This window comes from Pseudomonas farris (assembly GCF_019145235.1).
Taxonomy (GTDB): Bacteria; Pseudomonadota; Gammaproteobacteria; order Pseudomonadales; family Pseudomonadaceae; genus Aquipseudomonas; species Aquipseudomonas farris.
In genome coordinates, this window is record NZ_JAHSTV010000006.1 from 400,995 (window position 1) to 448,226 (window position 47,232).

Here is a 47,232-nt window from a genome sequence, read left to right on the forward strand (position 1 = left end):
CCATCAGCGACGCGATCATCAATAGCGCAAAAGATGTCGGATTTATCGTCGAGGCACAGACCGTTGAAGTAATCGGTCTCTGCTCGGGTTGCCAGGGGGCTTGATGAGCAACGCGCTGATTCGCCTCGAGCAGGTGGCTGTCACCTTTGCCGGGCAAAACGTGCTGGACAACATCGAGCTGAGCGTCGAACCGGGGCAGATCGTCACTTTGATCGGCCCCAACGGTGCCGGCAAAACCACGCTGGTGCGCGCGGTGCTCGGCCTGTTGAAACCGGACAGTGGCAGCGTGTGGCGCAAGCCGAAGTTGCGCGTCGGTTACATGCCGCAAAAACTCCATGTCGATCCGACCCTGCCGCTTTCGGTGCTGCGCTTCTTGCGTTTGGTCCCGGGCGTGGACCGCGCTCGGGCGTTGGCCGCCCTCAAGGAAGTCGGCGCCGAACAAGTCATCGACAGCCCCGTTCAAAGTGTTTCCGGTGGCGAAATGCAGCGAGTGCTGCTGGCGCGAGCATTACTGCGCGAGCCGGAACTGCTGGTGCTTGATGAGCCGGTGCAAGGCGTCGACGTGGCTGGTCAAGCCGAGCTCTACAGCCTGATTACACGCTTGCGCGACCGTCATGGTTGCGGCGTTTTGATGGTCTCTCACGATTTGCATCTGGTGATGAGCACCACCGACCAGGTGGTGTGCCTGAATCGTCACGTCTGCTGCTCCGGGCATCCCGAGCAGGTCAGCGGCGATCCGGCATTCGTCGAGTTGTTCGGAAAAAACGCACAAAGCCTGGCGATTTATCACCACCATCACGACCACGCTCACGACCTGCATGGCTCGGTGGTCAGCGCGGCCCCGTCGGCCCCTACCCACGTTCATGGAGATAGCTGTAAGCATGGCTGATTTTCTGCTCTTCGCCCTGCTTGCAGGTCTGGCCCTGGCGCTGGTCGCGGGCCCGTTGGGTTCGTTTGTGGTCTGGCGCCGCATGGCCTATTTCGGCGACACCTTGTCCCACGCGGCGCTACTCGGCGTGGCGCTGGGTTTTCTGCTGGATGTCAGCCCGACCGTTGCGGTCACCGTAGGCTGCTTGTTGCTGGCGGTGTTGCTGGTGACGTTGCAACAACGCCAGCCACTGGCGTCCGACACGCTTTTGGGAATTCTCGCACCGAGCACGCTCTCTCTGGGGCTGGTGGTACTAAGCTTCATGCATGAAGTGCGGATCGACCTGATGGCCTATCTGTTCGGCGACTTGCTGGCGATCAGCCCGACCGATCTGGCCTGGATTCTCGGCGGTAGCGCGGCGGTGCTGGTATTGCTGGTCACGCTGTGGCGACCCTTGTTGGCGATCACGGTGCACGAAGAGCTGGCCAAAGTGGAAGGTTTGCCCGTCGCGTCGTTGCGCCTGGCGCTGATGTTGCTGATCGCGGTGGTGATCGCAGTGGCGATGAAAATCGTCGGTGTGTTGCTGATTACTTCGTTACTGATTATTCCGGCGGCTGCGGCACAGCGTCACGCCCGTTCGCCGGAGCAGATGGCACTGGGCGCGAGCCTGCTGGGCATGCTCGCGGTGTGTGGCGGGCTGGCATTGTCCTGGTTCAAGGACACCCCGGCCGGCCCGTCGATTGTAGTGACGGCCGCCGCGCTGTTTCTGCTGAGTTTTGTCCTGCCCCGTCGAGGGGTGTAGACTTGCTCGTTTTTTGCGCAAATAGAGAGTCGCAGGAATGAAGCTGTTCGCCTCCCGTTATCTGCTCCTTGTCGCATTTTCGCTGCTGCTGGGCGCTTGCCAAAGCACGCCACCGGCGGCCACCGAGGCCCCCGATGCGCGGGCCACGGCTATCGCACAGCTGGAACAAAGCCTGGCCAGCAGCGAACTGGCCACCGCCGAAGGGCAATTGGCGGCCTTGCAGGCCGAGTCGCCCAACGATCAATCCCTCGAGCAGTACCAGCGGCAACTGGCCGAAGCTTATTTGCTGCGCAGCCGGATCGTGTTGCAAAAAGGTGATGTGAATGCAGCAGCCACCGCCCTCAGCCGTGCCCGGGTGTTGATGCCCAAGGCCCCGGCGCTGACCGGTGGCGTCAACAGCGCCATTGTCCATGCGCGCAAGGCTGAACTGGATAAAGCCGAAGCGGCTCTCAAGGCTGCCGAAGCCAAACCTCAGGCTAAAGTCATCGACCCGACGGCTGAAAGCACTACGGTGGCGTTGAATCTCACCGATATGAGCAAGCTTCGTCGTCAACTGGATGCCATTGCCGCCGACGTGGTGAATTATCAGTGCGATGTGAGCATTCAGGCGCCGCGCACCCAGGATTACCCATGGCTGGCCACGCTGCTGACCAAACGGGTGAAGAAGCTGGATTCGGAGTTTGATCTGAAGCTGGAAAAGCAGATTTTGCGCAACATTCCGGCGCAGATGGTTTTGAGTCCGCGCAAGCCTTAAAAGCTTGCAGGCAAGCCTCGCTCCTACAGGGTTTACGCTGCATCTGTAGGAGCAAGGCTTGCCCGCGAAGGCGTCCTCCTATTCGATAAAAATCCTTAAGCCGGAACCGCCTTGGCCTTAGGCTCCCTATCCCACACCCGATGCTGACCGATCGCGGCAAAAAACGCCTTGAACAGCTTGGCATCGTTACCCACGATCAGCCCCGCATCAGCCTCCAGCTTCAACACATCCAACAACTGCCTGGCCTCGCTATGCAGCGCAATCGCTTTCAAGTGCTTATAGGCCTCCAGCAGATAATGCAGCGCTACACCATCGGTACTCAGCGCCTTGATCGACGCCGCGCCACCCGGCACGAACACAGCGTCGAACGCTACAGAAGGCAAACCTTCCATCGACGCATCCACCGGCAGCGCTTTGCCATCGGCGGTTGTCACGGGGGCTGAGGTCGGTCCGAGCAGTTTGGCGTGCGCGCCTTCGGCCATCAGAGCCTTCTTCATCGCATCAATCGCCGCACCATCCACCCCGTTGGCCGCCAGAATGGCCACTTTTCGGGTTTTGATATCTCCCGACAGCAAGTTGGCCTGGCTCAGGGCGGGGGAGTGGTCGAGTGACGTTTTACGCACCTCGACCGTTCCGGCCTTCGGTACCGGCAAGCCCAGGTTCTGCGCCACGCGTTTAGCCAGTTCCAGATCGATATTGGCCAGGATCTCATTCACCTGCCGCGCACGAATAAATTCGCGTTCGACCTTGCCTAACTCGAAGCTGTAGGCCGCGATGATGTGTTCCTGTTCGTGCTTGCTCATGCTGTGGAAGAACAACCGCGCCTGAGAGAAGTGGTCGGCGAACGACTCGCTGCGCTGACGGATTTTCGCAGCGTCGATACGCTCCGGATAAGTCTCGAAGCCGCCGTCCTGCGCTGCCGGTGGGGTTTCCTTCGGCCAGCCGCTGTCGATAGAGTTCGGCTCGTAGGAGGCGCGTCCCTTGTCGATGGTGGTGCGGTGTTGGGCATCCCGTTGACCGTTGTGGAATGGTGACACCGGACGGTTGATCGGGATCTCGTGGAAGTTCGGCCCACCGAGTCGGCTGATCTGCGTATCGGTGTAGGAAAACAACCGCCCTTGCAGCAAAGGATCATTGGAGAAGTCGATTCCCGGCACGATATGCCCGGGGCAGAAGGCAACCTGCTCGGTCTCGGCGAAGAAATTGTCCGGGTTGCGGTTGAGCACCATCTTGCCCAGCGGAGTGATAGGGACGAGTTCCTCGGGAATGATTTTGGTCGGATCGAGAAGGTCGAAATCGAAGGCATGTTCGTTTTCCTCCTCGATAACCTGTACGCCCAACTCCCATTCCGGGTAGTCCCCTGTCTCGATGGACTCCCAGAGATCACGACGGTGGAAGTCGGTGTCTTTACCGGCGAGCTTCTGGGCCTCATCCCACACCAGCGAGCAGGTGCCGGCGGCGGGGCGCCAGTGGAATTTGACGAAGCGCGCCTTGCCTTCGGCATTGATCATGCGAAACGTGTGCACGCCGAAGCCTTGCATGGTGCGCAGGCTTTTGGGGATCGCCCGGTCAGACATGGTCCACATCACCATGTGCGCGGATTCCGGCACCAGAGAAACAAAATCCCAGAAAGTATCGTGGGCCGAACCGCCGGTAGGAATTTCGTTGTGGGGCTCGGGTTTTACCGCATGTACGAAGTCAGGAAACTTGATCGCATCCTGAATGAAGAACACCGGCATGTTGTTGCCCACCAGATCAAAGTTGCCTTCGTCGGTGAAAAACTTCACCGCGAAACCTCGTACGTCCCGCACGGTATCGCCTGACCCGCGTGGGCCCTGCACCGTGGAAAAGCGCACAAAAACCGGCGTTTTTTGGCTTGGGTCTTGTAGGAACCCGGCCTTGGTCAGTACGGAATGGGTTTCGTATGGCTGGAAGTAACCATGGGCGCCGGTACCACGGGCATGGACGATGCGCTCGGGAATGCGTTCATGGTCAAAGTGCGTGATCTTTTCACGCATGATGAAGTCTTCCAGCAACGACGGCCCGCGAGCGCCGGCCTTCAACGTGTTCTGATTGTCCGCGACCTTCACGCCCTGGTTGGTGCGCAAGGCCTGTTCGGTGGCATCGGAGCGAAATTTTTCCAGGCTGTCGAGCTTGGCGTTGGTGTTGCCGCGGTCCAGGGTATCGGTCCCGGCCAGTGCGCTTTTAGGGGCGGCAGGCTTTTTAGTACTCATCAGACGTAAACTCCTCGTTGCGATTCCCGTCGGGCCAAGGGTTGTGAGGCATTGCCCAGACACGGTATCCAGGCATTCTCGAGTTGCTTAATCAGTGACTGATGAGGAGTTGGCGCCGTTCCTTTTTTCTGACCTTTGATCGCGTTATTGCCAAATCGCTGGGTGAATGCGAAATAAATGCTAAGAACCTCTATACGGACAGGCTAAAATGCGCGCCCGGCTAACCGCTGATCCTTTTCTAACGCGCCCCACAAGGTTCGCTACGTGATCGAGTTTCAAAACGTCCACAAAACTTACCGCGTCGCCGGTAAGGATATTCCCGCCCTGCATCCGACCAGTCTGACGATTGAGAATGGTCAGGTCTTTGGCCTGATCGGCCATTCCGGCGCGGGAAAAAGTACCCTGCTGCGTCTGATCAATCGCCTGGAAAACTCCAGTGGCGGCAAGATCATTGTCGATGGCGAAGAAGTCACCGCGCTGGATGCCAATAGCCTGCGGCGTTTCCGTCAGCAGGTCGGGATGATTTTCCAGCACTTCAACCTGCTGGCATCCAAAACCGTGGCCGACAATGTCGCGCTGCCGCTGACCCTCGCTGGTAAACTGTCCCGTAGCGAAATCGACCGGCGTGTGGCGGAGTTGTTGGCGCGGGTCGGCCTGTCTGACCATGCGAAAAAGTACCCGGCGCAATTGTCCGGTGGTCAGAAGCAGCGTGTCGGCATCGCTCGAGCCCTGGCAACCAAACCGAAAATCCTGCTGTGCGATGAAGCCACCAGTGCCCTGGACCCGCAAACCACGGCGTCGGTCCTGCAACTGCTGGCCGAGATCAATCGCGAGCTGAAACTGACCATCGTCTTGATCACCCACGAAATGGATGTGATCCGTCGGGTCTGCGATCAGGTGGCAGTGATGGATGCCGGCAAGATCGTCGAGCAAGGTTCGGTGGCCGAGGTGTTCCTGCATCCCAAGCACCCGACCACCAAGCGCTTCGTGCAGGAAGACGAGCAGATCGATGAAAGCGAACAGCGCGATGACTTCGCTCACGTACCGGGGCGCATCGTGCGTCTGACCTTCCAGGGCGAAGCGACCTACGCGCCGTTGCTGGGTACCGTCGCCCGGGAAACGGGGGTGGACTACAGCATCCTGGCCGGCCGTATCGATCGCATCAAAGACGTCCCTTACGGGCAATTGACCCTGGCCGTCACCGGTGGCGACATGGAAGCGGCGTTTGCTCACTTCACCGCAGCCGACGTCCACATGGAGGTGCTGCGCTGATGGAAGTCCTGATGAGTTTCTTTTCCAATATCGACTGGTACGAAATCTGGCTGGCCACCTGCGACACCCTGCTGATGCTCGGCGGTTCGCTGTTGTTCACCGTGCTTTTGGGATTGCCGCTGGGCGTGCTGTTGTTCCTGTGCAGCCCGCGCCAATTGCTGGAAGCCAAAGGCGTCTACGCGATGCTGTCGCTGGTGGTGAACATTCTGCGTTCGCTGCCATTCATCATTTTGCTGATCGTGATGATTCCGTTCACCGTGTTGATCACGGGCACCTCCCTGGGTGTCGCCGGTGCGATTCCACCGCTGGTGGTGGGTGCCACGCCGTTCTTCGCGCGACTGGTGGAAACCGCCCTGCGTGAAGTGGATCGCGGCATCATTGAGGCGACCCAGGCCATGGGCGCGACGACACGTCAGATCATCATCAATGCCTTGCTGCCGGAAGCCCGCCCGGGCATCTTCGCGGCGATTACGGTGACAGCGATTACACTGGTGTCCTACACGGCAATGGCCGGTGTGGTCGGCGCTGGCGGCCTGGGCGACCTGGCGATCCGTTTCGGTTACCAGCGTTTCCAGACGGATGTGATGGTTGTGACGGTGGTATTGCTGCTGATGCTGGTTCAAGTGCTGCAAACCGTTGGCGACAAATTGGTTGTCCACTTCTCACGTAAATAAGTCATGAGCCGGCCATTCGCTGGCAGGCGCCAAACGGGCGCCTCACAAGGAGTTAGCTGAATGAAAAAACTACTCGTCGCGTTCGCTGCCGTTGCAGCCTTTTCCGCACACGCTGCCGACACCCTGACCGTCGCGGCCACCCCGGTGCCTCATGCGGAAATCCTCGAGTTTGTTAAACCGGCCCTGGCCAAAGAAGGTGTGAACCTGAACGTCAAGGTGTTCACCGACTACATCCAGCCGAACGTGCAGGTGGCCGAGAAGCGTCTGGACGCCAACTTCTTCCAGCACCAGCCGTACCTGGATGAGTTCAACAAAGCCAAGGGCACTAACCTTGTCAGCGTTGCCGGTGTGCACCTGGAGCCGCTGGGCGCTTACTCCAGCAAGTACAAAGCGCTGACTGAGCTGCCGGGCGGCGCCAACGTGGTGATCCCGAACGATGCCACCAACGGTGGTCGTGCGCTGTTGCTGCTGGCGAAGGCTGGCCTGATCAAGTTGAAGGATTCGAACAACATCCTGTCAACCGTGAAGGACATCACCGAGAACACCAAGGACCTGAAATTCCGTGAACTGGAAGCCGCGACCATCCCGCGCGTGCTGACTCAGGTCGACCTGGCGCTGATCAACACTAACTACGCGCTGGAAGCCAAGCTCGATCCGTCCAAGGATGCGCTGGTCATCGAAGGCAGCGACTCGCCGTACGTGAACATCCTCGTTGCCCGTCCGGACGACAAGGACAGCGCTGCGATGCAGAAACTGGTTGCTGCCCTGCACAGCCCGGAAGTGAAAGCCTTCATTCTCGAGAAGTACAAAGGCGCGGTATTGCCGGCGTTCTGATCAGCTGATGTAAACGAAAAAAGGGGCGCAATCACTGCGCCCCTTTTTTGTGTCTGAAACACCGTACCTGTGGGAGCGGGCTTGCTCGCGAAAGCGGTGTAACAGTCAACATTGATGTTGGATGTTATGGCCTCTTCGCGAGCAAGCCCGCTCCCACAGGGTATTGTGTTGGTTACTCGCGCTTGAGCATTACCGGCAACTGCGCCACCAGCTTCTGGTTGTTCAACGGTGCACGAATGAACCCGCGTTGAGTCCCGTCCGGGCCAATCACCGCGAGGTTGCCGCTGTGGTCGACGGTGTAATTAGGCTTGCTGGTGTCCGCCGGAATAAACGGAATACTCACCGCATTGGCCAGTTTCTGAATGTCTTCGACCGAGGACGCAGTCAGCCCGATAAATTGCGGATCGAAGTAGCCCAGGTATTGCTTGAGTTGCTTGGGCGTGTCGCGATTCGGGTCGACGCTGACCAAAACGACCTGCAACTTGTCCACAGCATCCGCCGGCAGTTCGCTCTTGATCTGCCGCAGTTGGGCGAGGGTGGTCGGGCAGATGTCCGGGCAGAAGGTGTAGCCGAAGAACAACACACTCCATTTGCCTTTCAGTTCGTTGACCGCCACTGGTTTACCGTCCTGATCGGTCATCTTCACGTCCGGCAGGTTACGGCTTTGGGGCAACAGGATGATCCCAGCATCGATCAGTGCCGTCGGGTCGCCCTGGTTTTTACCGGTCAGTACTTTATTGATGGTCAGGCCCAGGATCAGCGCGATCAAGGCGACGAGAATGAAGACGGTTTTCTGGGTTCGAGTCATAGGTTCAACAGTAAGTAGTGGTCTACGAGCAGCGCGATAAACAGCAGGAACAAGTAGTAAATAGAGTACTTGAACGTGTTGATCGCCGCGTGCGGCCGAGTGCCACGGTACAGCACCACGGCCCATTGCAGAAACCTCGCGCCCAGTGCGAGGGCACAAATCAGGTAGAGCACGCCGCTCATGTGGATCACGTAGGGCATCAGGCTGACGGCCAGTAGTGCAAAGGTATAAAGCAGGATGTGGACTTTGGTGTAGTGCTCGCCATGAGTCACCGGCAGCATCGGAATATCAGCCTTGGCATATTCCTCTTTGCGGTGAATCGCCAGTGCCCAGAAGTGCGGCGGGGTCCAGGCGAAGATGATCAGCACCAGCAGCAACGGTTCGGCGCTGACATGACCGGTGGCGGCGGTCCAGCCGAGCAGCGGCGGGGCCGCACCAGCGAGGCCGCCGATGACGATGTTCTGCGGCGTCGCACGTTTCAGGAAGCCGGTGTAAACCACGGCATAACCGAGCAAGGACGCGAGGGTCAGCCATGCCGTCAACGGATTGGTGAAGGCCAGCAGCAAAGCCTGGCCGAGCACCGCCAGCACCAGAGCGAAAGTCAGCGCAGCACTCGGAGATATCCGACCTTCGGCCAAAGGCCGTTTGTGAGTCCGGGCCATGACGGCGTCAATGCGCCGGTCCACCACATGGTTGACCGCCGCCGCACCGCCGGCACACAAGGCAATCCCCAGATTGCCGAACACCAGCACCGTCCACGGCACCCCGGCGCGCGTCGCGAGAAACATGCCGACCAGCGAGGTGATAAGCATCAACACCACCACTTTCGGCTTGGTCAGCTCCAGGTAATCGCGCCAGATTGCCTGACTGTGACGTTCGCCGATCAGGGTCGCCATGGCATTTCTCCTTTTATTGTTATGGGCCCGGCCGAGTGTTTACGCAGACTGAGACGCCAGCGCACGGGGGGCTGATGCTTGACCCGAACCAGACTGGTTCGCGCGTGATAATTGATCAGCACCATCGTCAGCAGCAGTGCTGCGCCACCGGCGTTGTGGGCGACGGCCACGGGCAGCGGTAAGTGAAACACCACGTTGCTGATGCCCAGGGTGATTTGTGCGGCCAGGGCGATCAGCACCATGGCGGCCAGGCGCGTCATGCCGACAACCTTCAGTTGCCAGGCCAGACCGAGCAGAACGAGGGTGACCAGTAGCGCGCCGATACGGTGAGTCAGGTGAATTGCGGTGCGGGCATCGCTGTCCAGTTGCCCGCCCAGGTAATTGGGGCCGATGTGTTGGGTCAGGTGAAAGCCGTTGGCGAAATCAGTGGGTGGCAGCCATTGTCCGTGGCAGGTCGGAAAGTCGATGCAGGCCACCGCCGCATAGTTGGAGCTGACCCAGCCACCAAGGGCAATTTGCAGGATCACCAGCAGCAACCCGGCGGTCGCCCAGTGCTGCAAACGCCGGGGCACGGTCAGCGCCGGCAACACGCCGGACAGGCGCAAGGTCAGCAGAAACAACAGGCTCAAGGTCGCAAAGCCGCCAAGTAAATGCCCGGTGACCACTTGCGGCCAGAGCTTGAGCGTCACCGTCCACATGCCGAACGCCGCTTGGGCGAGCACCACCGCCAGCACAAACAACGGTAATTTCACCGGCTGTCCCGGGTAATGACGATGGGTCCAGGCGCGGCCCGCCAGCACCGCGATCAATAGCCCCAACGTGCCGGCGAAGTAGCGATGAAGCATCTCGTTCCAGCCTTTATGGGCTTCTACCGGCGCGTCGGGAAAATGCAGTTCGGCATGGGCCAGTTGGGCTTCGCTGTTCGGCACGCTGATAAAGCCGTAGCAGCCGGGCCAGTCCGGACAGCCGAGGCCCGCATGGGTCAGGCGCGTGTAGGCGCCGAGCAACACCACAATCAGTGCCAGCAAGGTGGCAAACAGCGCGAGGCGAAATCCAGGTTTGGCCATGACGATGCCCTTATCCGATGTTCGACAGTTTCAGCAAATGGCGCAGGTCATTGAGCAAGTCCTTGCCCTTCACCGTAGGGTCGTAGCGCAGCACCAGATTGCCGTGAGGGTCGATGATCCACAGGTGCGGCGTGTCGTTGCTCCGAGCGCCTTTGATGTAGGTCGGCGGGTCCAGTGAATAACGTTGCAGCTGCGGATATTCACGTTGAAGTTTAGTCTCGTAATCGCTGTTCAGCGGCTGTGCGATGGCCAGCGCATGGCTGGCGCGGGAGGCATCACGACCGAGGCCGATCTGGATCTGGCGCGCCAGATACACCAACTGCCGGCAGTCCACCGAACAGTCCTTGGGCGCTGTCACCAGTAACTGCCAGCGGTCTTCTTGCGCCGGTACGCCGATGTCGGCGCGGGTCTGGCCGTTGCCGATCAGTTCGCCGTGATAACTGCGACCCTCCGGCACCCAGAACTGCAATTTGTACATGCCGGTGGCGAGGATCATCGGACCGATCACTCCCAACAGGATCAGTAACAACTGTAAGCGCCCGCGCCGACGATTTACCGGCGTTTTCGCCTCAGACATGCCGGGTGGATTCATGGCCGCTCCCATTATTTTTCTCCTTTGCGTTGTGCCAACCGAGATAGAGGTAAAGGCCGAGCAGGGCTATCGACAGGGCGAACCACTGCACGGCATAAGCCAAATGTTTTTCCGGCCCCATGGCCACCACCGGCCAATCGGCCTGGTAGGTCGCGGGACCGTTTTGCGCGCGTAATTCGTAAGCAAAGCCGTCACGGTCAAGCGCCGCCCAGAGCCTGGCCGGTTCAATGGCGGTGACCAGTTGTGGCCAGGTCGTGGCGTCTGGGTCGGCGTGCAACTGGAACGTTGCGCCGGGGGAGACGTAGACCCAGGCGTCGAGGCTCAATGCCTGAGTCGGTGTGGTGAATGACGGCGGTGTGCGCCGATCCGGCCACGGCAACCAGCCGCGATTGACCAGCAGCCAGAGCCCGGTTGCCCGGTCCTGAAACGGTTGCAGCAGCTCGACCCCGACCTTGCCGTCGCGCTGACGGTTGTCCAGCAGCAGGCTGTGTTCGGCATCGAACTGGCCGTGCAGGCGAACCCGGCGGAAGGCCGGATCTTCGGTGTGTTGCAATTCAGTGCTGGCCATTGGTTCGGCCGCGCGGCGCTCGGCATAGCTTTGCAGCAACGCGCTTTTCTCCGCGCCCCGGCTCAACTGCCAGAACCCGAGTGACACCAGCAAAGGCAGCAGCATCGCGACCACCAGGGTCGGCACGAGGCCCGGCCGGAAGCGTTTCATGGCATCGCCAGAAAGTCGGTAATCGCGATAGCTATACTCAAATGCATCGCCTGTCCCCCGGAGTGTCACCATGCTCAAAGCAGCCATCGTCCTGATGCTGATTGCCACGGTTGTCAGCCTGTTCAGCGGCCTGTTTTTTCTGGTCAAGGACGACAGCCATTCCAATCGCCTGGTCATCGCCTTGAGTGTCCGTGTTGCGCTGGCCGCCACCACTGTCGGCTTGATCGCCTGGGGTTTTTTCAGCGGCCAGTTGGTGTCTCACGTGCCTTGGTAGTCCAGAGCCAAGGCTCAGAGCACGTAGACGAAAACGAACAGACCGATCCACACCACGTCCACGAAGTGCCAGTACCAGCTCGCCGCCTCGAAGCCGAATTGATGGTCGGCATCGAAGTGTCCGCGCATGACCCGCATCAGCATCACGAACAGAATGATGGTGCCCATGGTCACGTGGGCGCCGTGGAAACCGGTGAGCATGAAGAAGGTCGCGCCGTAGATGCCGGAGCCCAGGGTCAGGCCCAGCTCGTTGTAGGCGTGCAGGTATTCTTCGGCCTGGAAACCGAGGAACGCGCAACCGAGCAACACGGTCAGTGCCAGCCAGATTTTCAGTGCGCCGCGGTGGCCTTTTTTCAAGGCATGGTGAGCAATGGTCACGGTGACACTGGAACTCACCAGCAGCACGGTATTGAGCAGCGGCAGGCCCCAGGGGCTGATGACTTCCTTGGGTGGAGGAAAGAGTTTCGGGTCCGGGTTGTTCAGCAGCGGCCAGGTGAATTCAAACGTTGGCCACAGCATGTGAGCGAGGCCTTTGGTGCCTTCACCGCCCAGTGCCGGGCCCGTGATGTTGCGCACATAAAACAGCGCACCGAAAAAGGCGATGAAGAACATCACCTCCGAGAAAATGAACCAGCTCATGCCCCAGCGAAACGAGCGGTCCATCTGTGCGCTGTACAACCCTTGGCGACTTTCCTTGATCACCGTACCGAACCAGCCGAACAGCATGTAGGCCAGCAGCAATCCGCCGACGAAAAAGATCAGCGGGCCGTGGGATTCCGGCCGCGCGGCCTTCAGGTCGTTGAACCAGGTGCCCAGGCCGAACACCGTGACGAACATGCCGACTGTGGCGATAATCGGCCATTTGCTTTGGGCTGGAACGTAATAATGTTCGTGAGTTGCCATTTATTGTTCTCCTTATCGGGCACGCTTTAACGCCTAGCCGCCGGTGCTTGCTGCAACAGCCACGGGCGGATGACGTGCGGTGATATCGAACAGCGTGTAGGACAGCGTCAGGTGCTTCACTTCCTTGGGCATGTCGCGGTCAACAATGAACCGTACCGGCATCTCGATTCGCTGACCGGGCTGCAGCACTTGCTGGGTAAAGCAGAAACATTCGGTCTTGTGGAAGTACGCGGCTGCGTTGCTGGGTGCGATGCTCGGCACCGCCTGAGCGCTCATCGGGCGATCAGTCGGGTTGTGGGCGATAAAAATCATCTCGTTCACCGCCCCCGGGTGTGCGACCAATTCGTCGCCCTTGGGATAGAAATCCCAGACCATGTCAGCGGCGTTGGTCGACAGAAACTGCACGCGAACCTGCCGCGAGGCGTCGACTGTTTGCTCGCCTTCATACTGCCCGGAGGTTTTACCGTTGATGCCGAACGCCTTGCACATCACGTCGTAGATCGGCACCAAGGCAAAGCCGAAGACAAACATCGCTACCACCACCAGCAACAGGCGGGTGACCAGTTTCTTCATCGAAATCGAATCAGCCACGATGCAAACCCTCCACATTGAACCCTGTGGGAGCGGGCTTGCTCGCGAAGAACGATGACGCGGTCCGTCTACCAGACCGCGGCGCCTGCTTCGCGAGCAAGCCCGCTCCCACAAAGGCTAGAGCGTTCATTTCACTTCCGGCGGCGTGGTGAAGGTGTGATACGGCGCCGGCGACGGAATGCTCCATTCCAGGCCTTCTGCCCCATCCCACGGCTTGGCCGGTGCCGGCTCGCCGCCACGAATGGTCTTGATCACGATGAACAGGAAGAAGATCTGCGTGGCACCAAACATGAACGCGCCGATCGACGACACCATGTTGAAGTCGGCGAATTGCAGGTTGTAGTCCGGAATCCGCCGCGGCATGCCCGCCAGGCCCACGAAGTGCATTGGGAAGAACGCCATGTTCATGCCGATGAACGAGAGCCAGAAGTGCAGCTTGCCGAGGGTTTCGTCGTACATGTGGCCGGTCCATTTCGGCAGCCAGTAGTAGGCCGAGGCGAAGATCCCGAAGATCGCCCCCGGCACCAGCACGTAATGGAAGTGCGCGACCACGAAGTAGGTGTCCTGGTACTGGAAGTCCGCCGGGGCGATGGCCAGCATCAACCCGGAGAACCCGCCAATGGAGAACAGAATGACGAACGCCACGGCGAACAGCATCGGCGTCTCGAAGGTCAGCGAGCCTTGCCACATGGTGCTGGCCCAGTTGAACACCTTGACCCCGGTGGGCACCGCGATCAGCAGCGTGGCGTACATGAAGAACAACTCGCCCACCAGCGGAATGCCGACCACGAACATGTGGTGCGCCCAGACAATGAAGGACAGGAACGCAATACTCGCCGTGGCGTAGACCATCGAGGTGTAGCCGAACAATGGCTTGCGCGAAAAGGCCGGAATGATCGAGCTGACGGCACCGAAGGCCGGCAGGATCATGATGTACACCTCGGGGTGACCGAAGAACCAGAACACATGCTGGAACAACACCGGATCACCGCCACCGGCGGCACTGAAGAAACTGGTGCCGAAGTGGATGTCCATCAGCATCATGGTCACGCAGCCGGCCAATACCGGCATCACCGCGATCAGGAGGAATGCGGTGATCAGCCAGGTCCAGACGAACAGTGGCATTTTCATCAACGTCATGCCGGGGGCACGCAGGTTGAGGATGGTCGCGATCACGTTGATCGCCCCCATGATCGAACTGATCCCCATCAAGTGGATGGCGAAGATGAAGAACGTCACGCTTTCCGGCGCGTAGGTCGTCGACAACGGGGCATAGAAGGTCCAGCCGAAGTTCGGCCCGCCGCCGGGGGTGAACAGGGTCGATACCAACAGCAGGAACGCTGCCGGCAACAGCCAGAAGCTGAAGTTGTTCATCCGCGGCAAGGCCATGTCCGGCGCGCCGATCATCAACGGGATCATCCAGTTGGCGAGGCCGACGAAGGCCGGCATCACCGCACCGAACACCATCACCAGGCCGTGCATGGTGGTCATCTGGTTGAAGAATTCCGGCTGGACGATTTGCAGTCCCGGCTGGAACAGCTCGGCACGGATCACCATGGCGAACGAGCCGCCCAGCAGGAACATGGAGAACGCAAACCACAGGTACAGCGTGCCGATATCTTTGTGGTTGGTGGTCAGCACCCAGCGCATCAGGCCTTTGGCGGGGCCGTGGGCGTGGGCGGTGCCGGTATGAACATGGTCATCGACTACAGCAGTCATGTCCTGTCTCCTGCAAACGGATGGGCTGGGCTGGCCGGGGCGTCATGCCCCGAGCGGTTCCTTACGTGCGCAATAAACCGGGTCATTTGCTTTCCGCCTGTTTCAGCTCCAGCACTTCTTTAGGGGTGACCATGTCGCCTTTATTGTTGCCCCAGGCGTTACGTTCGTAGGTCACGACCGCTGCGATATCGACTTCCGACAGCTGTTTGCCGAACGCCGCCATGGAGGTGCCGGGTTTGCCGTGGAAGACGATGTTCAGGTGATCCTTGATCGGCCCGGTGGCGATTTTCGAGCCCTTGAGTGCCGGGAACATCGGCGGCAGGCCCTGGCCTTCAGCCTGGTGACAGGCCACGCAGGTGGTGTGATAGACCTTGTCGCCGCGCTCCTTGAGCTCATCGAGGGTCCATTCCTTGCTGGTCAGCTCTTTGAGTTGTGCAGCTTCCGCCTTGCGCTCGGCCAGCCAGGTTTCGTAATCGGCCTTTTCCTTGACCTCGACCACGATCGGCATGAAGCCGTGATCCTTGCCGCACAGCTCGGCGCACTGGCCACGGTAGATGCCGGGCTTTTCGACACGGGTCCAGGATTCATTGACGAAGCCCGGAATCGCATCGCGCTTGACAGCGAAGGCCGGCACCCACCAGGAGTGGATGACGTCGGCGGAGGTCACCAGAAAGCGCACCTTGGCACCGATCGGCAGCACCAGCGGCTTGTCGACCTCCAACAGGTAATGCTCGCCCTTGGTTTCCTTGTTGTGGATCTGATCGGCGGGGGTGTTCAGGTTGCTGAAGAATTCGACGTCCTGACCCAGGTATTTGTAGTGCCACTTCCACTGGTAACCGGTGACCTGGATATCGATATCCGGCTCAGTGTTGTCGTACATCTGGATCAGGGTGGCGGTTGCCGGGACCGCCATGGCCACCAGAATAAGCAGGGGCACGATGGTCCAGAGAATTTCGACGGTGGTGCTTTCATGAAATTTTGCGGCCACCTGCCCGGTAGAGCGGCGGTGGAGGATCATCGACCAGAACATAGCGCCGAAGACGATGATGCCGATCACTACACAGATCCAGAAAATGGTCATGTGCAGGTCGAATACTGCGTGACTGATTTCAGTCGCTCCAGGCGCCATATTCACAGTCCAGGCCGCTTGCGCCTGACTGAAAATCGACCACAACAGGAGGCCCATCCAGACTTGTGGATGTCGCATCATTGCGGGTTCCCCTTATAGTTCTTTTTATCCCGCCGGCTTTCACCTGCGGCAAGGGAGCGGCTTTTTCAGACTACGAACTTGAATCGCCGAGCCTTGCTGCATATGCAGTCGGGCGTCATCAGCTAACTCCATTCAGAACCGAGTATAGACAGCGACTGCCACCTCGCAACGCGATGGCGTAAATCAACCTAAACAGGTTGGACTTGCGTTCCAGGTCACGAATGGAGAAGGATGCAGACGAGTGGTGGCAAATCGATATAACGTAGACGTCTCAAGGATGAAATAATTATGACAAATACGTCTTAGGCTTTTTCATAAGCCAGCTACGTTATGTCTTCCCCTATTTCATTGCCTTTGTTTCCTGGAGTTTTCATGAACACCGCCGCATTGCGCGAGCAGATCCAAAAAGCCCAACAACATGAGGCCGAGACCGGCCTGTTGACTCGTCAGTTGGAAACCCAACTGCCGCACCTTCACTCCGCCATCCAATTGCCGGATGTCGATGCCAACGGCGTGATGACGCGTTTTGTGGCCGCGTATATAGAACAAGTGCCGGACCTGCTGGACGCAGCCAATGAAGTCGCCAGGGAAGCGGGCATCGAATCGCAGATCAAGCCGGTATTGAAAATCGCCGAGCAGTTCTTCCTCCAGCCGCCGGCGATCATGGCCGGTCATGTCGGCCTGGACGGCCTGCTGGATGAAGCTTATCTGGCGCATCGGTTGGTCGAAGAGGTCAACGATCTGTACATCAAGCATTTTGGCCAGCCATTGATCCCCTTGGACATGACTGTTGCCAACCTGATTGCCCACCAACTGATCGGCGAGGAATTTGCCAATCAACTGGATGAGGCGGTGCATCACGCTGTGGACGAGATGCTTAACGATGAAAGTTTCGCGCTGGAGTCGGTAGAGGCCTACCGCGAGAAACTCAACAGCCCGGACACCGGCGCCGCGTGGAAGCGCTGGCCGTGCCTGTCGCGCCAGTTGGGCGTGGGCCTTGAGCTGGATCAGCCCGCGGCTTGATTCAACGGTAGCAATTGAACAGCTGTGGGAGCGGGCTTGCTCGCGAAAGCGGCGGATCAGTCGACATTAATGTCGAATGATTGACCGCATTCGCGAGCGAGCCCGCTCCCACATTGTTATTAAGCGGCTGAGCCTACGCCGGTTGTGGTACGCAACCGTCCTTCAAGCCTGCGCTTCAATCCCCGCGCTTCGATTAACAGCTTCGAACCCTTGGCCGCATTGGCCCGACCCCACTCCTCCAGCAACTCCAGACACGAGTGATCGATGTAGCTCAGGTTATTGAGTGGCACATGCACCGTTGCGCCTGCGGGAATGCTCCCCAGCACTTGGGTCAGCGCCGGTACCTTGAGGAAGGTCGCCGCCCCCACCAGTCGCAGCTCCATCTCGCCGTCCGCCGGCAGATCGATCAGGCTGATTTTCAGACGCGAAGCCTTCCAGGCCAGTTTAGCCAGTGTCAGGCCAAAGCCGATCAGCACGCCGGTCAGCAGGTCGGTGAAGATGATTGCCAGTGCGGTCGCCGCATAGGTGAACATCGGCATCCGCCCATAACGGCCCAGACCGCGAAAGGCCTTGAGGTCCACCAGTTTGAAACCGGTGTAAACCAGAACCCCCGCCAGACTCGCCACCGGAATGCTTTGCAGCACGCTCGATAGCAGCAGCACGAAGGCCAGCAACCACAGACCATGGAACACGGTAGATAGTCGAGTGGTGGCGCCGGCCTGAACGTTGGCCGAACTGCGCACGATCACCCCGGTCATCGGCAGCGCGCCGAGCAAACCACACAACATGTTGCCCACACCTTGCGCCGACAATTCACGGTCGAAGTCCGAGCGCTGGCCACTGTGCATGCGATCCACAGCCGCGGCCGAGAGCAGGGTTTCGGCGCTGGCGATAAAGGCCACGGCGAAGGCGGCGATCAGCAAGGCCGGGTCTGCCAGGTTGAGCAGATCCGCCGGGCGCAGCCAATCGATGGCTTCCGCCAGGTTGGCCGGAACTTCCACACGTTTGACCTGCAAGGCGAGCACCAGGCTGGCAACCGTTGCCAGGCCGACCCCAAGCAATGCTCCAGGAACGAAACGCAGGGAGTGCGGACGGAATTTTTCCCACAGCCACATCACGGCAATGGTCGACAGTCCGAGCAAACCCGCTTGCCAGCCAAACGAAGGCAAAGCCTGAATCACTGCAGCAGGGAAGGCCGCCAGATTATCCAGCCCCGACGGCTTGGGCACGGCATCGAGCATCACATGCACCTGTGACAGCACGATCAGTACCCCGATCCCGGCGAGCATGCCGTACACCACCGCTGGCGCGGTGACCCGAAACCAGCAGCCCAGCTTCAAGCGTCCGGCCACCAATTGCAGAAAACCCGCCAGCAGCAGGATTGGCCCGAGCATGGCGATACCATGTTGGCGCACCAGTTCGAACACCAATACCGCCAGACCCGCCGCCGGGCCGCTGACTTGCAGTGGCGATCCGGCAAGCCACCCGACCACCAGGCCACCGATGATGCCAGTGATCAGTCCTTTGGACGGTGGCAGCCCTGAGGCGATGGCGATACCCATGCACAAGGGCAGGGCGACCAGAAATACAACCACCGAAGCCAGCAGCTCCCGTGGCAGAACAGCTTTTAGTTGAGCAGCACGCATGGTGACTCTCCCGAAGTTTTCTTCAGGCATGGCAAAGCAGGCTGCCAGATCAGCAGCCTCGGCTAAACCACACGGAGGATTTAGAAGCGCGCTTTAGGCGTCGCCACCGGAATCGGATGACTGCCATCGAGTGGCAGGAAACACCCCTGATCCGCGTCGTAAGCTTTGATTTCGCTGGTTTCGATGCTGTAGACCCAACCATGGATAAACAGCTGACCGTTGGCTATGCGTGAGGCCACCGACGGGTGCGTGCGCAAATGCTGCAACTGAGCGATCACATTCTCCTCGGTGAGAATATGCATGCTCTCGTTTTCATCAGTGCAATGGCAGTTGTCCTGAACCATGGTTTTCGCCACTTCCGCATGACGCAGCCAGGCCTTTACCGTCGGCATCTTTTCCAGGCTCTGCGGGTTGAGCACTGCGCGCATGGCGCCACAGTCGGAGTGCCCGCAGATAATGATGTGCTGCACGCCGAGAGCCAGCACTGCATATTCGATGGCCGTGGAAACACCGCCGTTCATTTGCCCATAGGGCGGCACGACGTTGCCGACGTTGCGGGTCACGAACAAGTCGCCAGGGGCGCTTTGGGTAATCAGTTCGGGAACGATGCGTGAATCGGCACACGCGATGAACATCGCCCGAGGCCGCTGGGCCGTGGCGAGTTTTTTGAAGAGTTCTTCCTGCTGCGGAAAGATCTCGTGATGAAAGTGCAAAAAGCCGTCAACGATATGCTTCAGCGCTGCATCGGCGGTTTCCGCCTCGGGTTGGGCTGAAGCCGACGCAGCCAACGGCTGTTTATCCTTGTCACTCATAATTCATCCTCTTTGGCGGAGTCAGGGAATTTTCCCGTTTTGTCCGGTATGAAGCCAGTGGCTGTTTAAAAAACATCCAGGTCGAAAGGACAGACCCATCAGTCACTCGATGAACAAGGTAGCTGTTGAAACTTAACTCAAACTGAATAAAGCGCTCTAGAACGAGTGTTCCAGGTCACCAGAAATGTGACCAGCCTAAACGCGGTGTATCGTTTTCTCTGCTCAACCATAGGGCCAATTGTCTTTAAATCAATGACATTTGGCGACCCGGCGGACAAAAGGCTTCGCAATCCAGATTGAAACCTTCCCGACGATTGAGCCCCAGGCGCTTGATGGTTTTGGCGAAGCGTTGCGCCAACAGATCGGCAAACGGCCCTTCACCGCGCATTCGCGCGCCGAACCGGCTGTCGTAGAGCTCACCACCACGGCTTTGGCGGATCAGGCTCAACACATGAGCTGCACGCTGAGGATAGTGGGCGGCCAGCCACTCTTCGAACAGCGGCGCCACTTCCAGCGGCAGGCGCAACATCATGTAGGCCGCGCTTTGCGCGCCGGCCGCATGGGCCTCGGTCAGCAGGCTCTCGAGTTCGCTGTCGTTGATCATTGGAATCATCGGTGAGCACAAAACACCCACCGGAATCCCGGCTTCGCGCATCACCCGAATCGCCCGCAGTCGTGCCTTGGGTGCCGCGGCGCGCGGTTCTAGGATGCGTTTGAGTTCATCATCCAGCGTGGTCAGGCTGATCATCACCGCCACCAGCCTTTGTTCGGCGAGTTCGGCCAGCAAGTCCAGATCGCGAAGAATCAGCGAGCCCTTGGTGATGATGGTCACCGGATGGCGGTAACGCAGCAGCACTTCGAGTGTCTTGCGGGTAATTCTGTGTTCGCGTTCGATCGGCTGATAAGGGTCAGTGTTGGAGCCCAGGTTGATCGGCGCGCATTGATAGCCGCGCTTGGACAGTTGTTCTTCCAGCACATCGGCGGCGTTGGTCTTGGCGATCAGTTTGGTTTCGAAATCCAGCCCCGGTGACAGGTCCCAATAGGCGTGGCTGGGCCGTGCGTAGCAATAGATGCAGCCATGCTCGCAGCCGCGATAGGGATTGATCGAACGATCGAACGGCAGGTCTGGCGAGTTATTGCGGGTGATGATGGTTTTTGCCGTCTCAATGCGCACCTCGGTGCCTTGGGTGATCGGCGCTTCCTGATACCAGCCGTCATCCTCGGCCACCGAACGGCTTGGCGCAAAACGATTGTGCGGGTTGGTGGCGGTGCCGCGGCCGCGAGGGGGCAATGGCGCATTCATGGGAGAGATCCTGATTGCTGTATGTGTATACAGTATCTCGAGGACTGTCGGCGAGCTAGTGCCGTTCGGCGAATTGAAGTACTGGATCTGGAAGAGAGTGAAAAACCGGAACTCGACGCTCATTGACTGTCAGGCAATCCCGGCAGAATCGTTTCACGTTTCATTGACACCTCCCTCACAGCCCTTTGACCGTTCAGGGCGCAAGCTCGATGCCATATTCAGCCTCTCCCTGAACGGTCGCCCGAGCATGTCCCTAGCGCGTTATATCTCTGTGATGTGCCTATCGCTGATCGTATTTTTCAACCTGACACCGGTATTCGCTGACGACACTGCTTTGCCTCGCCCGGCAGAGTGGGCTCAATCAGTCGAGGTGCAATACAACCTCTATCAAATGTCCCCGACGCTCTATCGCAGCGCATTGCCGGACCGGGGAGCGGTGCCGTTGCTGAAAAGGCTCAAGGTCGCAACCGTTATCAACTTCCTGCCCGAATCGGATTCACGCTGGTTATCCACACCAGGTATCGCCCAGGTACAGCTGCCTTATCGCACCAATCACGTGGATGATGCGGATGTGCTCAAGGCCCTTCGCACGATTCAGACCGCCGAGGCCAAAGGCCCTGTGCTTATGCACTGCAAGCACGGCTCGGACCGCACTGGCCTGATGGCCGCGATGTACCGGGTGGTCGTGCAAGGTTGGAGCAAGGAAGAGGCCTTGAATGAAATGACCCAGGGCGGCTTTGGTGACAGCACTCATTTCAAGGAGGGCGTGCGTTACATGATGCAGGCTGATGTCGACAAACTTCGTACGGCACTGGCCAACGGTGATTGCAGCACGAGTCCATTTGCCAGTTGCTCGATGAAGAACTGGTTCAAATCGGCCCATGTCGAGTAAGTAATACCTCCCACTGCATTGCGCAGTGGAAGGTTGTTTCCAGCACTTAGTGTTGCTCGTCTGGCTTCTTCTTCAACTTCGGGTTCGGAAAAAACTGCACGGCCTGAACCTTGGCGTCCGGCACCTTGAGTGCCGAAGTATTGACCCGTGTGCCCAATTCCTTGGGCACCGACAGACCTTGCTCATTCAGCGTGTCGGAATAACCGCAGGCCACGCACTCGCGATGCGGAACTGCGTCTTCGCTCCACATCATCAACTTGTCCGGCTCGCTGCAAGCCGGGCAGACCGCCCCGGCGATAAAGCGTTTTTTGGTAATCACAGGTCCCTCACTCATGCTGCCGCGTCCTCACTCAGGCCGCTGTGGCGCAAGAGTGCGTCAATCGATGGCGCACGGCCACGGAAGTCGACGAACAGCACCATTGGCTCTTGGGAGCCGCCCCGTGCCAGGATCGCTTCGCGGAAGGCGCGCCCGGTCTCGGCATTGAGCACACCCTCTTCTTCGAATTTCGAGAAGGCATCGGCCGACAATACTTCAGCCCATTTATAGCTGTAGTACCCCGCCGCGTAACCGCCGGCAAAGATGTGGGCGAAGCTGTTGGGGAAGCGGTTGTAGGCCGGCGGACGCATGACCGAGACCTCGTCGCGCACGCCTTCGAGCACTTGCAGCACACTGCGACCGTCGCCGTGGGTAGCGTGCAGTTCGAAGTCGAACAGCGAGAACTCCAATTGGCGGACCATCATCAGGCCGGACTGGAAGTTCTTCGCTGCGAGCATTTTCTCCAGCAGATCCTGAGGTAACGGCTCGCCGGTTTCATAGTGACCGGAAATCAGCGCCAGACCTTCCGGCTCCCAGCACCAGTTTTCCATGAACTGGCTTGGCAGCTCGACCGCATCCCAAGCCACGCCATTAATGCCGGACACGCCAGCATGCTCGACGCGGGTCAGCAGGTGATGCAGGCCGTGACCGAATTCGTGGAACAGGGTGGTCACTTCATCGTGGGTCAGCAGGGCTGGCTTGCCGCTGTCGGCGGGGGTGAAGTTGCACACCAGATTCGCCACCGGGCTTTGCAGCACGCCATTGATCGTGCGGCGATGATCGCGAGCGCCGTCCATCCAGGCACCGCCGCGCTTGTTGGCGCGGGCATACAGGTCGAAGAAGAACCTGCCGACGTGCTGGCCGTTTTCCTTGATTTCGAACAGGCGAACGTCCGGGTGCCAGGTATCGAAGCCTTTCAGCTCGGCGATCTCGATGCCGTACAGGCGCTGGACAATGCTGAACAGCCCACCCAAAACCTTGTCGATCGGGAAGTACGCGCGAAGGGTTTCCTGGGCGACGCTGTAGCGCTGCTCGCGAAGTTTTTCACCGTAGAAACCACTGTCCCAGCTTTGCAGGTCCGGGCAACCTTGCTCGGCGGCGTAGGCCTTGAGCTGTTGCAGATCCTGGGCGGCGAACGGCTTGCTGCGTTTGGCCAGGTCGCGTAGGAAACTCAGCACCTGATCATTGGACTCGGCCATTTTGGTGGCCAGGCTCAGCTCCGAGAAACTGGCGAAGCCCAACAGTTTTGCCAGCTCCTGACGCAGGTCGAGGATTTCTTCCATGACCGGGCCGTTGTCATTCTGACCGGCATTCGGGCCTTGGTTCGACGCGCGGGTGCAATAGGCGGCGTAGACTTCTTCACGCAGGGCGCGGTCCTGGGCGTAGGTCATCACCGCGTAGTAACTCGGGAATTCCAGGGTGATCAACCAGCCATCCAGCTCTTTGGCTTGTGCGGCGGCGGCCATTTGCGCCTTGGCCGACTCGGTCAGGCCGGCGAGGGCGGCTTCGTCGGTGACGTGCTTGGTCCAGGCCTGGGTAGCATCGAGCAACTGATTGGAGAAGCGGCTGCCCAGCTCCGACAGTTTGCTCTGCACGTCGGCGTAACGTTTTTGCTCTGGCGCAGGCAGGTCGATACCCGACAGACGGAAGTCACGCAGGGCGTGTTCCAGGATCGTTTTCTGCGCCACGTCGAAGCCGGCGGCCTCTGGGCTGTTGGCCAGCGCTTCATAGGCCTGAAACAGTTCACGGTTCTGGCCCAGCTCGGTGGCGTAGGCGCTCAAGGCCGGCAGGCAAGCCTCGTAGGCTTCGCGCAACTCGGCGCTGTTGCACACGGCATTGAGGTGGCTGACCGGGCTCCAGGCGGCGCCCAGACGATCGTTGAGCTCATCCATTGCCAGCACCAGGCCGGCCCAGGTCGGTTGTTTACCCTGGACTTTGAGGATGTCGACGATGGCGGCGCGGTTGTCAGCCAGGATCTTTTCAATGGCCGGTTGCACGTGTTCGGCACGGATCGCCGAGAATGGCGGCAGGTCGTAGGACTGCAGAAGAGGGTTGTTCACGCTCACGGTTGGCACCTTGGCTGGAAAACATGCGGGAAGAAACATGGCCCCATCTTAATTACAATCGACGCTCACCGCAGCTATCAGCAAAAGAGAGAGAGCCTATCGTGACCCTTCGCAAGTATCAGAACCACACGCCGCTGCTGGGCAAAGGCGCCTTTGTCGACGGCTCGGCGGTGGTGATCGGCGACGTCGAAATCGGCGAAGACAGCTCCGTCTGGCCACTGACAGTGATCCGCGGCGACATGCATCGCATCCGAATCGGTGCGCGCACCAGCGTGCAGGACGGCTGCGTGTTGCACATTACCCACGCCGGACCATTCAACCCCGATGGCTTCCCGCTGCTGATCGGTGACGATGTGACCATCGCGCATAAAGTCATGCTTCATGGTTGCGCCGTGGGTAACCGGATTCTGATCGGCATGGGCAGCATCGTCATGGACGGTGCGGTGGTCGAGGACGATGTGATCATCGGCGCCGGCAGTCTGGTACCCCCGGGCAAGCGTCTGGAAAGCGGTTTCCTCTACGTCGGTAGCCCGGTGAAACAGATCCGGCCGCTGAGTGACAAGGAAAAAGCCTTTTTCACCTACAGTGCGGCGAACTACGTGAAGCTCAAGGATCTGCATCTGGCCGAAGGCTACGACCAGCTCTAAGCCTCCTGATAATGGAAAGTGTCTCCCTATTGCTCAGGAGTTTTCATGCATTACCAAACCGTACTGTTCGACCTCGATGGCACGCTGACCGACCCGCGCGAAGGTATCACCCGCTCCATCCAGTTCGCCCTGAGCAAATTGGGCATCGATGAACCGGATCTGACCAGGCTCGAGCACTTCATCGGCCCGCCGTTGTTGCAGGCGTTCATGCAGTTCTACGACTTCGACGAGCCCAAGGCCTGGGAAGCGGTGAACTTCTATCGCGAGCGCTTCAAAGTCACCGGCCTGTATGAGAACCGCGTGTTCGACGGCGTCATGCCGCTGCTGGAAACCCTCGGTGGGCAAGGACGACAGCTGTACATCGCGACTTCCAAACCGTGGGCTTTCGCCCGGGAAATCGCCCGGCACTTCGACTTCGCCAGGCATTTCAAAGTGATTTACGGCAGCGAGCTGGATGGCACGCGGACCAATAAGGTCGAGCTGATTGCGCACTTGATGAGCGAAGAGGGCCTGGACCCGGCCAATACCCTGATGATTGGCGACCGTAAACACGATCTGATCGGCGCTCGCAGCAATGGGCTGGACGCAGCGGCGGTGGGTTATGGGTTTGGCAGCCGGGAAGAGTTGAGCGCTGAAGCACCGGCGTATCACTTCGAGACACTGGAGGAGATGCATCGGGCGTTTTTGCAGCGTTAGTTGTCTTCGCAGCCGCTCCCACATGGGTCTATGTTCGCAGATTTAATGTGGGAGCGAGCCTGCTCGCGAAGAGGCCCGCTCAGCCACCGGGACTCTACGATCCCGCCAATACCTTCAACGCCGCCTTACGCTCCTCAACCGGCAACGCGCCCAGCCTCTCCACCTCCGCATAAAACCTCACCCAATCCCCCTCGACCTGTTTGAACAATGCGGCAAACGCCGGCACCCACTGGTCGTACAAACCAAACGGCAACAGTCGGGCATTGTTCATCGGGGTGTTGATCCACGCGTCGTAGCGTTTGTTCCCGGCCCATTGGCTGTCGCGTAGCGTCCGGTATTCACGGCGCAATTGTTCGAACTCTGCCGCTTTTCGCTCGCGCATTTGTTCGGCAGGCAGCGGCAGGGCGTAAAGCCGTTCCAGCCTGGTGCGGGTGTCCAGCACCAACTGAATGAACTGGTCGCGTTGCTGCACCAATGCTCCGTTATCCGGTGGCAGGCCGCGGAATGCGCGCCATTGCCGAGTGCCTTCCTGCTCGACGAAGGTGGCGAAGGACTCGTTGAATTCGGTGTCGTCTTTCACATAAAAACGTTGATGGGCGAGTTCGTGGAAAATCAGCGTGGCCAACCGTTCGTCGCCCCAACCCATCATCGAGCTCATGATCGGGTCGTTGAACCAACCGAGCGTCGAATAGGCCTCGACGCCGCCAATCGACACGTCCATACCTTGCAATCGTTGCAACGCGGCCTCACCGCGGGCAGCGCTCTGGCTGTAATACCCGCGATAGGCGACGCAGCCAGCGATGGGGAAGCAATGATTTTGTGGCTTCAGCGAAAACTCCGGCGTGGCAAAGACGTTCCAGACTACAAACGGTCGGCCGATGTCGGCGTACAGTCGGTAGCTCTGGTTGTCCGGCAGGTGCAGGTATTGGCTGGCGAAGGTCCGGGCCTTTTGAGATTGGGCCAGATGCGCACGCAATTGCTGATCGCGGCCGGAGTCGGCAATCACACTGGAAACCGGCTCCCGTGCCCGCAGCAAATGCAGCTGACCACTGGCCAATTGGCCGTAATAGCTGACGCTTGCGCAACCGTTGAGCAACAAAAAAATCACACCCGGAAACAAAATGCGTAAAACGCGATCAAGTAACCCAAGGCTTGGACGCGGCCTGATCAAAATAAAAACATCCCTGGAAAGTCTGCCCGCAAGACTATCCCGCCTATTGGAGCTCCGCTATGCGCAAGTTGATGCTGACGGGAGGCCTGCTGATGCTGGCCGGTTGTGCTGGACTGCCCACCCCTGATCCTTCGCAGGCGTGGATCGATCTGGATTCACGACAGGAAGACGCCGCGCTGCAAGCGGTGGAAGTCGATGACAAGGCCTCCATCGACAAGCGCTACTTCGAGGTGCAGCCCGGTAGCCATGAGCTGACGGTTCGCTACTTGTTTGCGGTCCAGCCAACCAACATTGGCCCCAATGCCGAGCCGCTGTGGCGCGACTGCCAATTGAATGTGAAATTCAAGGACTTCAACGCCGGTCAGCGCTATCAGCTGCAAGCAGGGAATATCGGCTTCCGGCCGTGGGCGAAGCTCTATGATCAACAGCGAAAAGTGATTGGGCAGGGTACACCGGCAGGCTGCCAACGTACTTGATCGACGCTATGCTGAATTATCAGTCCTTGGGAAATTCATCATGCGCAGGTTGTTGCTGTTGCTCGCTGCAGGCGCCTTTGTCGGTTGCACGAGTCCGTTGCCGGCGGTCGATCCGCAGATGGCCTGGGTCGACTTCGCTACGCCGAGTCCCGGCGGGAAACTGCTGATGGCCGAACGGCTGGACAACCAGCGGGTGAGCGACGGACGTTATTTCCAGGTCACCCCGGGGAGCCATGAACTGAGAGTACGCTTCGATTTTGAAGTGTTTGGCGGGGGGCCAGGCCTGTTGAACACTCCCTTGGAGCGAATGTGCTATCTGACTATCAATTACGACCATTTCGAGGCTGGCCAGCGTTACCTGCTGGAAGCGCGTTCTGTGGCGTTCACCCCCAGCGCCCGGCTCTATAACGCCAAGCGGGAGATTGTTGCTGAGGATCGACTGACCAATTGCCTCATATGAGACGAATCAACGGTCATTTTTCTGATAGATGATTTTCTTGGTGCCGCCTTCGCATGAGCCGACGACCATGTTCTGATCGTGAACTTCGTCGTTGGTGACGATTTCCAGGGTGTAGGACGAGACGTTGTTGGCCTGGATCTTGGCTTCGATCTCGGCCTTGAGTTCCTCACAGGATTTCGGTGCCGCGAGGGCCGATGTGGCCAGCGTGCAACAGATAACCGCCAAGACAAAACGTTTCATGGTTGAAGCTCCCTTAAGGCAGCGCGCATGGTGATGCGCTGAAGCTGCTGTCATTTATTCGACCACAGTTTTGTCTGTCAGGTTATGTTTCAGGGCAAAAAAAGACCGCAACCTGCGGAAGGGAACCCGCGGAGGCTGCGATCTTTTACCAGCTAACGTATCAACCCATGATCAGCTGACCAACGTCGCATCCAGGCTGATTTTCGCATTCAGCACTTTGGACACCGGGCAGCCTTCTTTGGCTTTGTTACTCAGTTCCTCGAATTGTGCCTGGGTCGCCCCGGGGATTTTCGCCTTGAGAATCAGTTTTACCGCTGTGATTGCAAAGCCACCGTCTACCTGGTCCAGGGTAACTTCAGCAGTGGTGTCGATACTGTCGGCCTTAAGGTTGGCCTCGCCGAGAATCATTGAAAACGCCATGGAGAAACAGCCCGCGTGAGCCGCGCCGATCAGCTCTTCCGGATTGGTGCCTTTACCCCCTTCGAAACGGGCCTTGAAGCCGTAGGGCGCGTCTCTGAGAACGCCGGTTTCCGTGGAAATCGAGCCGATACCGGTTTTCAGATCACCTTCCCAATGAGCCGATGCTTTCTTTGTGATAGCCATGTCTGCCTCCTCAAGATCCGGCGCGAAACGTCGCGCCTTCGTGGTTTTCGGTTACCAGGGTTCTGAGGATAGACCGTCCGGCAAAGTTCACCTCATCTGATCAGTCTTCTAATTGCGTAGGAATTTTGTCTCTCCTATTGAAACTCGGGTATATGCCCTCATTGCATAGAACACGCTTATAGACTCGGCAGGTTTTCGTTCGTGAAAAAACCTGCTTACCCATTGGAGAAGCAGGTTTATGAAACGACTATCCGATATCAAGTTCTCGACCCTCGATCTGGTGCCCGTGCGGGAGAACGGCAGTGCGGCCCAGTCCCTGCACAATTCCCTGGACCTGGCGCAGCACGTCGAAAAATTCGGCTACAACCGCTTCTGGGTCGCCGAACACCACAACATGGACGGGATCGCCAGTTCGGCGACCTCGGTCCTGCTGGGCTATTTGGCTGGCGGCACTTCGACCATTCGTGTCGGTTCGGGTGGCGTGATGTTGCCCAATCACGCGCCGCTGGTGATCGCCGAGCAGTTCGGCACCCTTGAAAGCCTGTATCCGGGACGGATCGACCTGGGCTTGGGGCGCGCGCCCGGCTCCGATCAGATGACCGCCCGCGCCTTGCGTCGTGAGCGCTCCGGCAGCGCCGACGACTTCCCGGAAGATGTGACTGAACTGATGCGCTACCTCGGCCCGCGCACGCCAGACCAGCGGATCATTGCCATGCCGGGTACCGGCACCAATGTTCCGATCTGGTTATTGGGTTCGAGCTTGTTCAGTGCTCAGCTGGCCGGTGAGCGCGGTTTGCCCTACGCCTTCGCCTCACATTTCGCACCGCGCTTCATGCATGAGGCAATTCGCGTTTACCGCAACCACTTCAAGCCTTCAGCGGTTTTGGATAAGCCTTACGTGATGCTCGGCGTGCCACTGGTGGCCGCAGACACTGACGAGCAGGCCGATTACCTGGCAACCTCGGTCTACCAACGGATTCTCGCGTTGATGCGTGGTCAGAGCCTGGTGCAACGCCCGCCAGTGAAGACCATGGACGGCTTGTGGCTGCCTCATGAGAAAGAAGCGGTTGGTGATTTCCTTGGCCTGGCCATGGTCGGCAGCCCGCAGAAAATCCGTGCCAAACTGGACGTGCTGATCGAACAGACTCAGGCCGATGAGCTGATTTTTACCTGTGACCTGTACGAACATGCCGATCGCCTGCACTCCTATGAGTTGCTAGCGCAGGTCATGAAGGGCTGACGCTCAAGTTGCACCCACAAAAAAGCCGACGCCATTGCGTCGGCTTTTTCATTCGCGAGGGCGGTCAGCCCTGCTTATAGACGATTTGCCTGGAGCCTTTTTCACAGGTGCCAACGACTTTTCCGTCAGCAGCAGCGCCTTTGTCGACGATCTCCAGCGAGTAATTGGAAACACCCTTGGCATCCAGTTTCGCTGCGATTTCGGCTTTCAGCTCGTCGCACGACTTGCCCTGGGCAAAGGCGGCTCCCGCAAGGCTCAACAAACCTATCGCCAAAATAAACTTCTTCATGGGTTGCACTCCCTGGTCGGATCAATAGGTGAGGCACCTGCCATTAGCCGGACGCACTCACCACTTAGCGCTTTGCCATTCCCTATGGCAGTCGGCCGGCGCGCAAGTTCAGAAGACTAGCTTAAGCTCAGCTACTGGCAATCCGGAATCCGACTTTGAGCGTCACCTGGAAGTGTGCTGCTTTGCCGTCCTTGATGTGTCCGCGGGTTTCGGTCACTTCAAACCATTCCATGTACTTGAGGCTTTTATTGGCTTCGGCCAGGGCATTGTTGATGGCGTCTTCAATACTGGTGGTGGATGAGCCAACCAGCTCGACTTTCTTGTAGGTGTGATGGTCAGTCATGGCGTTCTCCTAAGGGTGTGAAATACAGCCTAGCAGTGATTTTTCTTATTTCTTCTGTCGACTAATCCGGAGGGGAGTTCAGATTTACTGCACTTTCTCGAACCCTTGAAGTCCCAACCAACACACGCAACTCAAACAATGCAGGAGAGCCACCATGGCCAATACCTCGTTACGCAAAGCCTCATTGCAAAGCATGGAAGCCGAAATCGAGAGTCTGCTGAAATCGTTGGAAAGCCTGAAGGACGACGCCTCGGACGAGTCGCGTAAAACCCTTAAAACGCTGAAAATCAACGCCGAGAACGCGCTGAAGCATTCGCGTCATCTGCTCTCCGATGCCTATGAAGAGGTCAAGGTCAAAACCCGTGAAACCGGGATCGCGACTCGCGACTACGCCCAGGAACACCCTTGGACTACAGCCGGCGTCGCCGTTGGTGCGCTGGGTCTTCTGGCAGCCTACCTGCTGTGCAAACGCGGTAATTAAGGCGCCTGGCGCAGTTCGTTTTTAAGCCATTGCGCCAATTGCCGAGCGCGTCCGTCCGCGGCGCGCTTGGGTAGCCATAACGCCAGTTGCGCCGGGGTTTCACAGAAACCCCATGGCGCAACCAGGCGACCGGCCTTCAAATCCTCGGCCACCAGCGGCTCCGGCGCGATGGCCACACCTAGGCCGGCCACTGCCGCCTCCAGCAAATAATACAAATGCTCGAAACCCTGACCGTACTTCAGCGCCTTAGCGTCGAGGCCGCTTTGCTGGGCCCAACTCGGCCAGGCTTGCGGACGTGAGGTGGTATGCAGCAATGGCTCGGTCAGCAGTGCATTTGCCGGTGCGTTCTGCAGCCTTTCGTAACCGACGAATCGTGGGCTCATGACCGGGCCGATGCGTTCGCTGGCCAATTCATAAACTTGCATGTCTGCCGGCCATGGCGGCTCGGCAAACACCAGCAAAGCATCAAGACCGGGCCGCCGTGGATCGAGATCGCCTTCGCCAGCCGACAGGTGCAAGCGCAGATCCGGCAAATCCGCATTGAGTCGCCCCAAACGCGGAATGAACCAGCGCGCCAGCAGGCTGCCCGAGCAGCCGAGCACGAACGGCGCATCGGCGGTGCTTCGGGTCAGTTCGGCGCAAACGCTGCGCAATCGCTCGAAGGCTTCACCGCTGACATCGCGCAAACGGACACCGGCATCTGTGAGTTTCAGGCCGCGTCCATCCTTGATGAACAGACTCACGCCGAGGTGTTCTTCCAGCACCTTGAGTTGTCGGCTGACCGCACCATGAGTGACGTGCAGCTGTTCGGCGGCCTGACTGACGCTGTTCAGGCGGGCAGTGGCCTCGAAGGCGCGAAGGGCGTTCAGCGGCGGAAGGTCGTGGCTCATGGAATCTGTGAGTTTTCCTGACGGGTTGTGGCGATCTTATCGGTTTTCAGTGCGGGATGTCAGGGGTAGAGTGAACCCCATCGTCACCTCTCGAATACAACTGGAGCGACCCATGACCCAGACTAATCTGCGCAACGGCCCCGACGCCAACGGCCTGTTCGGCGCGTTCGGCGGCCGCTACGTCGCCGAAACCCTGATGCCGTTGATCCTCGATCTGGCCCGCGAATACGAAGCGGCCAAGGAAGATCCGGCGTTTAAAGAAGAATTGGCCTACTTTCAGCGTGATTACGTCGGACGTCCAAGCCCACTGTATTTCGCCGAGCGTCTGACAGAGTTCTGCGGCGGCGCGAAGATTTACCTCAAGCGCGAAGAGCTGAACCACACCGGCGCGCACAAGATCAACAACTGCATCGGCCAGATCCTGCTGGCGCGGCGCATGGGCAAGAAACGCATCATCGCTGAGACCGGCGCTGGCATGCACGGCGTGGCGACCGCCACCGTGGCTGCGCGTTTCGGCCTCGATTGCGTGATCTACATGGGCACCACCGACATCGAACGTCAGCAAGCCAACGTGTTTCGCATGAAGCTGCTGGGCGCCGAAGTGATCCCGGTGGTTGCCGGTACCGGCACCCTCAAAGATGCGATGAACGAAGCCCTGCGTGACTGGGTGACCAACGTCGACAGCACCTTCTACCTGATCGGCACCGTGGCCGGCCCACACCCGTACCCGGCCATGGTTCGCGACTTCCAGGCTGTGATCGGCAAGGAAACCCGCGAGCAGTTGCAAGCCCAGGAGGGCCGTCTGCCCGACAGCCTGGTGGCGTGCATTGGCGGTGGTTCCAACGCCATGGGCCTGTTCCACCCGTTCCTCGATGACAAGAGCGTTGAGATCATCGGCGTCGAAGCTGCCGGTTATGGCATCGAAACCGGCAAGCACGCGGCCAGCCTGAACGGCGGCGTACCGGGTGTTCTGCACGGCAACCGTACTTTCCTGCTGCAGGACGACGACGGCCAGATCATCGACGCTCATTCGATCTCCGCCGGCCTCGACTATCCGGGCATCGGCCCGGAACACGCCTGGTTGCATGACATCGGCCGCGTCCAGTACACCTCGGTGACTGACGATGAAGCCCTCGACGCGTTCCACAAATGCTGCCGTCTGGAAGGGATTATTCCTGCACTGGAAAGCGCACATGCCCTGGCCGAAGTGTTCAAACGCGCACCAACGCTGCCGAAAGATCACTTGATGGTGGTCAACTTGTCTGGCCGTGGCGACAAAGACATGCAGACCGTGATGCACCACATGGAACACTCTCAACAAGAGCAATCCAAGCAGGAGAAACACTGATGAGCCGCCTGCAAACGCGTTTTGCCGAACTCAAGGAACAAAACCGCGCCGCCCTGGTGACCTTCGTGACGGCCGGCGACCCGAGCTACGACACGTCCCTGGCGATCCTCAAAGGCTTGCCGGGAGCGGGTGCCGATGTAATCGAGTTGGGCATGCCTTTCACCGATCCAATGGCCGATGGCCCGGCGATTCAACTGGCCAACATTCGTGCGTTGGGCGCCAAACAGAACCTGGCGAAAACCTTGCGGATGGTTCGCGAGTTCCGCGAAGGCAATAACGAGACTCCGCTGGTGCTGATGGGTTACTTCAACCCGATTCACATGTATGGCGTGCCGCGTTTCATCGCTGAAGCCAAAGAGGCCGGCGTCGATGGCTTGATCGTGGTCGACATGCCGCCCGAGCATAACGGCGAGCTGTGCGACCCGGCACAGGCGGCAGGCCTGGACTTCATTCGTCTGACCACTCCGACGACTGATGACGTGCGCTTGCCGACGGTATTGAACGGCAGTTCCGGATTTGTTTACTACGTGTCGGTGGCGGGTGTGACCGGTGCGGGCGCGGCGACTCTGGAACATGTCGAAGAAGCCGTCACCCGTCTGCGTCGCCATACCGATCTGCCGATCAGCATCGGTTTTGGTATCCGCACACCGGAGCAAGCGGCGTCCATCGCGCGTCTGGCCGACGGTGTGGTGGTGGGGTCGGCACTGATCGACCACATCGCCAATGCCTCGACGCCGGATCAGGCTGTGGAGGGTGTACTCAGCCTGTGCGCGGCCTTGTCTGACGGCGTACGTAAAGCGCGGGTCAGCTGAAGGAAAAGTTCCTGATACAGAGGATTAGAGCCTCACAGCACAGACTAAACAGCAAGACCGAGGGCTTCAGGACTACGTTCTGAAGCCCTTTTTGCTGTATGGCTGTGAGGAAAGACCTGGCGTCGAGCGGGAGGCAATAGGGTGTTGATCGCCGTAGGCAGCGGGATTGTTTATGAAATTCTTGATCGCGGTTGAATACAAAAAGATCGCAGCCTTTGGCAGCTCTTATAGGGGAATGCGATACCTCTGTAGGAGTTGCCAAAGGCTGCGATCTTTTGCTTTCAGGGCAACTCCAACCCACCCGCGGCCTTGTGCAGCTTCCGCAAATGCTCGCCAACCTGCTTCAGGTTGGCTTCGTTGGCGGCCATCTCGGCGGCACGACTCGGCTCGAGCAACGCTCTCACTTCCTTGTCGAGATCCCCTGTTAGTGCTTGCAGCTGCTTCTGGCGCAGGTTGCTTTCCGCCTCCAGACGCGTCCACTCGTTCGGTTGCGGCAAACCATAACCACCGGTGCCGAGCAGTTCGGCCGGACGGCTGAGGAAGCCGCTGTTGGCTAGAATCTCCTGCAAGGTCGCATTGGCTTTATCCATGCCGCCATTCTTCAATTCCCGAGCGCCCAGATAACGTTGTTTCACTTCGTCCTGGGCCAGTACCATCTGCTGACGGAAACTGGCCTGCTCCAGCAGCAGCAATGCCGCGCTGGTGCGTAAGTCAGCCTGGTCAATCCATTTGCGGCGTTCCTCAGCTTTCAAGGACAGCCAGTCCTCGACCTTGTCCTGCTTGATCGGTAAATGCTTCTTCAGCACTTCGAACATCGCTTGATAACGCTCGCGGAAGGAGTCGAAGCGATAGCCTAGACGTAACGCTTCGCGGGGATCGTCCAGCACGCTGGTGTTCGCCAATCCGCGGCCCTTGAGCACTTCCAGCAAACCGTTGGGCATGATGCTGTCGAGGCCAACCAGTTGCGCATTGTTGGTGCTGCTGCGCAGTAATTTCAGGCCTTCTACCGCGCAGTTGTTGGACAGGAAAAAATAGTTGCCGTCGTAACTCCAGTGCATCTCCGCAGCGTGTTCCACCACGTCTTCGATCTCGCTGTGCGACAGGTTCAGCGGCACCGAGGCCAGGCTGCGCAATTCGGTCTTGGTGTATTCGTCGATCACCTGGGCCAGCGGCAAGACAAACAGGCGCGATGGGTATTTACCCACCAGCCCATCCCAGCTCGACAGCTGTAAGTCACCGACGAAGGCGCGGTAGGACAGCACCAAGTGCTGATCCAGATCCAGTCGACAATCCGGCCCGCGAGGCCGACCCGGTGCACAGATCACCAGTCGCAGCATGCTGTGGCCCCAGCGGCTGACCCAGTTCTGGTTGGCTTCTGCCAGTAGATAGTCAACAGCGTAAACCCGCTCTGGATCGACCTGGCCCAGGGGCTGCTTGGCGAAGTCGTTACCCGCATTGAGGAAGGCGAATGATTGGGCGCATGTATCTTTGGCGGCGGGCGCCCAACCGAAATGTTCTTTGTAGTAGCGATACAGCGCAGGACGACGGCAGGCATAGCTTGGGTCGAGGAGGAAATACTCCATGTTGACCGCGACGAACTCCTTCGGGCTGCTCGTCTCGTAGATATCCGGGCTGCGGGCAATCTGCCGGTTGTGCTGTTCACGCTCGCCGCGTCGACCGACGTATTGCGGCCAGCCGGCCAAATCCAGCAGACGTGGGTCATCGCTGAGGGTCCAGCGTCGTTCCGTCTGCCCGCGGCATTGATCGGGGATGCCGATCAGCCCGGAGCTGCTGTTGCGTTGCTTGCAGCGCTGGATCAGCGTGCGCTCGGCGTCTGGCCACAGACGCGCGCGGTCATAAATATGGGTGAGTTCGTGCAACACCGTGGCGAGCATTTCCCGGCGCACGGTACCGTGGGGACGATAAGTTTTTTGGGTCGCGGCGCTGCCGTTGGTGAGGCTGGCGAGCAGATTGCGATTCAGGTCCAGCTCGGACACCAGCGACGCCTGGCCGTAAGCATCGCTCGGCATGTCGTCGGTCCAGCCGACATCAATTCGTCGGTCCAGTTGCTGGATGAAGCGCGGCGGTAAAGCCTGCATGGCTTCATCGAGCAGCGCCTGACTGGCCTGCTGTTGCGCGGGGCTCAGACCGTCGGTCTTGAGCCGTAGTTGCAGGCTGGCCTGAGCTGTGTTGCCAAGCAGCAACACAACCCCGGCCAGCAGCCAGGCGCCTAGCGACTTCACAGTGCGAGGATGGCTTCGGCGAGAACCTGATCACTGGCGTCTCGGGCTTCCGGTACGCGGGTGCGCAAGGTGTCGAAGGCCGCTTCCAGGTGCGCACCACGGATTTCACCGTCGCTGGCGACGAAACTGGCCGCATCGTCGTGGGCTTCACGGACAATCTTCGAATCACGGATGGACGTGGTGGTATCGGATGTGAAATCAAGCGAGCGCTGGGAGGCACGAATGATGATGTTACTGGTGGCTACCAGGGTGTGCGCCTGGGCCACGTCGGCCAACAACAGCAGGCCAAGGGTGGCAGCAATCAGCGGGCTACGCATGGAACGACTCCGGAGGAACAAGGGATAACTATTGGACGAGAATTGCCTGTGCCAGTTCAAGGTCACTGGCATGAAGTTTTGGCTGGGTCCGGCGCAGGTAAATCAAGGCGGCCTCCAGTTGCGATCCTCGCAGTTGGCCGTCACTGGCAATGAACGCGGCAGCATCATCCCGGGCGGCGATCAGCAGTTTATGGTCGAAGGGCGCGGAGGTCACCATGCTGGAGGCATAACCACTGGCCACGGTGCCTTGCGTAGAGAGGTTGAAAGCGTCGAAGGCATGGGCCGAACCCGACCAGCAAGCCGCAAGAAAAACCGCAGTGATCGACAGATTGGAAAGAAAACGCATGAGACTCGTTAGCTGAAAGCGAGTCCCAAGGCTAGCGCAATGCCCAGGCTGGAGCCAGTGCCGAAACATGGGGACACCTGTGGGAGCGGGCTTGCTCGCGAAAGCGGTGTGTCAGGCGACATCAATGTTCGATGTGCTGACGCCTTCGCTAGCAAGCCCGCTCTCACATGGATTGCGACTAACTGAACAGCATTAGGGCGTGTCCTGCGTCAGAGCTATCGCTTAGATCGTCAGGATGGCCTGGGCCAGCTGTGCGTCGGTCGCATTCAGTTGTGGAGTCTGTTGGCGGATGTGGTCGAGCGCGCTTTCCAGTTTCACACCACGAATGGCGCCTTCACTGGCGACGAAGCTGGCGGCATCGTCACGAGCAGCACGGACGATTTTGTCGTCGCGAAAGGAAGACGAGACGTCCGACGTTGCGTCAGAGGACGCCTTCAGTCCACCAACAATGGAATCGGTGGTCACGATAAAACTGGTGGCGTGGGAATTGGCAGCAACGGCAAGCAGGGCGGCAGCGCTGAGCAGACGAAGACGGGACATGGGGGTAGCTCCTTTGGATAGACCGATTTAGAGGTGGCTCAGGATCAGACGCCTGTCGTAAAGCGCTCGCCACGTTCTATCTGGATATTAGGCCTGTGCACCGCGGTTAGAACAGTCCTGTCTGATAATGGAGAAAGCTAGCGCCAGAACGGTTTGTCCACTTCGTTGAGGCGGTCGGCATGACTGATGCCCAGATCCGAGAGCTGTTGATCATTGAGTTGGCCCAGTAACCGTCGGGTGCGAGCCCTTTCCAGGCTGTCGGCGAACGCTCTCAGTAATCCTCGAAGCCTGGCCAAACGGGTGTTCGCTTGCGGTGTGTGATGGAAACATTTAGTAAGTTATTCATGGGCGCGGTCTTTTTGCCAACTTGTCGGGATTCAATGGTGACCCCCTTACGCCTGCGGGCACAGACACACGTCGATGAAATTGTACTGGTTAAATTTGTGTAATTTATAAACTGTACCTATTAGGAGTTATCTCTTCTGTGCCCAATATGAAAGCTCCAAAACGACAAAACCCGTCGTGGTTTCCCACGACGGGTTTTGTTTGTTCAATTCGGGGTGCTGGCGGTGGATCCGGAGGATCAGAGCCAGCGACGCTAACTTAGCGCCAGAACGGCTTGCTCAGCTCTTCGTAGCGTTGTGCTTCGCTAATCCCGGCGTCAGCCAGCAGACGCGAATCCAGACGAGCCAGTTGATGGCGGCTGGTGATGCGGCGCTGCCACAGCATCAGGTTGGCGATAACGCGCAGAGGCAGGGAAGCCTGGGTTTTTGCAGCAGTATCTTCGAAGAACAGTTCGGAACTGAGTGTACGTTCCATGGTTGACATCCTTCCGCTTATGGCGGGATTAGGTAGTGGTTTAACTGATGCCAATGATCCTCTCGTTTGGCCAGTCTCTGTAGATACAGTTCACCTGTATTGTGAGAGACCAGTTAACTGTTAAAAGGCAGTGTACTGGTCGAAATTGAGGCAACTGTACTTGTCTGCACTAATATGGCGCATTTTTACTCAGTTCAGCGCAAAAGGTAGGAAAATACCCTAGGAAAAGACCGGTACAGCAGTACAGTTTTTGACGATGTTGAGTGTTATCTCCGCGAGCTGACGAAACTGTGTTTGCGCCAGCTGCAATCTGTATCAATTACCCCGCCAGCATGCGCCCGGTTTCTTCCAGGTTTATGTGCCAACTCAGGGCATCGCGAAGGATGTGCGGGGTATGCCCGCCGACTGCGCAAGCGGCAGTGAAGTAGTCATTCAAGGCTGGTCGATAGTCCGGGTGAACGCAGTTGTCGATGATGACCCGGGCGCGCTCACGCGGTGCCAAGCCACGCAAGTCGGCCAGGCCTATCTCGGTCACGAGAATGTCGACGTCATGTTCTGTGTGGTCGACGTGGCTGACCATGGGAACCACGCTGGAAATCGCGCCACCCTTGGCAATCGACTTGGTGACAAAGATCGCCAGGTGCGCATTGCGCGCGAAATCGCCGGAGCCGCCGATGCCGTTCATCATCCGCGTGCCGCAGACGTGGGTGGAGTTGACGTTGCCGTACAGGTCGAATTCCAGGGCAGTGTTGACGCCAATAATGCCCAGGCGTCGCACCACTTCGGGATGGTTCGAGATTTCCTGAGGGCGCAGCACCAGCTTGTCCTTATAGTGCTCCAGATTCCCGAACACATCGGCATTGCGCCGGCTCGACAGGGTGATCGAACTGCCGGAAGCAAAGCTCAGCTTGCCAGCGTCGATCAGGTCGAAAGTCGAATCCTGCAGCACTTCGGAGTACATGGTCAGGTCTTCAAACGGCGCGTCGATCAAGCCGCACATCACCGAATTGGCAATAGTGCCGATACCGGCTTGCAGCGGGCCGAGCTTGTTGGTCATGCGCCCGGCAGCCACTTCTTGTTTGAAGAAATCGATCAGGTGGTCCGCGATGGCCTGTGTATCACTGTCCGGCGGCAAGACAGTGGACGGCGAGTCAGACTGGTTAGTGATCACAATCGCGACGATTTTTTCGGGCGGTATCGGGATGGCGGTGCTGCCGATGCGGTCGTCGACCTTCACCAGCGGAATCGGGGTGCGGGTCGGCCGGTAGGTCGGGATATAGATGTCGTGCAGACCTTCGAGATTCGGGTTGTGAGCCAGGTTTATCTCGACGATCACGTGCTTGGCGAAAATCGCGAAGCTGGCCGAGTTGCCTACCGAGGTGGTCGGCACGATATGGCCTTGCTCGGTGATTGCCACGGCTTCGATCACTGCGATGTCCGGTAGCTTGAGCTGTTGGTTACGCAGTAGCTCTACGGTTTCCGACAGGTGCTGGTCGATGAACATGACTTCGCCGGCATTGATCGCCTTGCGCAGGGTGCTATCCACCTGGAATGGCATGCGTCGCGACAGTACGCCGGCTTCAGTCAGTTGTTTGTCGAGGTCGTTGCCCAGGCTGGCACCGGTCATCAGGGTGATTTTCAGTGGCGTGACCTTGGCGCGCTCGGCCAGTGCATGAGGCACGGCCTTGGCTTCGCCGGCTCGGGTAAAGCCGCTCATGCCGACGGTCATGCCGTCCTGAATCAGAGCGGCAGCGTCGGCGGCGCTCATCACCTTGTCCAACAACGAAGGCAAGCGAATACGGTCACGGTACATAATTATTTTCTCGGGGCAACGGAAGCTAGGTGCGCAGTCTAGTGAATTTGATGAGCCTGCGTCCCGCTACCAAGGTCGCATTCGAGGCGTCTATTCTGGGTCTTTCAGACAAAACACCGTTACAGGATCGGTAACAGCCACAAACAAAAACGCCCCGACGAGTCGGGGCGTTCAGGTTGCCGAAGGGTATTACTCGACGGCTTTAACCATGTCTTCGATGACTTTCTTGGCATCGCCGAAAACCATCATGGTCTTGTCCAGGTAGAACAGCTCGTTGTCCAGACCGGCATAGCCGCTGGCCATCGAGCGCTTGTTCACGATGATGGTCTTGGCTTTGAACGCTTCCAGAATAGGCATGCCGGCAATCGGCGATTTCGGATCGTTCTTGGCGGCCGGGTTAACCACGTCGTTGGCGCCGAGCACCAGCACCACGTCGGCCTGACCGAACTCGGAGTTGATGTCTTCCATCTCGAACACCTGGTCGTAAGGCACTTCGGCCTCGGCCAGCAATACGTTCATGTGGCCAGGCATCCGACCCGCAACCGGGTGGATGGCGTACTTCACGGTCACGCCGCGGTGGGTCAGCTTCTCGGTCAGCTCTTTCAATGCGTGCTGCGCGCGGGCCACCGCCAGGCCATAGCCCGGAACGATGATCACCGTGTCGGCGTTGGTCAGCAGGAAAGTGGCGTCGTCAGCCGAACCGGATTTCACCGGGCGGGCTTCTTTCGAGCCTGCCGGGCCAGCGGCATCCGCGGTGTTGCCGAAGCCGCCGAGCAGAACGTTGAAGAACGAACGGTTCATCGCCTTGCACATGATGTACGAGAGAATCGCACCGCTTGAGCCCACCAGCGAGCCGGCAATGATCAGCATCGAGTTGTTCAGCGAGAAGCCGATACCCGCTGCTGCCCAGCCGGAGTAACTGTTCAGCATGGACACCACGACGGGCATGTCGGCGCCGCCGATCGGGATGATGATCAGCACACCCATCACGAAGGCCAGGGCCAGCATCAGAGCAAACGCGCTGAGATTGCCGGTCAGCATGAAGGTGATGCCCAGTGCCAGCGTCGCCAGACCCAGCAGCAGGTTCAGCTTGTGCTGACCGCTGAACTGTACCGGTGCGCCCTGAAACAGGCGGAACTTGTACTTGCCCGAGAGCTTGCCGAAGGCGATCACCGAACCGGAGAAGGTGATTGCACCGATGGCCGCGCCGAGGAACAGCTCCAGACGGTTGCCCGCCGGAATCGAATCACCCAGGTGTTTCACGATGCCCAGGGACTGTGGCTCGACCACCGCCGCAATCGCAATAAACACTGCGGCCATACCGATCATGCTGTGCATGAAGGCGACCAGTTCCGGCATCTTGGTCATTTCAACGCGCTTGGCCATGATCGAGCCGGCAGTGCCGCCGACCAACAGACCTACGATGACGTAACCGATGCCGGCAGTAGCAAGCTCAGCGCCCAGCTTATAGATGAGGCCCACGGTAGTGAGGATCGCCAACGCCATGCCGAGCATGCCGTAGACATTGCCGCGCCGCGACGTGGTGGGGTGCGACAGGCCTTTGAGGGCCTGGATGAAGCAGATCGACGCGATCAGGTAGAGCGTCGTTACCAGATTCATGCTCATTACTTGGGCGCCTCTTCTTTTACGGCTTTCGGGGCTTTTTTCTTGAACATCTCAAGCATTCTGCGAGTCACGAGGAAACCACCGAACACGTTCACCGCTGCCAGAGCCACCGCCAGGGTGCCCATGGTCTTGCCCAGTGGGGTCACGGTCAAAGCTGCCGCCAGCATGGCGCCGACGATCACAATCGCCGAAATGGCGTTGGTCACCGCCATCAATGGCGTGTGAAGTGCAGGTGTAACGTTCCACACCACGTGATAACCGACATAAATCGCCAGCACGAAGATGATCAGGTTGTAGATACCGGGGGAGATAAGCTCTTCCATCGTCTGAATCCCTGCTTAGGCGTTTTTGCGGATGACTTGGCCGTCGCGGCACATCAGGCACGCGGCGACGATGTCGTCTTCGAGGTTCACTTCAAACTGGCCTTCTTTGTTGAAGACCAGCTTCAGGAAGTCCAGCAGGTTGCGCGCGTACAGCGCCGAAGCATCGGCCGCGACTGCGCCGGCCAGATTGGTCGGGCCGCAAATGGTCACGCCATTCTCGACGACCACCTGATCGGCCACGGTCAGCGGGCAGTTGCCGCCCTGGGCTGCCGCGAGGTCGATGACCACCGAGCCTGGCTTCATCTGCGCCACGGTTTCGGCGCTTAATAGCGTCGGCGCCTTGCGGCCCGGGATCAGTGCGGTGGTGATGACGATGTCAGCCTGCTTGGCGCGTTCGTGCACGGCCAAGGCCTGGCGCTGCATCCAGCTGGCCGGCATTGGGCGCGCGTAACCGCCGACACCGACGGCGCATTCGCGCTCTTCATCGGTTTCGTACGGCACATCGACGAATTTCGCACCCAGGGATTCGATTTGTTCCTTCACCGCAGGACGCACGTCGGACGCTTCAATCACGGCACCCAGACGTTTCGCCGTGGCAATCGCCTGCAGACCGGCTACGCCTGCGCCAAGAATCAGCACGCGCGCCGCTTTCACGGTGCCCGCGGCGGTCATCAGCATCGGCATGAAGCGTGGATAGTAGTGAGCAGCCAGCAACACGGCTTTATAGCCGGCGATGTTCGCCTGGGAGGACAACACATCCAGGCTCTGAGCGCGGGAGGTGCGCGGCGCGGCCTCCAGTGCGAAAGCGGTAATGCCGCACTCAGCCATCTTGGCAATGGTTTCATTGCTGAACGGATTGAGCATGCCCACCACAACGGTGCCGCTCTTGATCAGAGTCAGCTCACTGTCGCTGGGGGCAACCACCTTGAGGATCAGCTCGGCGCCAAATGCATCATTGGCGCTGCCAATAATTGCGCCTGCCGCTTCATAAGCACTGTCGACAACGCTGGCATTAATGCCGGCGCCGCTTTGCACAGTGACCTTATGACCCTGGCCGATCAACTTCTTGATGGTTTCCGGGGTTGCAGCAACCCGTGTTTCACCCGTCTGGGTTTCGAGAGGAACACCAATGTGCACGTCAAATCTCCTGCGTGATCTTATTGAGTAAACCCATGCACTTCGGATGGTGCGTCTGGGGCGGCCGATCAGCACGATCCCGCCAAATCAGGGCGGGGCGCGGCATTTTGCAGGCGAACTTTGTGCCCTTCAAGGGATTATGACGGGTGACGGAAAATTAACTACAAGTCACCCCGTGACCGAATGTCGCACTTATCGGAGCAACCCCTTGCAGGCCGTGGCTTGTGAGGATTCTGTCCAAAATTCAAGAATTTACACATCGGCACGGTGAATGAGGCGTCATTGCCTGACAATAGAGGCTCAAGGCCACGTATTCAGGCCTTTGTAGGACGTTTGTGCTACTCCTCAGTACAGTCTGCCAATATGCGACAAATACTTATATCTGTAGTGCTTTTGTTTTGCTGACTACGAGGTCAGCTAATAAGTGCGAGCCTTTATCCTTCTAGGCTGTAGCTTTGTGCCTGATTCACCAGCCAATCGCGAAATGCCTTTAAAGAGGCTGATTCGACCTTTCGCTCGGGAATCATCAGGTAGTAGGCCTTAATGCTCGATAGTGCCTGGGCGTTGGCAATCACCAGACGCTTCTCTGCTAATTCGCGCTGAATCAGGAACGGTGGAATCAGCGCGATCCCCATATCGTGCATCGCCGCTTGAGCAAGCATGGAGAATAGCTCGTAACGCGGCCCTGTCATGTCTCGCGGGATATTCAGGTTTTGAGAGTTGAACCACTGGCGCCAGGCATAAGGGCGTGTGGTCTGCTGCAGCAGGGGCAGTTCGGCGATTTCACTGGGGCTCAGGTTGGTTTTTTTGCCCAGTAACGTGGGGCTGCACACCGGCATCGGATTTTCGCCCATTAGCCTGTGGGATTCGGTACCCGACCAGTCGGCGTCGCCAAAATAGATCGCGGCATCGAAATCGGTATCGGCAAACAGGAAGGGGCGGGTGCGGTTGGTGAGGTTAACCGTCACTTCCGGATGTTTGTGCTGAAAGTCCTTGAGCCGCGGCAGCAGCCATTGAGTACCGAAGGTTGGTACCACCGCCAGCTCGATCACGTTGGCGCCTTGTTGGCCCATCACTGACAAGGTGTCCCGTTCAACCGCGTCGAGTTGGGTGGCCACTCGGCGGCTGTAGGAAAGCCCGGCCTCCGTCAGCTTCACTCCGCGCCGCGAACGTCGGAATAGTTCGACGCTGAGGAACTCCTCAAGGCTGGCGATCTGTCGGCAAATCGCTCCCTGCGTGAGGGAAAGTTCCTGGGCGGCCTTGGTAAAGCTCTCGTGGCGCGCTGCAGCTTCAAAGCTGATCAGGGCGGTTGTGCTGGGGATTTTTCTGCGCATGTACGTCAACCTCACTAATACATCGCATACAGGCTATTTTTGCGACGTTACGGAGTGAGAAATTAGCACAACAGTATGCAAAATCCTCGTTTGCCGTGAAACCGAACCCGGCCTAGGATCACTCCACGTTATTTGACCCGATTCGAGAGGACTCACTCATGGGCGGTAAAGCTAGCTTCAACTGGATCGATCCCCTGCTGCTGGATCAACAGCTCACTGAAGAAGAACGCATGATTCGCGACACGGCTCAGCAATTTGCTCAGCAGAAGCTCGCGCCACGCGTTCTCGAAGCTTTCCGTCATGAGAAGACCGACCCGGCGATCTTCCGTGAGATGGGTGAAGTGGGTCTATTGGGTGCGACCATTCCTGAGCAATACGGTGGCAGCGGCCTTAACTACGTCAGTTACGGTCTGATTGCCCGAGAGGTCGAGCGTGTCGACTCCGGCTATCGCTCGATGATGAGCGTGCAGTCCTCGCTGGTCATGGTACCGATCAACGAATTCGGTACCGAAGCACAGAAGCAGAAATACCTGCCGAAGCTGGCCTCGGGTGAATGGATCGGTTGCTTCGGTCTGACCGAGCCTGACCACGGTTCCGACCCGGGCGCGATGATTACTCGTGCACGCAAAGTGGAAGGCGGCTACAGCCTCACCGGCAGCAAAATGTGGATCACCAACAGCCCGATCGCCGATGTGTTCGTGGTTTGGGGCAAGGACGACGCGGGTGACATCCGTGGTTTTGTTCTGGAGAAGGGCTGGAAAGGTCTGAGCGCTCCGGCGATTCACGGCAAGGTTGGCCTGCGTGCATCCATCACCGGCGAGATCGTCATGGACAACGTGTTTGTCCCTGAAGAGAACATCTTCCCGGATGTCCGTGGTTTGAAAGGCCCTTTTACCTGCCTTAACTCGGCGCGTTACGGTATTTCCTGGGGCGCACTGGGCGCTGCCGAGTTCTGCTGGCACACCGCTCGTCAATACACCCTGGATCGTAAACAGTTTGGTCGTCCATTGGCGGCCACACAGTTGATCCAGAAGAAGCTGGCCGACATGCAGACCGAGATCACTCTGGCGCTGCAAGGCTGCCTGCGTCTGGGTCGTATGAAGGATGAAGGCACTGCTGCCGTCGAGATTACTTCGATGATGAAGCGCAACTCCTGTGGCAAGTCCTTGGACATTGCTCGCATGGCGCGCGACATGCTGGGTGGTAACGGCATCTCCGATGAGTTCGGTGTCGCTCGGCACCTGGTCAATCTGGAGGTGGTGAATACCTATGAAGGTACGCATGACGTCCACGCACTGATCCTCGGTCGCGCGCAGACCGGCATCCAGGCGTTCTATTAATAGGGGAACGACCATGGGCGCGCTTTCGCATCTACGGGTACTGGATTTATCACGGGTGCTTGCCGGGCCTTGGGCCGGGCAGATCCTGGCGGACCTTGGTGCCGAAGTCATCAAGGTCGAGCGCCCGGGCAATGGCGATGACACGCGCGCCTGGGGGCCTCCGTTCCTTAAAGACGCCTATGGCGAGAACACCAGCGAGGCGGCCTATTACTTGTCCGCCAACCGCAACAAGCAATCAGTGACCATCGACTTCACGCGGCCAGAGGGGCAGCAGTTGGTGCGTGAGTTGGCGGCAAAGTCGGACATCCTCATTGAAAACTTCAAGGTGGGTGGCCTGGCGGCTTATGGGTTGGACTATGAGTCGCTCAAGGCGATTAATCCGAAGCTGATCTATTGCTCGATCACTGGATTCGGTCAGACAGGTCCGTATGCCAAGCGTGCGGGTTACGACTTCATGATCCAGGGCTTGGGCGGTCTGATGAGTTTGACTGGCCGTCCCGAAGGAGATGAGGGTGCAGGCCCGGTGAAAGTCGGTGTGGCGCTGACAGATATTTTGACCGGGCTCTATTCAACGGTAGCGATCCTGGCGGCCTTGGCTCATCGGGATCAGGGCGGTGGCGGTCAGCATATAGACATGGCATTGCTGGATGTTCAGGTGGCTTGTCTGGCCAATCAGGCGATGAACTACCTGACTACAGGCGTTGCGCCTAAACGCCTGGGCAACGCTCACCCGAATATCGTGCCTTATCAGGACTTTCCTACGGCCGATGGCGACTTCATCCTCACCGTGGGTAACGATGGGCAGTTCCGCAAGTTTGCGCAGGTGGCTGGTCAGCCGCAGTGGGCGGATGATCCACGTTTTGCGACCAACAAATTGCGGGTGGCTAACCGAGCAGTACTGATTCCGCTGATCCGCCAGGCGACCGTGTTCAAGACTACTGCCGAATGGGTGGCGCAGTTAGAGCAGGCAGGCGTGCCATGCGGACCGATCAATGATCTGGCTCAGATGTTTGCCGATCCTCAGGTTCAGGCGCGTGGGTTGGCCATTGAGCTGCCTCATGCTTTGGCCGGGATGGTGCCGCAGGTTGCGAGCCCGATTCGTCTGTCCGAGACTCCGGTGGAGTACCGTAATGCGCCTCCTTTGTTGGGCGAGCACACGCTGGAGGTTTTGCAGCGGGTGTTGGGTCTGGATGCCGGCGTCGTTGCCGGGTTCAAGGCGTCTGGAGTGCTCTGAGTATTCCTTCTATATAGCAGGGCTGGTTTTGCTCTCCTATATAGAGGGGAATGCGCAGTTTTCCGGCTTTCCGCAAGTTATTGATAGAAAAGCGTAATCAGGGGTTGACGGCAGATTCTGGAAGTCTATAATTCGCCCCACTTCCGGCGCAGTCGAAACGGAAAACTCCTTGGTAAACAAAGAGTTATGCG

General features: G+C 58.7%; 51 protein-coding genes and 2 pseudogenes (1 of these 53 cut by a window edge). 21 read left to right on the plus strand and 32 right to left on the minus strand.

What is annotated here, in order from left to right; all coding sequences use genetic code 11:
- The 4 genes in view from zur to KVG95_RS15455 are tightly spaced (at most 37 nt apart) and all read left to right on the plus strand, a layout consistent with a single transcriptional unit that may run on beyond the window.
- On the plus strand, positions 1 to 104 hold the 3' portion of the coding sequence (zur, locus tag KVG95_RS15440; protein ID WP_007902861.1) for a zinc uptake transcriptional repressor Zur. The gene continues 379 nt to the left of window position 1, outside the view; 104 of the gene's 483 nt are visible here — the last part of the coding sequence; the start codon falls outside the window, past its left edge; it ends in the stop codon at positions 102 to 104.
- Positions 104 to 889, plus strand: coding sequence for a zinc ABC transporter ATP-binding protein ZnuC (znuC, locus tag KVG95_RS15445; RefSeq protein WP_008007978.1), 786 nt, complete (start codon positions 104 to 106; stop codon positions 887 to 889). The genes zur and znuC overlap by 1 nt, the downstream gene beginning before the upstream one ends.
- The gene (znuB, locus tag KVG95_RS15450; RefSeq protein ID WP_052963567.1) at positions 882 to 1,670 is read left to right on the plus strand and encodes a zinc ABC transporter permease subunit ZnuB; all 789 of its coding nucleotides are present in this window, start codon (positions 882 to 884) and stop codon (positions 1,668 to 1,670) included. Before znuC ends, znuB begins: the two co-directional genes overlap by 8 nt.
- A 37-nt stretch (positions 1,671 to 1,707) precedes the next feature.
- Positions 1,708 to 2,424: a PA5502 family lipoprotein gene (locus tag KVG95_RS15455; protein ID WP_217857026.1), complete on the plus strand. Its 717-nt coding sequence runs from the start codon at positions 1,708 to 1,710 to the stop codon at positions 2,422 to 2,424.
- Between the two features lie 95 nt (positions 2,425 to 2,519).
- On the opposite strand, the gene katE is transcribed toward KVG95_RS15455, so the two are convergent.
- On the minus strand, positions 2,520 to 4,658 hold the full coding sequence (gene katE, locus KVG95_RS15460) for a catalase HPII (RefSeq protein WP_217857027.1): 2,139 nt from the start codon (positions 4,656 to 4,658) through the stop codon (positions 2,520 to 2,522).
- A gap of 264 nt (positions 4,659 to 4,922) precedes the next feature.
- On the opposite strand from katE, the gene KVG95_RS15465 reads away from it, so the two are divergent.
- From KVG95_RS15465 to KVG95_RS15475, 3 genes are read left to right on the plus strand one after another with little or no spacing between them, the layout of a single operon-like run.
- The gene (locus tag KVG95_RS15465; RefSeq protein WP_217857028.1) at positions 4,923 to 5,930 is read left to right on the plus strand and encodes a methionine ABC transporter ATP-binding protein; all 1,008 of its coding nucleotides are present in this window, start codon (positions 4,923 to 4,925) and stop codon (positions 5,928 to 5,930) included.
- Positions 5,930 to 6,604, plus strand: coding sequence for a methionine ABC transporter permease (locus KVG95_RS15470; protein ID WP_052963571.1), 675 nt, complete (start codon positions 5,930 to 5,932; stop codon positions 6,602 to 6,604). The genes KVG95_RS15465 and KVG95_RS15470 overlap by 1 nt, the downstream gene beginning before the upstream one ends.
- 60 nt (positions 6,605 to 6,664) lie before the next feature.
- The gene (locus KVG95_RS15475; protein WP_217857029.1) at positions 6,665 to 7,438 is read left to right on the plus strand and encodes a MetQ/NlpA family ABC transporter substrate-binding protein; all 774 of its coding nucleotides are present in this window, start codon (positions 6,665 to 6,667) and stop codon (positions 7,436 to 7,438) included.
- A 172-nt stretch (positions 7,439 to 7,610) separates the two neighbouring features.
- Here KVG95_RS15475 and KVG95_RS15480 read toward each other — a convergent pair whose 3' ends face one another.
- Genes KVG95_RS15480 through KVG95_RS15500 form a run of 5 tightly spaced genes read right to left on the minus strand, consistent with a single transcriptional unit; the run spans position 7,611 to position 11,519 of the window.
- Positions 7,611 to 8,246: an SCO family protein gene (locus tag KVG95_RS15480; RefSeq protein WP_048397331.1), complete on the minus strand. Its 636-nt coding sequence runs from the start codon at positions 8,244 to 8,246 to the stop codon at positions 7,611 to 7,613.
- Positions 8,243 to 9,142, minus strand: a complete 900-nt coding sequence (cyoE, locus tag KVG95_RS15485) for a heme o synthase (RefSeq protein ID WP_052963574.1) — start codon at positions 9,140 to 9,142, stop codon at positions 8,243 to 8,245. The genes KVG95_RS15480 and cyoE overlap by 4 nt, the downstream gene beginning before the upstream one ends.
- A complete protein-coding gene (locus tag KVG95_RS15490) occupies positions 9,130 to 10,209 on the minus strand; it encodes a COX15/CtaA family protein (RefSeq protein WP_217857030.1) in 1,080 nt (359 codons plus the stop codon). The genes cyoE and KVG95_RS15490 overlap by 13 nt, the downstream gene beginning before the upstream one ends.
- 10 nt (positions 10,210 to 10,219) lie before the next feature.
- On the minus strand, positions 10,220 to 10,813 hold the full coding sequence (locus KVG95_RS15495; protein WP_217857031.1) for a PA_0111/PP_0108 family redox-active disulfide protein: 594 nt from the start codon (positions 10,811 to 10,813) through the stop codon (positions 10,220 to 10,222).
- Positions 10,779 to 11,519, minus strand: a complete 741-nt coding sequence (locus KVG95_RS15500; protein ID WP_217857032.1) for an SURF1 family protein — start codon at positions 11,517 to 11,519, stop codon at positions 10,779 to 10,781. The genes KVG95_RS15495 and KVG95_RS15500 overlap by 35 nt, the downstream gene beginning before the upstream one ends.
- A gap of 70 nt (positions 11,520 to 11,589) precedes the next feature.
- Between KVG95_RS15500 and KVG95_RS15505 the strand changes: the two genes are divergently transcribed.
- On the plus strand, positions 11,590 to 11,793 hold the full coding sequence (locus KVG95_RS15505) for a twin transmembrane helix small protein (protein ID WP_030129650.1): 204 nt from the start codon (positions 11,590 to 11,592) through the stop codon (positions 11,791 to 11,793).
- 14 nt (positions 11,794 to 11,807) lie between these two features.
- Here KVG95_RS15505 and KVG95_RS15510 read toward each other — a convergent pair whose 3' ends face one another.
- The 4 genes from KVG95_RS15510 to coxB form a co-directional block, all read right to left on the minus strand.
- On the minus strand, positions 11,808 to 12,695 hold the full coding sequence (locus KVG95_RS15510) for a cytochrome c oxidase subunit 3 (protein WP_052963578.1): 888 nt from the start codon (positions 12,693 to 12,695) through the stop codon (positions 11,808 to 11,810).
- 33 nt (positions 12,696 to 12,728) lie between these two features.
- Positions 12,729 to 13,286 carry a cytochrome c oxidase assembly protein gene (locus KVG95_RS15515; protein ID WP_217857033.1) on the minus strand — a complete coding sequence of 186 codons (558 nt, stop codon included), beginning with the start codon at positions 13,284 to 13,286 and terminating at the stop codon, positions 12,729 to 12,731.
- A gap of 126 nt (positions 13,287 to 13,412) precedes the next feature.
- Positions 13,413 to 15,005, minus strand: coding sequence for a cytochrome c oxidase subunit I (ctaD, locus tag KVG95_RS15520; RefSeq protein WP_123720055.1), 1,593 nt, complete (start codon positions 15,003 to 15,005; stop codon positions 13,413 to 13,415).
- Between the two features lie 82 nt (positions 15,006 to 15,087).
- The gene (coxB, locus tag KVG95_RS15525; RefSeq protein ID WP_217857034.1) at positions 15,088 to 16,215 is read right to left on the minus strand and encodes a cytochrome c oxidase subunit II; all 1,128 of its coding nucleotides are present in this window, start codon (positions 16,213 to 16,215) and stop codon (positions 15,088 to 15,090) included.
- Between the two features lie 372 nt (positions 16,216 to 16,587).
- Here coxB and KVG95_RS15530 point away from each other — a divergent pair, with 372 nt between their 5' ends.
- Complete coding sequence (locus KVG95_RS15530; RefSeq protein WP_217857035.1) at positions 16,588 to 17,238, plus strand: hypothetical protein; 651 nt, start codon at positions 16,588 to 16,590, stop codon at positions 17,236 to 17,238.
- Between the two features lie 119 nt (positions 17,239 to 17,357).
- Here KVG95_RS15530 and KVG95_RS15535 read toward each other — a convergent pair whose 3' ends face one another.
- The 3 genes from KVG95_RS15535 to KVG95_RS15545 all read right to left on the minus strand — a co-directional run bounded on the left by KVG95_RS15535 (position 17,358) and on the right by KVG95_RS15545 (position 20,999).
- Positions 17,358 to 18,884 (minus strand): SulP family inorganic anion transporter, encoded by a 1,527-nt coding sequence (locus tag KVG95_RS15535; RefSeq protein WP_123356891.1) that lies wholly within the window; start codon positions 18,882 to 18,884, stop codon positions 17,358 to 17,360.
- An 80-nt stretch (positions 18,885 to 18,964) separates the two neighbouring features.
- Entirely contained in the window at positions 18,965 to 19,696 is a 732-nt protein-coding gene (locus KVG95_RS15540; protein ID WP_123720052.1) for a carbonic anhydrase, read from the minus strand.
- Positions 19,697 to 19,940: 244 nt separating this feature from the next.
- Positions 19,941 to 20,999 (minus strand): PA0069 family radical SAM protein, encoded by a 1,059-nt coding sequence (locus KVG95_RS15545; RefSeq protein WP_217857036.1) that lies wholly within the window; start codon positions 20,997 to 20,999, stop codon positions 19,941 to 19,943.
- 247 nt (positions 21,000 to 21,246) lie between these two features.
- Here KVG95_RS15545 and KVG95_RS15550 point away from each other — a divergent pair, with 247 nt between their 5' ends.
- Positions 21,247 to 21,891, plus strand: coding sequence for a phosphatase domain-containing protein (locus KVG95_RS15550; RefSeq protein ID WP_217857065.1), 645 nt, complete (start codon positions 21,247 to 21,249; stop codon positions 21,889 to 21,891).
- 46 nt (positions 21,892 to 21,937) lie between these two features.
- On the opposite strand, the gene KVG95_RS15555 is transcribed toward KVG95_RS15550, so the two are convergent.
- Positions 21,938 to 22,225: a YheV family putative zinc ribbon protein gene (locus KVG95_RS15555; protein ID WP_048397319.1), complete on the minus strand. Its 288-nt coding sequence runs from the start codon at positions 22,223 to 22,225 to the stop codon at positions 21,938 to 21,940.
- A complete protein-coding gene (gene prlC, locus KVG95_RS15560; RefSeq protein WP_367616763.1) occupies positions 22,222 to 24,273 on the minus strand; it encodes an oligopeptidase A in 2,052 nt (683 codons plus the stop codon). Before prlC ends, KVG95_RS15555 begins: the two co-directional genes overlap by 4 nt.
- A 101-nt stretch (positions 24,274 to 24,374) precedes the next feature.
- Between prlC and KVG95_RS15565 the strand changes: the two genes are divergently transcribed.
- Positions 24,375 to 24,920 carry a gamma carbonic anhydrase family protein gene (locus KVG95_RS15565; protein WP_217857038.1) on the plus strand — a complete coding sequence of 182 codons (546 nt, stop codon included), beginning with the start codon at positions 24,375 to 24,377 and terminating at the stop codon, positions 24,918 to 24,920.
- Positions 24,921 to 24,965: 45 nt separating this feature from the next.
- Entirely contained in the window at positions 24,966 to 25,616 is a 651-nt protein-coding gene (locus tag KVG95_RS15570; RefSeq protein ID WP_217857039.1) for an HAD family hydrolase, read from the plus strand.
- A gap of 94 nt (positions 25,617 to 25,710) precedes the next feature.
- On the opposite strand, the gene KVG95_RS15575 is transcribed toward KVG95_RS15570, so the two are convergent.
- A complete protein-coding gene (locus tag KVG95_RS15575) occupies positions 25,711 to 26,787 on the minus strand; it encodes an aminopeptidase (RefSeq protein WP_217857040.1) in 1,077 nt (358 codons plus the stop codon).
- A 59-nt stretch (positions 26,788 to 26,846) separates the two neighbouring features.
- Here KVG95_RS15575 and KVG95_RS15580 point away from each other — a divergent pair, with 59 nt between their 5' ends.
- Together KVG95_RS15580 and KVG95_RS15585 are read left to right on the plus strand one after the other, a co-directional pair.
- Positions 26,847 to 27,263, plus strand: a complete 417-nt coding sequence (locus tag KVG95_RS15580; protein WP_217857041.1) for a PA0061/PA0062 family lipoprotein — start codon at positions 26,847 to 26,849, stop codon at positions 27,261 to 27,263.
- A gap of 40 nt (positions 27,264 to 27,303) precedes the next feature.
- Positions 27,304 to 27,723 (plus strand): PA0061/PA0062 family lipoprotein, encoded by a 420-nt coding sequence (locus KVG95_RS15585; protein ID WP_217857042.1) that lies wholly within the window; start codon positions 27,304 to 27,306, stop codon positions 27,721 to 27,723.
- A gap of 6 nt (positions 27,724 to 27,729) precedes the next feature.
- Here the strand turns inward: KVG95_RS15585 and KVG95_RS15590 are convergent, their stop codons facing one another.
- Entirely contained in the window at positions 27,730 to 27,963 is a 234-nt protein-coding gene (locus tag KVG95_RS15590) for a DUF1161 domain-containing protein (RefSeq protein WP_217857043.1), read from the minus strand.
- Positions 27,964 to 28,134: 171 nt separating this feature from the next.
- On the minus strand, positions 28,135 to 28,566 hold the full coding sequence (locus tag KVG95_RS15595) for an OsmC family protein (protein ID WP_008008030.1): 432 nt from the start codon (positions 28,564 to 28,566) through the stop codon (positions 28,135 to 28,137).
- 238 nt (positions 28,567 to 28,804) lie between these two features.
- On the opposite strand from KVG95_RS15595, the gene KVG95_RS15600 reads away from it, so the two are divergent.
- Positions 28,805 to 29,806, plus strand: a complete 1,002-nt coding sequence (locus tag KVG95_RS15600) for an LLM class flavin-dependent oxidoreductase (protein ID WP_217857044.1) — start codon at positions 28,805 to 28,807, stop codon at positions 29,804 to 29,806.
- A gap of 64 nt (positions 29,807 to 29,870) precedes the next feature.
- Here KVG95_RS15600 and KVG95_RS15605 read toward each other — a convergent pair whose 3' ends face one another.
- Together KVG95_RS15605 and KVG95_RS15610 are read right to left on the minus strand one after the other, a co-directional pair.
- Entirely contained in the window at positions 29,871 to 30,095 is a 225-nt protein-coding gene (locus tag KVG95_RS15605; protein WP_217857045.1) for a DUF1161 domain-containing protein, read from the minus strand.
- A gap of 127 nt (positions 30,096 to 30,222) precedes the next feature.
- Positions 30,223 to 30,438 carry a dodecin gene (locus KVG95_RS15610; RefSeq protein WP_007902773.1) on the minus strand — a complete coding sequence of 72 codons (216 nt, stop codon included), beginning with the start codon at positions 30,436 to 30,438 and terminating at the stop codon, positions 30,223 to 30,225.
- Between the two features lie 154 nt (positions 30,439 to 30,592).
- Here KVG95_RS15610 and KVG95_RS15615 point away from each other — a divergent pair, with 154 nt between their 5' ends.
- Positions 30,593 to 30,919: an ElaB/YgaM/YqjD family protein gene (locus KVG95_RS15615; RefSeq protein WP_007902771.1), complete on the plus strand. Its 327-nt coding sequence runs from the start codon at positions 30,593 to 30,595 to the stop codon at positions 30,917 to 30,919.
- Here KVG95_RS15615 and KVG95_RS15620 read toward each other — a convergent pair.
- Entirely contained in the window at positions 30,916 to 31,809 is an 894-nt protein-coding gene (locus tag KVG95_RS15620) for a LysR family transcriptional regulator (RefSeq protein WP_217857046.1), read from the minus strand. The two genes, KVG95_RS15615 and KVG95_RS15620, sit on opposite strands and share 4 nt — an antisense overlap.
- A 112-nt stretch (positions 31,810 to 31,921) precedes the next feature.
- On the opposite strand from KVG95_RS15620, the gene trpB reads away from it, so the two are divergent.
- The 3 genes and pseudogenes from trpB to KVG95_RS30410 form a co-directional block, all read left to right on the plus strand.
- Positions 31,922 to 33,157: a tryptophan synthase subunit beta gene (trpB, locus tag KVG95_RS15625; RefSeq protein WP_007902766.1), complete on the plus strand. Its 1,236-nt coding sequence runs from the start codon at positions 31,922 to 31,924 to the stop codon at positions 33,155 to 33,157.
- Positions 33,157 to 33,969, plus strand: a complete 813-nt coding sequence (trpA, locus tag KVG95_RS15630; RefSeq protein WP_217857047.1) for a tryptophan synthase subunit alpha — start codon at positions 33,157 to 33,159, stop codon at positions 33,967 to 33,969. Before trpB ends, trpA begins: the two co-directional genes overlap by 1 nt.
- 108 nt (positions 33,970 to 34,077) lie before the next feature.
- Positions 34,078 to 34,164, plus strand: a pseudogene (locus KVG95_RS30410) (anti-virulence regulator CigR family protein); the annotation flags it as partial.
- Positions 34,165 to 34,250: 86 nt separating this feature from the next.
- Here the strand turns inward: KVG95_RS30410 and KVG95_RS15635 are convergent.
- The 11 genes and pseudogenes from KVG95_RS15635 to KVG95_RS15685 all read right to left on the minus strand — a co-directional run bounded on the left by KVG95_RS15635 (position 34,251) and on the right by KVG95_RS15685 (position 44,467).
- Positions 34,251 to 36,212, minus strand: a complete 1,962-nt coding sequence (locus KVG95_RS15635) for a DUF7844 domain-containing protein (RefSeq protein ID WP_217857048.1) — start codon at positions 36,210 to 36,212, stop codon at positions 34,251 to 34,253.
- On the minus strand, positions 36,209 to 36,529 hold the full coding sequence (locus KVG95_RS15640) for a DUF2388 domain-containing protein (protein WP_052963596.1): 321 nt from the start codon (positions 36,527 to 36,529) through the stop codon (positions 36,209 to 36,211). The genes KVG95_RS15635 and KVG95_RS15640 overlap by 4 nt, the downstream gene beginning before the upstream one ends.
- Before the next feature lie 28 nt (positions 36,530 to 36,557).
- Complete coding sequence (locus KVG95_RS15645) at positions 36,558 to 36,875, minus strand: DUF2388 domain-containing protein (RefSeq protein ID WP_217857049.1); 318 nt, start codon at positions 36,873 to 36,875, stop codon at positions 36,558 to 36,560.
- A gap of 222 nt (positions 36,876 to 37,097) precedes the next feature.
- Positions 37,098 to 37,415, minus strand: coding sequence for a DUF2388 domain-containing protein (locus KVG95_RS15650; RefSeq protein ID WP_007902756.1), 318 nt, complete (start codon positions 37,413 to 37,415; stop codon positions 37,098 to 37,100).
- A gap of 137 nt (positions 37,416 to 37,552) precedes the next feature.
- Positions 37,553 to 37,761 (minus strand): annotated as a pseudogene (locus KVG95_RS15655) (DUF1127 domain-containing protein).
- A 257-nt stretch (positions 37,762 to 38,018) separates the two neighbouring features.
- Entirely contained in the window at positions 38,019 to 38,234 is a 216-nt protein-coding gene (locus tag KVG95_RS15660) for a DUF1127 domain-containing protein (protein ID WP_008018491.1), read from the minus strand.
- A 319-nt stretch (positions 38,235 to 38,553) separates the two neighbouring features.
- Positions 38,554 to 40,047, minus strand: a complete 1,494-nt coding sequence (gene scpC, locus KVG95_RS15665; RefSeq protein WP_217857051.1) for a succinyl-CoA:acetate CoA-transferase ScpC — start codon at positions 40,045 to 40,047, stop codon at positions 38,554 to 38,556.
- Between the two features lie 189 nt (positions 40,048 to 40,236).
- On the minus strand, positions 40,237 to 41,673 hold the full coding sequence (locus KVG95_RS15670; protein ID WP_217857052.1) for an NAD(P)(+) transhydrogenase (Re/Si-specific) subunit beta: 1,437 nt from the start codon (positions 41,671 to 41,673) through the stop codon (positions 40,237 to 40,239).
- Complete coding sequence (locus KVG95_RS15675) at positions 41,673 to 41,996, minus strand: NAD(P) transhydrogenase subunit alpha part 2 (protein WP_003187010.1); 324 nt, start codon at positions 41,994 to 41,996, stop codon at positions 41,673 to 41,675. Before KVG95_RS15675 ends, KVG95_RS15670 begins: the two co-directional genes overlap by 1 nt.
- Before the next feature lie 15 nt (positions 41,997 to 42,011).
- Positions 42,012 to 43,133 carry a Re/Si-specific NAD(P)(+) transhydrogenase subunit alpha gene (locus KVG95_RS15680; RefSeq protein ID WP_217857053.1) on the minus strand — a complete coding sequence of 374 codons (1,122 nt, stop codon included), beginning with the start codon at positions 43,131 to 43,133 and terminating at the stop codon, positions 42,012 to 42,014.
- A gap of 434 nt (positions 43,134 to 43,567) precedes the next feature.
- Positions 43,568 to 44,467 carry a LysR family transcriptional regulator gene (locus KVG95_RS15685; RefSeq protein ID WP_052963602.1) on the minus strand — a complete coding sequence of 300 codons (900 nt, stop codon included), beginning with the start codon at positions 44,465 to 44,467 and terminating at the stop codon, positions 43,568 to 43,570.
- 158 nt (positions 44,468 to 44,625) lie between these two features.
- On the opposite strand from KVG95_RS15685, the gene KVG95_RS15690 reads away from it, so the two are divergent.
- Both KVG95_RS15690 and KVG95_RS15695 read left to right on the plus strand, forming a co-directional pair.
- Positions 44,626 to 45,807 carry an acyl-CoA dehydrogenase gene (locus KVG95_RS15690; RefSeq protein ID WP_030129615.1) on the plus strand — a complete coding sequence of 394 codons (1,182 nt, stop codon included), beginning with the start codon at positions 44,626 to 44,628 and terminating at the stop codon, positions 45,805 to 45,807.
- Between the two features lie 13 nt (positions 45,808 to 45,820).
- A complete protein-coding gene (locus KVG95_RS15695) occupies positions 45,821 to 47,041 on the plus strand; it encodes a CaiB/BaiF CoA transferase family protein (protein ID WP_217857054.1) in 1,221 nt (406 codons plus the stop codon).
- The last annotated feature ends 191 nt before the right edge of the window (positions 47,042 to 47,232 follow it).

What these genes read in the sequence shown, in the direction of transcription:
- znuC (WP_008007978.1), top strand. Translation starts at nt 104, where the DNA reads ATGAGCAACGCGCTGATTCGCCTCGAGCAGGTGGCTGTCACCTTTGCC.
- znuB (WP_052963567.1), top strand. Translation starts at nt 882, where the DNA reads ATGGCTGATTTTCTGCTCTTCGCCCTGCTTGCAGGTCTGGCCCTGGCG.
- KVG95_RS15455 (WP_217857026.1), top strand. Translation starts at nt 1,708, where the DNA reads ATGAAGCTGTTCGCCTCCCGTTATCTGCTCCTTGTCGCATTTTCGCTG.
- katE (WP_217857027.1), bottom strand. Translation starts at nt 4,658, where the DNA reads ATGAGTACTAAAAAGCCTGCCGCCCCTAAAAGCGCACTGGCCGGGACC.
- KVG95_RS15470 (WP_052963571.1), top strand. Translation starts at nt 5,930, where the DNA reads ATGGAAGTCCTGATGAGTTTCTTTTCCAATATCGACTGGTACGAAATC.
- KVG95_RS15475 (WP_217857029.1), top strand. Translation starts at nt 6,665, where the DNA reads ATGAAAAAACTACTCGTCGCGTTCGCTGCCGTTGCAGCCTTTTCCGCA.
- KVG95_RS15480 (WP_048397331.1), bottom strand. Translation starts at nt 8,246, where the DNA reads ATGACTCGAACCCAGAAAACCGTCTTCATTCTCGTCGCCTTGATCGCG.
- cyoE (WP_052963574.1), bottom strand. Translation starts at nt 9,142, where the DNA reads ATGGCGACCCTGATCGGCGAACGTCACAGTCAGGCAATCTGGCGCGAT.
- KVG95_RS15490 (WP_217857030.1), bottom strand. Translation starts at nt 10,209, where the DNA reads ATGGCCAAACCTGGATTTCGCCTCGCGCTGTTTGCCACCTTGCTGGCA.
- KVG95_RS15495 (WP_217857031.1), bottom strand. Translation starts at nt 10,813, where the DNA reads ATGGGAGCGGCCATGAATCCACCCGGCATGTCTGAGGCGAAAACGCCG.
- KVG95_RS15500 (WP_217857032.1), bottom strand. Translation starts at nt 11,519, where the DNA reads ATGAAACGCTTCCGGCCGGGCCTCGTGCCGACCCTGGTGGTCGCGATG.
- KVG95_RS15505 (WP_030129650.1), top strand. Translation starts at nt 11,590, where the DNA reads ATGCTCAAAGCAGCCATCGTCCTGATGCTGATTGCCACGGTTGTCAGC.
- KVG95_RS15510 (WP_052963578.1), bottom strand. Translation starts at nt 12,695, where the DNA reads ATGGCAACTCACGAACATTATTACGTTCCAGCCCAAAGCAAATGGCCG.
- ctaD (WP_123720055.1), bottom strand. Translation starts at nt 15,005, where the DNA reads ATGACTGCTGTAGTCGATGACCATGTTCATACCGGCACCGCCCACGCC.
- coxB (WP_217857034.1), bottom strand. Translation starts at nt 16,215, where the DNA reads ATGATGCGACATCCACAAGTCTGGATGGGCCTCCTGTTGTGGTCGATT.
- KVG95_RS15530 (WP_217857035.1), top strand. Translation starts at nt 16,588, where the DNA reads ATGAACACCGCCGCATTGCGCGAGCAGATCCAAAAAGCCCAACAACAT.
- KVG95_RS15535 (WP_123356891.1), bottom strand. Translation starts at nt 18,884, where the DNA reads ATGCGTGCTGCTCAACTAAAAGCTGTTCTGCCACGGGAGCTGCTGGCT.
- KVG95_RS15540 (WP_123720052.1), bottom strand. Translation starts at nt 19,696, where the DNA reads ATGAGTGACAAGGATAAACAGCCGTTGGCTGCGTCGGCTTCAGCCCAA.
- KVG95_RS15545 (WP_217857036.1), bottom strand. Translation starts at nt 20,999, where the DNA reads ATGAATGCGCCATTGCCCCCTCGCGGCCGCGGCACCGCCACCAACCCG.
- KVG95_RS15550 (WP_217857065.1), top strand. Translation starts at nt 21,247, where the DNA reads ATGTCCCTAGCGCGTTATATCTCTGTGATGTGCCTATCGCTGATCGTA.
- KVG95_RS15555 (WP_048397319.1), bottom strand. Translation starts at nt 22,225, where the DNA reads ATGAGTGAGGGACCTGTGATTACCAAAAAACGCTTTATCGCCGGGGCG.
- KVG95_RS15570 (WP_217857039.1), top strand. Translation starts at nt 24,966, where the DNA reads ATGCATTACCAAACCGTACTGTTCGACCTCGATGGCACGCTGACCGAC.
- KVG95_RS15580 (WP_217857041.1), top strand. Translation starts at nt 26,847, where the DNA reads ATGCGCAAGTTGATGCTGACGGGAGGCCTGCTGATGCTGGCCGGTTGT.
- KVG95_RS15585 (WP_217857042.1), top strand. Translation starts at nt 27,304, where the DNA reads ATGCGCAGGTTGTTGCTGTTGCTCGCTGCAGGCGCCTTTGTCGGTTGC.
- KVG95_RS15590 (WP_217857043.1), bottom strand. Translation starts at nt 27,963, where the DNA reads ATGAAACGTTTTGTCTTGGCGGTTATCTGTTGCACGCTGGCCACATCG.
- KVG95_RS15595 (WP_008008030.1), bottom strand. Translation starts at nt 28,566, where the DNA reads ATGGCTATCACAAAGAAAGCATCGGCTCATTGGGAAGGTGATCTGAAA.
- KVG95_RS15600 (WP_217857044.1), top strand. Translation starts at nt 28,805, where the DNA reads ATGAAACGACTATCCGATATCAAGTTCTCGACCCTCGATCTGGTGCCC.
- KVG95_RS15605 (WP_217857045.1), bottom strand. Translation starts at nt 30,095, where the DNA reads ATGAAGAAGTTTATTTTGGCGATAGGTTTGTTGAGCCTTGCGGGAGCC.
- KVG95_RS15610 (WP_007902773.1), bottom strand. Translation starts at nt 30,438, where the DNA reads ATGACTGACCATCACACCTACAAGAAAGTCGAGCTGGTTGGCTCATCC.
- KVG95_RS15615 (WP_007902771.1), top strand. Translation starts at nt 30,593, where the DNA reads ATGGCCAATACCTCGTTACGCAAAGCCTCATTGCAAAGCATGGAAGCC.
- KVG95_RS15620 (WP_217857046.1), bottom strand. Translation starts at nt 31,809, where the DNA reads ATGAGCCACGACCTTCCGCCGCTGAACGCCCTTCGCGCCTTCGAGGCC.
- trpB (WP_007902766.1), top strand. Translation starts at nt 31,922, where the DNA reads ATGACCCAGACTAATCTGCGCAACGGCCCCGACGCCAACGGCCTGTTC.
- trpA (WP_217857047.1), top strand. Translation starts at nt 33,157, where the DNA reads ATGAGCCGCCTGCAAACGCGTTTTGCCGAACTCAAGGAACAAAACCGC.
- KVG95_RS15640 (WP_052963596.1), bottom strand. Translation starts at nt 36,529, where the DNA reads ATGCGTAGCCCGCTGATTGCTGCCACCCTTGGCCTGCTGTTGTTGGCC.
- KVG95_RS15645 (WP_217857049.1), bottom strand. Translation starts at nt 36,875, where the DNA reads ATGCGTTTTCTTTCCAATCTGTCGATCACTGCGGTTTTTCTTGCGGCT.
- KVG95_RS15650 (WP_007902756.1), bottom strand. Translation starts at nt 37,415, where the DNA reads ATGTCCCGTCTTCGTCTGCTCAGCGCTGCCGCCCTGCTTGCCGTTGCT.
- KVG95_RS15660 (WP_008018491.1), bottom strand. Translation starts at nt 38,234, where the DNA reads ATGGAACGTACACTCAGTTCCGAACTGTTCTTCGAAGATACTGCTGCA.
- scpC (WP_217857051.1), bottom strand. Translation starts at nt 40,047, where the DNA reads ATGTACCGTGACCGTATTCGCTTGCCTTCGTTGTTGGACAAGGTGATG.
- KVG95_RS15670 (WP_217857052.1), bottom strand. Translation starts at nt 41,673, where the DNA reads ATGAGCATGAATCTGGTAACGACGCTCTACCTGATCGCGTCGATCTGC.
- KVG95_RS15675 (WP_003187010.1), bottom strand. Translation starts at nt 41,996, where the DNA reads ATGGAAGAGCTTATCTCCCCCGGTATCTACAACCTGATCATCTTCGTG.
- KVG95_RS15685 (WP_052963602.1), bottom strand. Translation starts at nt 44,467, where the DNA reads ATGCGCAGAAAAATCCCCAGCACAACCGCCCTGATCAGCTTTGAAGCT.
- KVG95_RS15690 (WP_030129615.1), top strand. Translation starts at nt 44,626, where the DNA reads ATGGGCGGTAAAGCTAGCTTCAACTGGATCGATCCCCTGCTGCTGGAT.
- KVG95_RS15695 (WP_217857054.1), top strand. Translation starts at nt 45,821, where the DNA reads ATGGGCGCGCTTTCGCATCTACGGGTACTGGATTTATCACGGGTGCTT.